This window comes from Chlorobium sp. N1 (genome assembly GCF_004332115.1).
Classification (GTDB): domain Bacteria; phylum Bacteroidota; class Chlorobiia; order Chlorobiales; family Chlorobiaceae; genus Chlorobium.
This window is the reverse complement of sequence record NZ_SJPA01000003.1, coordinates 224,009-265,932: the sequence shown is the minus strand read 5'-3', so window position 1 is coordinate 265,932 and position 41,924 is coordinate 224,009. Positions and strand designations below refer to the sequence as shown.

General features: G+C 64.4%; 39 protein-coding genes, 1 tRNA gene and 1 pseudogene. 20 read left to right on the top strand and 21 right to left on the bottom strand.

Translation table 11 applies throughout. The features are described from left to right. Positions 1–161: 161 nt before the first annotated feature. A complete protein-coding gene (locus E0L29_RS06630) occupies positions 162–377 on the top strand; it encodes a Nif11-like leader peptide family natural product precursor (protein WP_131356613.1) in 216 nt (71 codons plus the stop codon). Between the two features lie 895 nt (positions 378–1,272). Here the strand turns inward: E0L29_RS06630 and E0L29_RS06615 are convergent. Beyond that, positions 1,273–2,727 (bottom strand): radical SAM protein, encoded by a 1,455-nt coding sequence (locus E0L29_RS06615; protein ID WP_131356610.1) that lies wholly within the window; start codon positions 2,725–2,727, stop codon positions 1,273–1,275. Positions 2,728–2,821: 94 nt separating this feature from the next. On the opposite strand from E0L29_RS06615, the gene E0L29_RS06610 reads away from it, so the two are divergent. The 7 genes and pseudogenes from E0L29_RS06610 to E0L29_RS06580 all read left to right on the top strand — a co-directional run bounded on the left by E0L29_RS06610 (position 2,822) and on the right by E0L29_RS06580 (position 11,778). Beyond that, the gene (locus tag E0L29_RS06610) at positions 2,822–3,940 is read left to right on the top strand and encodes an NHLP bacteriocin system secretion protein (RefSeq protein WP_131356607.1); all 1,119 of its coding nucleotides are present in this window, start codon (positions 2,822–2,824) and stop codon (positions 3,938–3,940) included. After that, positions 3,927–5,498, top strand: a complete 1,572-nt coding sequence (locus E0L29_RS06605; protein WP_165498838.1) for a TolC family protein — start codon at positions 3,927–3,929, stop codon at positions 5,496–5,498. Before E0L29_RS06610 ends, E0L29_RS06605 begins: the two co-directional genes overlap by 14 nt. Beyond that, a complete protein-coding gene (locus tag E0L29_RS06600) occupies positions 5,495–7,669 on the top strand; it encodes an NHLP family bacteriocin export ABC transporter peptidase/permease/ATPase subunit (protein ID WP_131356601.1) in 2,175 nt (724 codons plus the stop codon). The genes E0L29_RS06605 and E0L29_RS06600 overlap by 4 nt, the downstream gene beginning before the upstream one ends. Positions 7,670–7,671: 2 nt before the next feature. Beyond that, positions 7,672–9,897: an NHLP bacteriocin export ABC transporter permease/ATPase subunit gene (locus E0L29_RS06595; RefSeq protein ID WP_131356597.1), complete on the top strand. Its 2,226-nt coding sequence runs from the start codon at positions 7,672–7,674 to the stop codon at positions 9,895–9,897. 18 nt (positions 9,898–9,915) lie between these two features. Next, the gene (locus E0L29_RS06590) at positions 9,916–10,896 is read left to right on the top strand and encodes a cache domain-containing protein (RefSeq protein WP_242664303.1); all 981 of its coding nucleotides are present in this window, start codon (positions 9,916–9,918) and stop codon (positions 10,894–10,896) included. Positions 10,897–10,929: 33 nt separating this feature from the next. Beyond that, positions 10,930–11,400 (top strand): annotated as a pseudogene (locus tag E0L29_RS06585) (Nif11-like leader peptide family RiPP precursor); the annotation flags it as partial. Positions 11,401–11,529: 129 nt separating this feature from the next. After that, positions 11,530–11,778 carry a Nif11-like leader peptide family RiPP precursor gene (locus E0L29_RS06580; RefSeq protein WP_131356591.1) on the top strand — a complete coding sequence of 83 codons (249 nt, stop codon included), beginning with the start codon at positions 11,530–11,532 and terminating at the stop codon, positions 11,776–11,778. A gap of 333 nt (positions 11,779–12,111) precedes the next feature. Here E0L29_RS06580 and E0L29_RS06575 read toward each other — a convergent pair whose 3' ends face one another. After that, positions 12,112–12,348, bottom strand: a complete 237-nt coding sequence (locus E0L29_RS06575; RefSeq protein ID WP_131356588.1) for a hypothetical protein — start codon at positions 12,346–12,348, stop codon at positions 12,112–12,114. 123 nt (positions 12,349–12,471) lie between these two features. Then, entirely contained in the window at positions 12,472–13,176 is a 705-nt protein-coding gene (locus E0L29_RS06570) for a response regulator transcription factor (RefSeq protein WP_131356585.1), read from the bottom strand. A 275-nt stretch (positions 13,177–13,451) separates the two neighbouring features. Between E0L29_RS06570 and E0L29_RS06565 the strand changes: the two genes are divergently transcribed. Further along, complete coding sequence (locus E0L29_RS06565) at positions 13,452–14,171, top strand: PEP-CTERM sorting domain-containing protein (RefSeq protein WP_131356582.1); 720 nt, start codon at positions 13,452–13,454, stop codon at positions 14,169–14,171. 409 nt (positions 14,172–14,580) lie between these two features. Here the strand turns inward: E0L29_RS06565 and E0L29_RS06560 are convergent, their stop codons facing one another. After that, on the bottom strand, positions 14,581–14,775 hold the full coding sequence (locus E0L29_RS06560; protein ID WP_207387758.1) for a hypothetical protein: 195 nt from the start codon (positions 14,773–14,775) through the stop codon (positions 14,581–14,583). Positions 14,776–15,007: 232 nt separating this feature from the next. On the opposite strand from E0L29_RS06560, the gene E0L29_RS06555 reads away from it, so the two are divergent. Then, entirely contained in the window at positions 15,008–15,268 is a 261-nt protein-coding gene (locus E0L29_RS06555) for a CopG family ribbon-helix-helix protein (RefSeq protein WP_131356579.1), read from the top strand. Positions 15,269–15,628: 360 nt separating this feature from the next. On the opposite strand, the gene accD is transcribed toward E0L29_RS06555, so the two are convergent. Continuing rightward, on the bottom strand, positions 15,629–16,474 hold the full coding sequence (gene accD / locus E0L29_RS06550; RefSeq protein WP_131356576.1) for an acetyl-CoA carboxylase, carboxyltransferase subunit beta: 846 nt from the start codon (positions 16,472–16,474) through the stop codon (positions 15,629–15,631). A gap of 121 nt (positions 16,475–16,595) precedes the next feature. Between accD and E0L29_RS06545 the strand changes: the two genes are divergently transcribed. Genes E0L29_RS06545 through bshC form a run of 3 tightly spaced genes read left to right on the top strand, consistent with a single transcriptional unit; the run spans position 16,596 to position 21,869 of the window. Continuing rightward, positions 16,596–19,379 carry a BamA/TamA family outer membrane protein gene (locus tag E0L29_RS06545; RefSeq protein WP_347564590.1) on the top strand — a complete coding sequence of 928 codons (2,784 nt, stop codon included), beginning with the start codon at positions 16,596–16,598 and terminating at the stop codon, positions 19,377–19,379. A gap of 14 nt (positions 19,380–19,393) precedes the next feature. Continuing rightward, positions 19,394–20,173: a 5'/3'-nucleotidase SurE gene (gene surE / locus E0L29_RS06540; RefSeq protein WP_131356573.1), complete on the top strand. Its 780-nt coding sequence runs from the start codon at positions 19,394–19,396 to the stop codon at positions 20,171–20,173. Between the two features lie 4 nt (positions 20,174–20,177). Next, positions 20,178–21,869, top strand: a complete 1,692-nt coding sequence (gene bshC, locus E0L29_RS06535) for a bacillithiol biosynthesis cysteine-adding enzyme BshC (RefSeq protein ID WP_131356570.1) — start codon at positions 20,178–20,180, stop codon at positions 21,867–21,869. Between the two features lie 36 nt (positions 21,870–21,905). On the opposite strand, the gene E0L29_RS06530 is transcribed toward bshC, so the two are convergent. Further along, the gene (locus E0L29_RS06530; RefSeq protein WP_131356567.1) at positions 21,906–22,232 is read right to left on the bottom strand and encodes a helix-turn-helix domain-containing protein; all 327 of its coding nucleotides are present in this window, start codon (positions 22,230–22,232) and stop codon (positions 21,906–21,908) included. 42 nt (positions 22,233–22,274) lie between these two features. Here E0L29_RS06530 and E0L29_RS06525 point away from each other — a divergent pair, with 42 nt between their 5' ends. After that, a complete protein-coding gene (locus E0L29_RS06525; RefSeq protein ID WP_131356564.1) occupies positions 22,275–22,712 on the top strand; it encodes a heme-binding domain-containing protein in 438 nt (145 codons plus the stop codon). Between the two features lie 18 nt (positions 22,713–22,730). On the opposite strand, the gene E0L29_RS06520 is transcribed toward E0L29_RS06525, so the two are convergent. The 4 genes from E0L29_RS06520 to E0L29_RS06505 are packed head-to-tail and all read right to left on the bottom strand — an operon-like array spanning position 22,731 to position 26,259. Further along, positions 22,731–23,453: a TIGR00730 family Rossman fold protein gene (locus E0L29_RS06520; RefSeq protein WP_242664306.1), complete on the bottom strand. Its 723-nt coding sequence runs from the start codon at positions 23,451–23,453 to the stop codon at positions 22,731–22,733. A gap of 20 nt (positions 23,454–23,473) precedes the next feature. Further along, positions 23,474–24,043: an aminodeoxychorismate/anthranilate synthase component II gene (locus E0L29_RS06515; protein WP_131356561.1), complete on the bottom strand. Its 570-nt coding sequence runs from the start codon at positions 24,041–24,043 to the stop codon at positions 23,474–23,476. A gap of 21 nt (positions 24,044–24,064) precedes the next feature. After that, positions 24,065–25,312 carry a GlmU family protein gene (locus E0L29_RS06510; protein ID WP_131356558.1) on the bottom strand — a complete coding sequence of 416 codons (1,248 nt, stop codon included), beginning with the start codon at positions 25,310–25,312 and terminating at the stop codon, positions 24,065–24,067. Positions 25,313–25,362: 50 nt separating this feature from the next. After that, positions 25,363–26,259, bottom strand: a complete 897-nt coding sequence (locus E0L29_RS06505) for a diacylglycerol kinase family protein (protein ID WP_131356555.1) — start codon at positions 26,257–26,259, stop codon at positions 25,363–25,365. Positions 26,260–26,469: 210 nt separating this feature from the next. Between E0L29_RS06505 and E0L29_RS06500 the strand changes: the two genes are divergently transcribed. Continuing rightward, complete coding sequence (locus tag E0L29_RS06500) at positions 26,470–27,687, top strand: transcriptional regulator (protein ID WP_131356553.1); 1,218 nt, start codon at positions 26,470–26,472, stop codon at positions 27,685–27,687. A gap of 126 nt (positions 27,688–27,813) precedes the next feature. Here the strand turns inward: E0L29_RS06500 and E0L29_RS06495 are convergent, their stop codons facing one another. From E0L29_RS06495 to recG, 3 genes are all read right to left on the bottom strand, one after another. Next, entirely contained in the window at positions 27,814–29,187 is a 1,374-nt protein-coding gene (locus E0L29_RS06495; RefSeq protein ID WP_131356551.1) for an NAD-dependent succinate-semialdehyde dehydrogenase, read from the bottom strand. A gap of 98 nt (positions 29,188–29,285) precedes the next feature. Beyond that, complete coding sequence (rsgA, locus tag E0L29_RS06490; RefSeq protein WP_131356548.1) at positions 29,286–30,257, bottom strand: ribosome small subunit-dependent GTPase A; 972 nt, start codon at positions 30,255–30,257, stop codon at positions 29,286–29,288. Positions 30,258–30,293: 36 nt separating this feature from the next. Beyond that, on the bottom strand, positions 30,294–32,402 hold the full coding sequence (gene recG, locus E0L29_RS06485) for an ATP-dependent DNA helicase RecG (RefSeq protein ID WP_131356544.1): 2,109 nt from the start codon (positions 32,400–32,402) through the stop codon (positions 30,294–30,296). Between the two features lie 80 nt (positions 32,403–32,482). Here recG and rpmE point away from each other — a divergent pair, with 80 nt between their 5' ends. Together rpmE and frr are read left to right on the top strand one after the other, a co-directional pair. Continuing rightward, on the top strand, positions 32,483–32,710 hold the full coding sequence (gene rpmE / locus E0L29_RS06480) for a 50S ribosomal protein L31 (protein WP_131356540.1): 228 nt from the start codon (positions 32,483–32,485) through the stop codon (positions 32,708–32,710). Positions 32,711–32,759: 49 nt separating this feature from the next. Next, positions 32,760–33,320, top strand: coding sequence for a ribosome recycling factor (frr, locus tag E0L29_RS06475; protein ID WP_131356537.1), 561 nt, complete (start codon positions 32,760–32,762; stop codon positions 33,318–33,320). A gap of 126 nt (positions 33,321–33,446) precedes the next feature. Here the strand turns inward: frr and bchY are convergent, their stop codons facing one another. Continuing rightward, positions 33,447–34,703, bottom strand: a complete 1,257-nt coding sequence (gene bchY / locus E0L29_RS06470) for a chlorophyllide a reductase subunit Y (protein WP_131356534.1) — start codon at positions 34,701–34,703, stop codon at positions 33,447–33,449. Then, positions 34,684–35,670, bottom strand: a complete 987-nt coding sequence (locus tag E0L29_RS06465) for an HU family DNA-binding protein (protein WP_131356531.1) — start codon at positions 35,668–35,670, stop codon at positions 34,684–34,686. The genes bchY and E0L29_RS06465 overlap by 20 nt, the downstream gene beginning before the upstream one ends. 167 nt (positions 35,671–35,837) lie before the next feature. Here E0L29_RS06465 and xseA point away from each other — a divergent pair, with 167 nt between their 5' ends. After that, on the top strand, positions 35,838–37,049 hold the full coding sequence (gene xseA, locus E0L29_RS06460; protein WP_131356528.1) for an exodeoxyribonuclease VII large subunit: 1,212 nt from the start codon (positions 35,838–35,840) through the stop codon (positions 37,047–37,049). Here the strand turns inward: xseA and kdsB are convergent. Genes kdsB through E0L29_RS06440 form a run of 4 tightly spaced genes read right to left on the bottom strand, consistent with a single transcriptional unit; the run spans position 37,038 to position 39,790 of the window. Beyond that, positions 37,038–37,793: a 3-deoxy-manno-octulosonate cytidylyltransferase gene (gene kdsB / locus E0L29_RS06455; protein ID WP_131356525.1), complete on the bottom strand. Its 756-nt coding sequence runs from the start codon at positions 37,791–37,793 to the stop codon at positions 37,038–37,040. The genes xseA and kdsB overlap by 12 nt on opposite strands. Next, positions 37,790–38,095 carry a DUF167 domain-containing protein gene (locus tag E0L29_RS06450; protein ID WP_131356522.1) on the bottom strand — a complete coding sequence of 102 codons (306 nt, stop codon included), beginning with the start codon at positions 38,093–38,095 and terminating at the stop codon, positions 37,790–37,792. Before E0L29_RS06450 ends, kdsB begins: the two co-directional genes overlap by 4 nt. Before the next feature lie 11 nt (positions 38,096–38,106). Then, positions 38,107–38,394, bottom strand: a complete 288-nt coding sequence (gatC, locus tag E0L29_RS06445; RefSeq protein ID WP_131356519.1) for an Asp-tRNA(Asn)/Glu-tRNA(Gln) amidotransferase subunit GatC — start codon at positions 38,392–38,394, stop codon at positions 38,107–38,109. Between the two features lie 52 nt (positions 38,395–38,446). Then, entirely contained in the window at positions 38,447–39,790 is a 1,344-nt protein-coding gene (locus E0L29_RS06440; RefSeq protein ID WP_131356516.1) for a citrate synthase, read from the bottom strand. Between the two features lie 150 nt (positions 39,791–39,940). Here E0L29_RS06440 and E0L29_RS06435 point away from each other — a divergent pair. Next, a tRNA-Asp gene (locus E0L29_RS06435) sits at positions 39,941–40,015 on the top strand. Between the two features lie 75 nt (positions 40,016–40,090). On the opposite strand, the gene E0L29_RS06430 is transcribed toward E0L29_RS06435, so the two are convergent. Then, positions 40,091–40,834, bottom strand: a complete 744-nt coding sequence (locus E0L29_RS06430; protein WP_131356513.1) for an NYN domain-containing protein — start codon at positions 40,832–40,834, stop codon at positions 40,091–40,093. Between the two features lie 59 nt (positions 40,835–40,893). Then, positions 40,894–41,100 (bottom strand): heavy-metal-associated domain-containing protein, encoded by a 207-nt coding sequence (locus E0L29_RS06425; RefSeq protein WP_131356510.1) that lies wholly within the window; start codon positions 41,098–41,100, stop codon positions 40,894–40,896. Between the two features lie 186 nt (positions 41,101–41,286). Here E0L29_RS06425 and E0L29_RS06420 point away from each other — a divergent pair, with 186 nt between their 5' ends. Further along, the gene (locus tag E0L29_RS06420) at positions 41,287–41,898 is read left to right on the top strand and encodes a tetratricopeptide repeat protein (protein WP_131356507.1); all 612 of its coding nucleotides are present in this window, start codon (positions 41,287–41,289) and stop codon (positions 41,896–41,898) included. The last annotated feature ends 26 nt before the right edge of the window (positions 41,899–41,924 follow it).

The following is a 41,924-nucleotide window of genomic DNA, read 5'->3' as shown; positions in this document are numbered from 1 at the left end:
CCTTTTTTGCGCCTGTTTGAATGGCTCCTTTTGGAGCTTGACGTAATCCAAAATTTGTTCAAGTGGTCATCTTCCCGTGCGGCGATGAAGTGCTGCTGGGCGATGGCTTGAATTCTTCAGCAAACCCTATTTACAAAACCATAGCCACCAGGGAGGCCCCCATGTCGAGAGAACAGGCCAAAGCATTCGTCGAGAAGATGAAGACGGACGAAGCGTTCCGTGAAAAAATCATGGCGATCGAAACGCCGGAGGAACGGCTGAAAGCCATCCGAGCGGCAGGATTCGAGTGCACCGGTGAGGAAATTAACGAGGTCCAAGGCGTGAGCTTACCCCCCGGCGCGGTAGTAGGCGGGGGTGGCGGGATTTGGAATTGGTAGTGTTGGCCGCCTGCCCACACGTCCAGCCCCCCATCCATGGGGTATCGTCTCCGCCCGTCGTACCCGTGTGATGCCGGAGCGATCATAAACCGCTCCGGCATCAGGTACGCAGGGTGGCCCCTGATATGTGGAGGTGTTTCAGGACATGGACCCAGTATCCGGCCACATCGCCTTTGGTGGTTACCCGTTCGCCCAAACCCCCAGGCAGCCAGCGGTGCCAACGGGTGACGTACTGCGGGGAGCCTCTCGATCGAGGCTCCTTGCTCGTAAAGCCGGCGGGCGCGTTCCGTGAAGCGGCGCAGGCTCGTTGCCGAGGGGCGGAGTTTCCGGTCGGGGTGAACCTGGCAGCCCCCGGAAAACAAGGAAACGATTCGGAAGAAGACAATTTCGCATCTGAGACATCTGCAGAAATCGCCTGGAAAAGGCGCAAAGCTATTCAGCCACCCCAAAGTTCGTTATGCGAAGGCTTCGTAGTTTTAATTGCTGGAGTAATAACGAAGTAGCGGACGGTGTCGAGCACGAGCTTCTCGTCTCGGCAGGATCGAGTATCGAGGGTGGTTTTTGCGTCTTATGCTCCACGTATGAGGGGGGTTATTCTAAAACCTACGTGCCCTGCTAGTGAACGGCGCCCTGCCGCCCCCCCACGCCACCCGGCACGGTATTGCTCGATCGGAAGAGTACCAGGCCGCCGGGATGAACCGCGCCACCACTTGATACAGCACTCACAGCACTCACAGCACTCACAGCACTCACAGCACTCACAGCACTCTCTATGCGGGCCGTTCCTGCGCACCGGGCGCTTGAGCCCCGCCCCTGCCCTAGAGACCGATAGAGCGCCGGTCGAGCACGGCGCCGCAGGTGCCGGCCCGCCCACGTCGCTTACCGGCAGCACCGCCTACTCCTGGGTTGCCAGGCGTTCAAGCGGGTTCTTCGTCTCCTCGTCCTCCTGCTTCCTCTCCGGCTGCACCATGCGGTACCCCTTCTCCATCGAGGGCGCCTCGCCCTTGCCGAGCACGGCGCTGCAGATCTGGTTGGTGTGCCAGACGTCCATGTAGGCGTCGAGGTAGGCTTCGAGCGACTCCTTGAGCGGTGAGCAGTAGGTGATGCCGCCTTCGCCGAACTGCTGCGCCCTCATCCGTTTGTTGACGCATCCGCCGCCGCAGACGGGGAAGACCTTGCATTCGAGGCAGTTCGGGTCGCTGTGGGGGTCGGTGCCGATGGTGTAGCGGGTAAGCAGCTCCGGGTTCGTGATGAACGGCTCCTCATGCACCGAACCGACGACCATCCGCTCTTTGCCGACGTCCTCCCAGCACTTGTAGAGCTCCCCTTTCGGCCCGACCACATAGCCCTGGTGGCTGGTGGCGATGCAGGTGTTGTGGGCGCCGCCTGTCGGATAGAACCCTCCGCGCGGGGTGATGCCGTCGCGACGGTAGCAGTCGAGCTGGAAGCCGCTCCATTCGGCGGTACGGAGCTCGGTGGTCTTTGTAAGGCCCTCTCCTTCGAAGCGGTTGACATGGCCGGGATAGACCAGAAGCTTCTTGCCCTTGTAGCGTTCGAGGAGCTCGTGGTGGAGGGCGGTGTATTCGTCTCTGTTGGTGTTGTCGACATTGACGCGGATGCTGCATTGGCCTTTCCAGTCGGAGGCCATGAGGCTATCGACGTTCTCCAGGATGCGCTCGTAGGTCGGGCCGCCGCCGCGGAGCGTTCGGCGCCGATCGTGGACGGCCCGGCTTCCGTCGAGCGTGATCTGGACGGTGGTGATCCTGAGATCGTTGAGGCGCTCGATCTTCGCCCGGTCGAGCAGGTAGCCGTTGGTGACCATGCCGGCGTCGGCATAGTCGGGAAAGAGCGCGATGAACGCTTCAGTCAACCGCTCGATGACGCCGAAGGCGAGGGTGGGTTCGCCGCCGTACCAGCTGACCGAGAGGTGCCGGGCCTCCTTGTGGCTGTTGATGAACTGCAGGAGCGCTTCGATGGTCTTTTGGTCCATCATGGCCATATCCGTCTGGCTGTGTTCGAAACAGTAGGGGCAGCTGAAGTTGCAGGCGAGCGTCGGGCAGATGGTCAGACCCACATAGCCGGTGCCGAAGCAGGCCGCGTTGCGCCGGTAGCGGAGCTCCATCAGCTTCAGCTTCTCCGTTTCGGGGTTTGCGAGGAACCCGTGCTCCTCGAGCAGGGCGGTGAAGCCCTCATCGGCGGCCCCGGCCCCGGCCGCGCCCTCCTCTAGGGCGACGGCCATGGCATGGTGCCGTTCGTCGAGCTCGAGCATGACGGCGGAGAGGGTGTTATGGAGGAACCAGCCGTAGCGTTCGCTCCGGAAAAGGGTGTTGTAGCGCGACCAGGGGTTCATATGGCTTCTCTGGATAAGGGATGAGGGTGTTGTAATCAAGAAAGTAATGAATTAGATTTATTTACTTGATTACCATCCCGCCACCACTCCCGAAATGGCCACAGAATTCCGCAAGGAAGCGCTCAAGAAGCTCAGCTCGCCCGACGAGCTCGACCGGCTGATGCCGGTGACGGACCGGAGAGGCTGGATCGGCCTGATTTCACTCGGCGTCTTCATCCTCTCCGCCATAGTCTGGGGCGTGCTCGGCCGTGTCGACACCTCCGTCGACGGCCGGGGCATCACCATGGCGACGGGGGCGATCAGAAGCATCACGGCCCGGACCGGCGGGGTCGTCTCCGGCCTTGCCCTGAAAGGCGGCGAGCCGGTGCAGAAGGGGCAGGTCCTGGCCATCGTCGAGCAGCCGGACCTCAGGCAGCTGTTCCTCGAAGCGTTCTCCAAACACGACTACCTGAACGCCCACCAGTCGGAACGCCGCAGGTTCCTGGAGCAGCAGATCCGGCTGCAGGAGGAGAAGGTCGCCAAGCTCCGTGCGCTCTACCGGCAGGGGCTTGTCGAGAAATCGCTGCTCAACGCGGCCGAGCCGGAAATCATGGAGCTCAAAAACCGCCTCTACACCCTCGACGAATCCCTCTCGGACGCCGAGAGGAAGCTCGAGAAGAGCCGGGAGGACTACCGGTGGCGTTCCGCACTCATCGCTCCCTTCGACGGCATCGTCACCGAAGTCCAGGCCGCCAACGGCGACCTGGTCTCGCAGGGCCAGCAGCTCCTCAAGCTGCAGCCTCTCGACGAGGAGGAAGCCGAGTCGCTCAGGATCGACCTCTACGTCGCCTCGGGCGATGCCAAGAAGATCCGCAGCGGCATGTTCGCCTACGTCTCGCCGGCGACGGTGAAGCCCGAGGAGAGCGGCTACATCGTCGGCCGCGTTCTTGAGATCAGCGAATACCCCGTCTCGGTCGAGTCGATCGCCATCGACATCCGCAACCAGCAGCTCGCCCAGTCGTTCGCCGCCGAAAGCCCTCCCTACAGGGTCAGCGTCAAGCTGCTCCGCGACCCCGGCTCCGCCAGCGGCTACCGCTGGACATCGGGCAAGGGTCCCGAGGTCCGGGTCACCTCCGGCATGCTCTGCCGGGGCAAGATCATCGTTGAACAGAAGCGCCCGATCGAGCTCGTCATCCCCATGCTGAAGAACTATGCCACGGGTGCAGCCGGGTAAGCATAGCGGGCGGTACGGGTCCGCCCGCAAGCACTCTCGGGCTCTTTGGCTCGCCGCTGCCCTCTTTCTGCCTGCAGTGCCGCTCCAGGCGCAGGATGCGGCCGAACAGGGGATCTCCCTCCTTGGGAGCGTCCGGACCGGCCTCACATACGCCCCCGCCGTCCAGAGCGAACGCCGGGAGGTCCTGAAGAGCGAGGCCTCGCTCACCGAGGCGCGTTCGACCTACGACCCTTCGCTCACACTCTCATCCGGCTACCGCAAGGACGCCGGTTTGGCGGAGAGCGGAAGCAACCGCCATACCCTCTCCTCCTCGCTCGCCCTCAGCCAGCGCCTCCCCTCCGGCATCACGCTGGCGCCGACCCTCTCTCTCGTGCGCCGCTCCACCAACCTCGAGGGGACGACGGCCGAGACGGAAGGATCGGCCGGCATGAGCATCGTCGTTCCGCTCTCCAGGGGGCTCGGCAGCCGGAACCTCTCCCGTGCGACGCGCAATGCAGCCCGGCAGTCGCTCGAGGCCGAACAGGAGCAGCTCGTCGCCACGCTCGCCACAAGCGCCTACCGGACGGCCTCGGCATACTGGGACTACGTCTACGCCTGCAGCCAGCTCGATTTGGCCCATCTCCTCACCCAAAGCGCCCGGCACCAGCTGAACGCGACGAGGGTGCTGGCGGAAGCCGACCAGATCGCCCGGCTCATGGTCGAGCAGGCCGACGCCTACCTGCAGCAGTCGCGTGCATCCGAACTCAGCGCCGCGCTCGCCCTCGAAGAGCGCTGGCACGCCCTCCTGCTCGCCATGGGGCAGGATCCTGCCGACTATCCCGTTCCCGCGAAACCCTCGGACGACTTTCCGGTGCCGGAAAACGATTTCCCGGCCGGCCTCCCCTCCCTCGAGACGCTTCGGCGGGCGGCGTTGCGGAACCGTTCCGACCTCCGCTCGGAAGCGCTCGCCACGGCGGCTGCCGCCACCACCCTCGAAGGCTACCGCAACGAACAGAAGCCCGACGTGTCGCTGACCCTCTGGGGCGGCTACGGCGGCACGAGCGCCGGCGACGAGGTCGGCGACTACTTCACGGCACTCAACCACAACATTCCCGGAACCAGCCTCTCGGCCAGCCTCAGCTGGGCGATCGAGGGCGGCAACCGTGCAAACCAGGCAGCGTTCCAGACGAGGCTCGCCATGCTCGAACAGCGCCGGATCGAGGAGGCCGCGCTGCAGCGCTCCGTCGGGAGCGGGGTGGCCACGGCGCTCTCTTCGGTGCGGAACGCCGCCGCCCTCTACCGGCTCAACCTCGTCAGCGCCGAGGCCTACGGCCGGCTGAAGGAGGGGGAGATGAAGAAGTTCAGGATGGGCCTTTCCGACATCTTCAACCTCCAGACGGCCAGCAACAACCTCGCTTCGGCCGACCTGCAGCTCCTGGCGGCAAAAAAAGCGTTCGCGCAGGCGATCCTCGACCTCAGGATGGCGACCGGCTCGCTGGTTGAGGTGACGGACGGCTCCGTGCGGCTCACCTCCGCCAACCTCGTCTCTCTGCCGACAGAGGAGGAGGGGCGGCCATGAGCTTCATGCTCTTTCCGACGAAGATCCTCTGGGAGGAGGAGCGGGTCCGGACCCCGACCATCCTGCAGATGGAGGCGGTGGAGTGCGGCGCCGCCTCGCTCGGCATGATCCTGGCCTATTACGGCAGGCATGTCCCCCTCGAGCGCCTCCGTGTCGAGTGCGGGGTCTCGCGCGACGGCAGCAAGGCCAGCAGCCTCGTCGAAGCCGCCGGGCGCTACGGGCTCGAGGGCAAGGCGCTCCGGCTCGACATCGACGACCTGCACCGCAAGAACCTCCCCTTGATCCTCTTCTGGAACATGTACCATTTCGTGGTGTTCGAGGGGTACCGGAAAGGCCTCTACTACATCAACGATCCGGCTTCGGGCCAGCGGAAGGTGAGCCCCCAGGAGTTCAGCGAGTCCTATTCGGGTGTGGCGCTCACCTTCGAGAAAACGGAGGCGTTCCGGCCGGGAGGGCGGCCCTTCAGCCTCGCCCGTGCGCTCAGGAAGCGGCTGCCGGGCCTCGAGCAGGCGCTCGCCTACATCGTGCTCGCGAGCCTCTTCCTCGTCATCCCCGGACTCGTCGTGCCCTCCTTCCTGCGCATCTTCATCGACCATATCCTCATCGGAGGCTCAGAGGAGTGGCTGCGGCCCCTCGTCATCGGCATGGTTCTTACGGCGATGCTGCAGGCGGGGCTGACCTGGCTGCAGCAGTACACCCTCCTGCGGGCGGAGACCAAGCTGGCGCTCTCCTCGTCGGCGAAGTTCTTCAACCATGTCTTCGCCATGCCGATGCGCTTCTTCACGATGCGCCAGGCCGGCGAAATCTCCAACCGCGTGCAGCTCAACGACCAGGTGGCAACGCTGGTGGCGGGGGATCTGAGCGCCAACGCCCTCAACTTCCTCCTCATCGCCTTCTATGCGCTCCTGATGCTGCGCTACGACGCCCTGCTCACCCTGGTGGCGATCCTCATCGCCGCGCTCAACGCCGCGGCGCTCTTCTACGTCTCCGGCAGGCGCGTGGTGCTGAACCAGAAGTTCCAGCAGGACACGGGCAAGCTGATGGGCACCACCTTCTACGGCATCAGGACGATCGAGAGCATCAAGGCCTCCGGTTCCGAGCCGGACTTCTTCTCCCGCTGGTCGGGGCTCTTCGCCAACATGGTCAACGGCCAGCAGCAGCTGCAGCTCGCCACGCTCTTCCTGCTCGCCCTGCCGCCGTTCCTGCAGTCGGCGGGCAACATCGCCATCCTCTCGGCCGGCAGCCTCCGGGTGATGGAGGGGCAGCTCACGATGGGCATGCTCATCGCCTTCCAGAGTCTCGTGATGTCGTTCCTCGCCCCGGTCAACGACATGGTCACCCTCGGCCAGAAGCTGCAGGAGGCCGAGGGTGACCTGCAGCGGCTCGACGACGTGATGGACAACGACGTCGAGCTTGCCGGCGAAGAGGACGACGGGGTCCTGCATGAACGGCTCGAGGGGTATATCGAACTTCGCGACGTCACCTTCGGCTACAACCTGCTCGAGCCGCCGCTCATCGAGAACTTCTCGCTGAAGCTGGCACCGGGCCAGCGGGTCGCGCTGGTCGGCGGATCGGGGTCCGGGAAGTCGACGGTATCGAAGCTGCTGGCCGGCCTCTACGAGCCGTGGTCCGGCGAACTCCTCTTCGACGGCGTTCCCCGAAGGGAGCTGGCCCAAAAGCGCCTCTCCGCCTCGGTCGGCATGGTCGACCAGGAGATCAGCCTGTTCGAGGGCACCGTCGCCGAGAACATCGCCATGTGGGACGGCACCATGCCGCAGGAGCAGATCGAGCGGGCGGCGGCGGACGCCGCCATCGATGAGGTGATCGCCAGGCGCACCGGCGCCTACCAGGCGACGATTTCGGAGGGGGGCATGAACTTCAGCGGCGGGCAGCGCCAGCGCATCGAAATCGCCCGCGCCCTTGCCGGCGAGCCCTCCATCCTGATCCTCGACGAGGCCACCAGCGCGCTCGACCCCGGCACCGAAAAGATCATCGACATGAACATCCGCCGGCGGGGGTGCACCTGCCTCATCGTGGCGCACCGGCTGAGCACGATCCGCGACTGCGACGAGATCATCGTGCTCGAGCGGGGAACGGTGAAGGAGCGGGGCACGCACGCCTCGCTCTTGGCCCTCGACGGCCGCTATGCGGAACTGGCAAGAACGCAATGAGCATGGAAGGAACCGACCGACAGCGACCGGAAGGCGGCGACGCATTCGGCAAAAGGGTGCAGGAGAAGACCCGCTTCCAGCAGGAGCGGTACCGCGGCTCGCTCGAAGAGCTCGCCGGCGTCATGCTGGATGAGGGTGCAGTCGCCGGTGCCGAGACCTCCGATCCCCTGCTTGCGGCCTGCATGATGGTCGGCCGGGCGGCCGGGATCGCCATCACCGCACCGCCGCCCGAAGCGGAGGGTTCGCATGAGGACCCCCTGCAGGCCATCTGCCGCTACTCCGGGGTTCGGGTACGCAGGGTCACGCTCCACGGCGACAGAGGCTGGTGGGAGCATGAGAACGGACCGATCCTCGCCTTCCTGAAGGAGGAGGGCCGACCGGTCGCCCTCTTGCCGGAGGCTTCAGGAGGGTACCGTCTGGCCGACCCGGCCGGCGGCGGAGAGGGAAGAATCGACGCTGCCGTGGCCGCCGGAATCGACGGCGAGCGGGCGTGGGTCTTCTACCGCCCGCTGCCGCAGAAGGCGCTCCTCGGCCGGGAGATCATCGGGTTCGGCCTGCGGGGAAGCGGCAAAGACCTCACGCTGACCCTCTTCTACGGCATCGCCGGCGCCCTGCTCGGCCTCCTGACCCCGATCCTTACCGGCATCCTCTTCGGAACGGTCATCCCGCACTCTTCACGCAGCCAGCTGCTCCAGCTCTCGCTGATCCTCGCGGCGAGCGTGGTGGCCACCTCGGGGTTCGGCCTTGCGCGCCAGCTCGCCCTCATGCGCCTCCAGACGCGCATGGACATGCACGTCCAGCCTGCGCTGATCGACCGCCTGCTCAACCTCCCGAGCACCTTCTTCAGGAAGTTCTCTTCGGGCGACCTCACCATGCGGGTGCTCGGCGTCTCGCAGATCAAGGAGATCCTCAGCAGCGCGGTGATGACGACCATCCTCGGGCTGCTCTTCGGGCTCTCGAACCTGCTCCTGCTCTTCTACTACAGCTGGCAGCTCGCCCTCCTGGCGCTCCTTTTGACGCTCCTGCTCGTCGGGCTCACGGCCGGGGTCAGCTACCGGCAGCTGGTGCTGAACACGCAGATGCTCGAGGTTCGTGGCCGGATCTCCGGCCTGCTCGGCAACCTCCTGACGGGGATCGCGAAGATCCGCGTCACCGGTACCGAAAAATCCGCTTTTTCCCAGTGGGCAGGGCTGTTCGCCCGCGAACGGACTCTGGCGTTCGAGGCCGGCGGGCTCCAGAACGTCCTGGCAACGACGACGGCATCCTTCCCGGTGGTCGCCATGGCCGTCATCGTGGTCTCGGCGGGAAGCATGCTCTTCGGCACACACCTCGACAGCGGCTCCTTCATCGCCTTCACCACCGCCTACACCTCCTTCCAGACGAGCCTCATCCAGTCGGCCATGACCATCATCGCGAGCCTCAACGTCGTGCCGCTGTATGAACGCATCAGGCCGGTTTTCGAGTCCGTTCCCGAGGCGACGGAGCACCAGGCGCAGCCGGGAAGGCTGCAGGGGCGGATCGAGGTGCAGAACGTCGATTTCAGGTACGCCGAAGACTCGCCGCAGATCCTCCACGACGTCTCGCTCAGGGTCGAGCCGGGCGAGTTCGTCGCCATCGTCGGCGGCTCCGGCTCCGGGAAGTCCACCCTCCTGCGCCTCCTGCTCGGATTCGAGAAGCCCGATCTCGGCACCGTCTCCTACGACGGCGTCGACCTTTCCACGCTGAACGTGCAGGCCGTCCGCCGCCAGATCGGGGTGGTCATGCAGAACGGCCAGCTGCAGCCGGGCTTCGTGCTCCACTCCATCATCGGTTCGTCGACCCTGACGGTCGACGAGGCCTGGGAGGCGGCCAAAATGGCCGGCATCGACGAGGATATCCGCGCCATGCCGATGGGGATGTACACGGTGCTCAGCGAGGGGAGCGGAACCATTTCCGGAGGGCAGAAGCAGCGGCTGCTCATCGCCGGGGCGCTGGTACGCAAGCCCTCCGTCATCTTCTTCGACGAGGCCACCAGCGCCCTCGACAACCGGACGCAGGAGGTGGTCAGCGAAAGCCTCGACGGCCTCCGTTCCACGAGGATCGTCATCGCCCACCGCCTCAGCACCATCCGCAACGCCGACAGGATCTACTGCCTCGAGGGCGGCAGGATCGTCCAGCAGGGCACCTACGAGGAGCTCATGGCCGTGGAAGGCTTCTTCAGGGAACTGGCGATACGCCAGATTGCATAATCAACAACCCGTAACGACATGGATATCAGGAAGGTACGCCACACCCTATCGCTCAAGCTCAAAAGCATCCCGGCGCCGGTCTGGTTCCTCGCCGTCGTCCTTGCGGTGATGACCGGAACAGGGTTCGTGCTCCAGTCGGGCCAGGCAGAGGACGCGGTCCGGCGCGTCATCCGGCTGAACATGGACGACGTCGAGTCGATGATCGACGACTACGGCCGGGCGACCATGACGATCCGGCTCGAGTCCGACGCCCAGGCCATCGCCAAGGCGCATGCGCTCTCCTACATGATCGAACTCAAGCCCTCGATCGTCGGCGACTCGAAGGAACTCGAACGGATCAGCAGGGTGCTCGACGTCGACGAGGCGCACATCTCCGACAAGAACGGTCTGCTCGTCGGCAGCTCGCTTCCGGACTACGTCGGCTACGACATGGCCTCGAAGCCGCAGTCGAAGGCGTTCATGCTGGCGATCTACTACCGGGACTTCGAGCTTGCCCAGAAACCCCAGCCGAAGGGGATCGACGGAACCCTCTTCCAGTACGCCGGCGTGGCGCGCATCGACCGGCCGGGCATCGTGCAGGTCGGTTTCAAGCCGGAACGGCTCGAGAAGGTGATGGAGACGGCCGACATCAGCAAGGTCGCCAAGGATTGGCGGATCGGGGCGAACGGGCAGGTGATGATCGCCGATTTCGACGGGAAGATCCTCAGCACGATCGACGGCCGGCACCTCGGAGAGAGCCTTGCAGAGTACGGGTTCCCGGAAAAAGTGTTCAACGGCGCCGCGGGGGAGTTCAGGGCGAGCGTCCAGGGAGAGGCGAGCCTGTTCGTCTACCGCTTTGCCGGCAAGAACCTGATCATCGCCTCGGTGCCGGACCATGAGATCTATGGCGACAGGAACGGCAACCTGCTCGCGATGCTGCTCATCAGCATCCTCTCGCTCGGCGGTGGCTCAGTCGCGACCTCCAGAAGTCATGCGGCGCAAAAACAGGAAACGGAATGAGGAGGCCCCCCTGTCGAGAGAGAACGGGCGAAAGCGTTCATCGAGATGATGCAGACAGACGAAGCGTTCAAAAAAAAGGTCATGGCCATCGAGGATGCAGAAGGGAGGATGGCTTGCATCAATAGCGAAGGCTATGACTGCACGGAGGATGAGATCCATGATGCGGGCCTCGGGGGCCGGGGCGGGCGGATGCGGTTGGGGGCCACCGGGGGCCACCTCCCGATATTCCTTGCCGATTTCTGCGGAGGTGTACCCACAAGCAACCCCCAGCTAACCCATGGTTGTCATCGACACTGCCTGCATGCCCGAAATCAGGCTTCAGATTCCTCAGCTCGACCATCGGATCCCGGAGCAGCCGTACACCGTTCCGGCACCAGGCGCATACCCTGGCCCCGGGGAGGCCGAAGAGCGCTTCTGGACTTACGGCCCACGATGCGCTTGATCGGCCGTTCTTCGAGACCAGATCGCCCAGAGCGCCCTGCAGCCGGCGGGCACCCTCCCTGAAGCGGTCCAGGCCGCTGGAAGAAGGCGTGATTATGATGGTGGTTGTGTCTATGTTTTTTTACATCTTTTTGGCCTGGTGTCGCACGCAAAGCCGAGTAGTTTCAGTCAAAAAAAACCAAGGAGGCCCCCATGTCAGCAGAACAAGCACAAGCGTGCATCGAACGAATGAAACAGGACCCGGCGTTCCGCCAGAAGGTCATGGAGCATGAGGACGAGGCGGAGCGGATCGCATGCATCCGCAGCGAAGGATTCGACTGCACGGCCGAGGAGCTCAACCTGCTTGCCATGAGCTCCGACGCCGCATGCTGCCAGGGGGGAGTCATCGGCGCCAATTATTGCGTCCTCATGGAGAATTACCGCCGCCATTTAATCTGCTGATGGGCTCCGCGGCCCGTATCGCCTCTCACCCTGGAAACGCTCACCCTACGCCGTTACCGCCCATGAACGACCGAACCCTTTTTCAGCCGGCACCCGCGCTTGAAGACCCATGGTTCGTATCGTCCTCAACATTCGACGTCGAGGCGAAACGTCCGGATCCGAATCGACGTCAAGCCCGCCAGCGTACTTCTACTGGCCGCATTGCGGACGTGAAGGCCTCATAGGCGATCAGCTCTGGCTGTATGGAGTGGTTGAACTGACGGGTGGGGAGAAAGGCGAAACGCCCGGGAAGAGATCTCCCGGGCGCCGCTTGTGATGATGACAATCTCGCCTTTAGGCGGCCGCCTGCATCAGCTGCCGCCTCCTGACGAGAATCAGTCCCAGAGCGCCTACCCCCACAGCAGAGCCGGGGGCTCCGGCACGGGCGACGGCTCGCCCTCGATAGCCACGGCGAAGAGGACGCCGGGGCCGGAAGCCGAGGTTGATGTCGGCGATTTCCGCCGAAAGGTCCGCCACGGAACTTATGAGCAGCAGGGCGGCAAGAACGAAGCGCTTGAATGGGTTCGGCATGGTCGTACTCCCGGGTTTCGGCATGAACGAAGCGGGCCGACCCCTCCCGGAGGGGAGGAGCGAAACGAAAGAAACACGCACGGAACGCGAGAACGACAGAAAAGAAAGGGAGGGCGGTGCTGCCTAGAGGATTCTCATCGGCGAGGAGAGCGACCAGCCGACCCCGTACTCCGAGGAGAGCAGGCGCCTCGAACCGAGTTTCTCGGTTTTCGCCCTGATGCTGCCGACGACGGCCTCCAGGGCCTTATGGCCGCCGAGATCGTTCGCGCAGCCCAGCCGGACGAGCAGCACCTCTTTCGGCGCAACGTTCGGCCTTGCCGACGCGAGCTCCTCGAGCACCGTGAACTCCCTGAAGGTCAGCTTCGCCTCCGCTCCGCCGGGCGCCCTCAGCCGCCAGCCGTCCCGCCTCAACTGCCACTCCTCCTCGTACACCGCCGGCTGGCGCCTGCCGCTATGCTCCAGCGCAACCAGGTTGACGGCAAGCATGGCCAGCTCCCTGGGGTCGCAGGGCTTCGTCAAACAGAGGGTGGCCCCCGACCGGTAGGCCGCATAGCGCTCTTCGGGACTGCGGCTTTGGTCCATGAGCACCGCGCTCAGCATGGAGGGATTGCCGAGCTCCCTTTTGAGCGACACGAACCCGCAGGGGTCCAGGACGGTGTCGTCGACGAGCATCAGCGGATACTTCCCGAGCGGGGCCAGCCCCGCCAGCTCCGTTGCGGTGCCGACGACGGAGGCGATGATATCCGCCCTGCGCAGGTGGAGGCAGAGCGGATCGACAAGCGAGTTGTCGCAGGATGCGAGGAGAACGGGACGGGCGGAGGCGTTCATCGGAATCGGATGGGTTTCGGGCGGCCGGGAGCGCCGCAGGCAATGCAAGTATACTAAAAACCGCCGACACTCCGCAACGGCAGAGACCGCCCGAAGCCAAACAGCGCCCGAAAATCCCGGCGTATCGGCGCCGGCTGCTTGACAATGTCCCCGAATTACGCTAAATTACGCTCAACGCGTACATACCGTACGAAGAGCCTCTCCCATTCGACGCGGAGGACGATAGAGGAACGAACGTTCCGCCCACACCTGCAAACCATGTAAAAGGAAGAGACATGGACTCACGTTTCATAAGAAGGGTACCACGGCTGGCTCGAGCATTCGCCTGCTTCATCGCCCTCACCGGCCTGCTCCACCTCGCCCCGGCGAAGGCGGAGGCCGACACGCTCTATCTCAATTTCAACGGCGCGGCGGGCAGTTATTTAGACCCGTACAGCCCCACGGGCATCTTCACGGAAGACGGCGTCACATGGCTCAACCCGACGACCATCGGTACAACTGAAGGTACACCTGTCGCCCTATGGGACTTCTCCTCGAATCCGGCCTACCAGACGACGTACGGAATCCCGGCCTCCACCATCGCCGTAACGTATGGCACCGCCCTCGGCGGCACTGATAACGGGCTCGACAACCTCACCGAGGGTAGCTTGACATCCCTCTCGACCATGACCCTCTCCGCACCAGGATTCGAGCTGGCCTCTATCACGATGTACTACAGCACCACCTCTGGCACAGCCCCAACCCTCACGTACGGCGGCATAGACTATACGGGTATGGGAACCGGCACTTATTCGTCGCCCGGCGTCTCATACACGACCTATCAAATACCCGACTACGCAGGCGACACGATAACGCTCAGCGGAGATAGCGGAATATACGGCATGTCGATTGAGGCAAGCCCCGTCCCCGAACCCGCGACCTACCTCCTGCTCGGCATCGGCGGCCTCGCCGTCGCCTTCATCAGGAAACGCCAGCTGATGCCGCAGGCGGCCTGAAGCTCCCGACCCGCACCACCGCAGCGCCCGGAACCCCGCTTTCCGGGCGTTCTCTTTTCCCCCCTCCCCGCCCTCGGGCGCCAGGGGAGCCCCTCCCGCCTGACTGTCCTCCGGGTTCTGCATCAGCGTTGCATGGTTGGCGTTGCCGATGGCTTGGGCGAGCACCGAGTGAAGATCATCGCGCTCCCTGCCGGGGGTGAAGGACGGGTGGATGCAGAGGCGACCCTTGCCCCCTAGCGGCATCGTCGACACTGCAGCCATACCCTCAAACACGGAGAACCTCTGGCGAGTATGCATCGAACAGCTATGCCGATGGCTCAATGAGATCGACTGAGCAGGCAAGAGTGCGGCAAACCATCGCGACGTCGATCGGTCAGGAGTACACGTTCACCTCGAACGCGCCATCGCATCAAGACCGTTCTTGAAAGACCCGGCCGGCAAGACTTTCGGCAGTCGCCCTCTTGAGTTCGGGCGCAGCGCTGCCGGGAACCAGGACCCGGGCCGCCGACCCCTCGCAGACGGAGAGCACCCTCAAGAGAGGAAAAAGATCCAAACGAAGCGGGATCTCATCCAGCACCACCAGGCCGGTCAACGGATGACGCATGAACGAGCGAGCTGCCGTAAGCGCGTGGTTTTTGCCGGCCTACCGGGGACCGAAGACACAACGGGTCCAGCCTGAAGAAATCCTCATACCAGGAGACACCTAATCGCAAAAAAACGAAACGCCCCACTCGCCCCTTTTGATTCTAAGCAGAAGTCGTGGCTGGAGAACTTCGAACCACGGCGTATCTTTTCGAAGTACGGCGAAACACGAGCAACAATTTCAAGGGAAAACGATGTCAACGACGGCGAAAAGGGAGCAGGTCAGTTTCAAGCTGGAATCAGATACCAAGCGACGCCTTGAAGCGCTTGCCTCGGCAACGCGCAGAACACGGACGTTCGTCATGGAAGAGGCCGTAACTCAGTACCTGGACATGAATGAATGGCAGCTCAAATGCATCGAAGAGGGACTTGAGGACGCCAGAGCCGGCAGGTACATCGACAGCGACACTCTTATCAAGAAACTGGAGCGGCGCATTGCAGATAGCTTGGACTGAAAGGGCGCTACTGCGCCTTGCTGAAATAGAGCCCTGCATCAAACAGGACAGCGAACGCGCCGCGCTACGAACAGTACTCAAGCTGGTAACGAAGGCCAAGGAGCAGTTGGCACACCACCCCGGCAGCGGAAAACCCGGTCGCCTTTACGGAACACGAGAGCTCTATTTTTCAGGCCTGCCCTACCCTTGTAGTCTACAGGGCAGTTGCTGACACGGTACTGGTTCTTGCGGTGTTCCATACCGCCCGGCACGCCCCCAGTCCATAAGAGCAGCCATCCGCTCCAAAACGGAAAAGCCCCGTTCGGCACGCATGCTCCGAACGAGGCTATCTGGTTTATGGCCGTTCCCGGGAACTCCTGTTCAGCCCTCCACCCGCATCATCGACAGCGTCTTTGCGAGGCGCTGCTTGAGCTCCTTGCGGTGGACGATCATGTCGACGAAGCCGTGCTCGAGGAGGAACTCGGCGCGCTGGAACCCTTCGGGCAGGTCGCGCTTGATGGTGTCGCGGATGACGCGCGGTCCGGCAAAGCCGATGAGCGCCTTCGGCTCGCTGATGTTCAAATCTCCCAGCATGGCGAAGGAGGCGCTGATGCCGCCCATCGTCGGATCGGTCATGAGCGAGATGAAGGGAAGCTTCCGCTCGCCGAGGCGGGTGAGCCGCGCAGCCGTCTTGGCCATCTGCATGAGGCTGAACGCCCCTTCCATCATGCGGGCCCCTCCCGACTGCGAGATCACGATGAGCGGAGCGTTGAGTTCGATCGCCTTGTCGGCGGCGCGCGAGATCTTCTCGCCGACGACCGAACCCATCGAGCCGCCGATGAAGCCGAAGTCCATGGCCGAGATCACCAGGTCCGCTCCGGCGCTCTTGCCGTAGGCGTTGCGGCAGGCTTCCGTCTTGCCGCTCTTCTCTATGGTATCGTGCACCCGGTCCGGGTACTTCTTGGTGTCGGTGAAGCCGAGGGGATCGGCGGTGCGGAGGCAGTCGTCGAACTCCGTGAACTCCTCGTTGTCGAAGAGGATGGAAAAGTAGCGGTAGGGGGAGATGCGGAAATGGTGACCGCACTCGTTGCAGGTGTTGAGGTTCTCCTCAAGCTGGCGGCGGTGGAGCATGGCTCCGCATTCGTCGCACTTGGACCAGAGCCCTTCCGGCACGTCGCGGCGATCGGTGGTGCGTATCGAGGGTTTTATCCGTTTGAACCAGGCCATCTTTACAATTAGGGCTAAAGGTTATACATTAGGGTACAAGATATGCTGTCGGCACCAGAAACTCAAACGAAGCCTTCACGATCCCCCTGGTCTGAAGCCGATCAAACCCGGAGCGCACTCCTTGCTGAACCCGAAATCCCTCCTTCTCTCGCTTGCGGCCGCGGCCGCCCTCTGGGTTTCCGGCCCACCGGCCGAGGCGCCTGCCGCCCCGCGCACCCTCACCGTCTGGCCCGACACGCTCAGCACCCCCTCCCGCCGCTACCGGGTGGCGCCCGCCATGCGCCCGGCCCGAAAGACGGTCGGCCTCGCCCTCTCCGGCGGAGGGGCCAACGGGCTCTCGCAGATCGGCGTGCTCAAGGCGCTCGAAGAGGAAAACGTACCGGTGGACTTCATCGCCGGCACGAGCATGGGCGCCGTCATCGGCGGACTCTACAGCTGCGGCTACACCCCCCTGGAGCTCGAAAAGATCGCCCACACCCTGCCGTGGTCCTCGATCGTCACGATCGGCCGGGACGACTACTCCCGCTCGAACGTCTTCCTCGAGCAGCAGCGGGTGCGCGACCGCGCCACCGTCGCCATCCGCTTCGAGAAGTTCAAGCTCGTCATCCCCCGCTCGCTCAACTCCGCCCAGGCCCTCACCGAAACGCTCGATCTCCTGGCCCTTGGCGCCCTCTACCCCGCCGGCGGCGACTTCGGCAACCTCCCGGTGCAGTTCAGGGCGGTGACGACCGACCTCGTCACCGGGAAGCGGGTGACCATCTCCTCCGGCTCGCTCTCCGAAGCCATGCGGGCGAGCAGCACCATACCGGTCCTCTTCTCCCCCATCCGGCGCGGCTCCGAGGAGCTCGTCGACGGCGGGCTCGTCGCCAACCTTCCGGTCGACGAGCTCGACGCCTTCCGGGCCGGCTACCGCATCGCCGTCGACACCCACGGCAGCATGTACGCCAGCGGCCGCGAGCTCGACCTGCCGTGGAAGGCCGCCGACCAGGCCATGACCATCCTCACCAAGCTGCAGTACCCGGCGCAGCTCGAGCGCGCCGACATCGTCATCTCGCCGGACCTCCAGGGCCACATGGCCACCGACTTCTCCGACATCGACGAGCTCGTCAACGTCGGCTACCTGAAGGGAAAGGCGCTCGCCGGCACCATCAAGCGGAGCATCTCGGACGGCGGGCCCGAAGGCCCCCCCGTCAACATCCGCGGATGGCGGCGCGAGGTGCGCTTCCCCAGCGACAGCCCCGAATACATCGAACACTACCGGATCGTCTCGGGCATCGTGCGCAACGCCACCGACGCGAAGCGCGCGCTCGCGGAGCTGCTGGGTACCGACCTCTTCACCCGGGTACGGGCGGAGCTCGATACGAGGAGGAAGCGGGTGCTCTTCCATCTCGAGCCGCTGCCGCGGATAGAGCGGGTGCGCATCAGCGGCGGACCGGCCGGAGTGCTCTCGCCCGACCTGCAGGCGGCCCCGTTCCAACCGCTGATGGGACGCGCCTACACCAACCGGGAAGGCACCCGGGCGCTCGAGTCGCTCGTGCGCGCCTATCGCGACAAAGGCTACGTCCTCGTCAACCTCAGGACCCCTTCGCTCACAAAAGGAACGCTCTCGGTGGCGCTCACCTCCGGCAAGACCGGCGCCATCGCCGTTTCGCAGGACCGCAACATCACCGGTCCCACGCCGGTGGAACGCGAAATCAGGATCGACACCTCTCGGGCCGTCGTCTTCAGCGATGCCAAGGAGTCGATCGACAACCTCTACGAGACAGGCGTGTTCAACCGCGTCTCGGTAACGGCCGAAGAGCCCCGTCCCGACGACGAGCACCTGAATAGCGCGCTGCTCAAGTTCAAGCTCGACGAGAAGCCGGCGACCGTGGTGCGCATAGGACTGCGCTACGACGAGACAAACAACGCCCAGGCGCTCGTCGACTACCGCAACGAAAACCTCTGGGGATCGACCAGCTCGCTCGGGGGATGGCTGAAGGCCGGCCAGAAGAACAACATCGTGAACCTCGAGTTCAACATGCCGCGCATCGGCTCCACCCAGCTGACCATGTCCTCGCGCGCGTTCTACGACCAGCATCTCTTCGACCACTCGAACATCGTCTTCGACCCGCAGTTCCTCTCCCAGTCGTCCGTCGAGACCGGCAGCTACGACATCACCCGCTACGGCTTCTCCACGGCCTTCGGCAGCCGGCTCGGAAAGAACGGCAGGATCATCGCCGACGCGACCCTGCAGCATGCCGAGTCGAAACAGGACAGCGAAACCGGCGTGGCGCTTGGAACCGGGGAGGCGGATCTCCTGAGTCTCGGCTCCCAGCTGACCCTGGACTCGCGCGACAGCCAGCTCCTGCCGACGAAGGGAAACCTCACCAATATCCGCTACTCGGTGACCCCGGTCACGCTCGACAACAGCGAGCTGTTCTGGCAGTTCTCCGGAAGCCATGAGGAGAACATCCCCCTCTCCGGCCGCACCACCCTGCAGCTCTCGGGACTCTTCGGCGTGAGCAGCTCCGGCGTGCCACTCTCGGAACAGTTTTTCCTCGGAGGACCCGGAACAGCCTACAGCCGCCGCTTCGTCGGCCTTCCCGAAAACGCCCTGCCCGGCAACAACATCGCCGCCGCCGGCCTGCAGCTGCAGTACAGCCCGCCCGGCGAGATCATCTTCCCCGCCTCGCTCCGCCTCATCTACAACACGGGCAACGCATGGGACCGCCGAGGGGAGATCGCCCTGGCGCGCCTCATCCACGGCGTCGGCACCGCCGTCGTCTGGCGGACGCCCATCGGCCCGGCGCGCTTCACGGTATCGAAAGCGTTCTCGTTCCTGAGGAATGCCGACGACCAGGAGACCTCGACGCTCAGGTTCTCCGACACCGTGCTCTACTTCAGCCTCGGCCACGACTTCTGAACCGACACAAACCCATGACGAACGCGGAAAGGAAACCCGAAATACTGGTCTGCAACGACGACGGCATCGAGGCCGAGGGCATCCACGTGCTGGCCGCCTCGATGAAAAAGCTCGGCAACGTCACCGTGGTGGCCCCGGCCGATCCGCACAGCGGGATGAGCCACGCCATGACGCTCGGCGTGCCGCTGCGCATCCGCGAGTTCCGCCGCAACAACCGATTCTTCGGCCATACCGTCTCGGGCACCCCGGTCGACTGCATCAAAGTGGCCCTCAGCCACATCATGAAGCGGAAGCCCGACCTCATCGTCTCCGGCATCAACTACGGGAGCAACACCGCCATGAGCACCCTCTACTCCGGCACCGTCGCAGCGGCGCTCGAAGGGGCCATCCAGGGGGTCACCTCGCTGGCGTTCTCGCTCTCGACCTATGAGAACGCCGACTTCACCTACGCGGGCAAGTTCGCACGCAAACTCGCCCGCAGGGTGCTCGGTGAAAAACTGCCGGAAGACACCATCCTCTCGGTCAACATCCCCAACGTGGCGGAGGGTGAGATCGCCGGAGTGCAGGTCACCGGCCAGGGCCGCTCGCGCTGGTCGGAGGACGCGATCGAGCGCAACGACATGTACGGCAACCCCTACTACTGGCTGAACGGCACCCTCATGCTGCTCGACCGGGAAATGGATGAGGACGAGTTCGCCGTCCGGCGGAACTTCGTCACTATCACCCCCCTCTCGTGCGACCTGACCCGCCACAGCTTCAAAAGCACCCTCGAACAATGGAAACTGCAAAAATAGACCGGTGAACACCTTTCTTCTCGACTACGACCAGATACTGACCCCGAAAAAGGGATTCTCCCGGCTCTTCCGCGACTTCGTCTCCGAAGGCGGAAAGCGGGAGCAGCTGACGCGGGACTGCTTCCACCTCGACGAGCGCAAGGAGCCGGACTACTACCGCCAGCTCGGCATTCTCGGCTCGCGCCGTTTCGATCGCGAGAGCCTCGTGGAGATGCTGCTGCGCCAGAACCAGCGGTTCGGCGGCGGCGAAGTGCGGCAACGCGCCATCGAAAAACTCCGCTCGCCGCGCACGATGGCGGTCGTGACCGGCCAGCAGCTCGGACTCTTCACCGGGCCGCTCTACACCATCTACAAGGCGCTCTCGGCCGTCGTGCTGGCCGAACGACAGAAGGCGCTCTTCGCGGAGTACGACTTCGTCCCCGTCTTCTGGCTCGAGGGCGAGGACCACGACTACGACGAACCCAGTGAAACGTCCCTCTTCACGCCGCAGGGACTCACCCGGTTCCGGGCGGAGACCTCGCGGCGCATCCCGGACCAGACAGTCGGCAGCACCTGTTTCGACCAGTCGATCACCCGGACCGTCGAAGCGTTCCTCGAAGCGCTGCCGGAGAGCGAACACCGCGAGCATGTGGCCTCCATCGTCCGGGAGTGCTACACCCCCGGCAGCACCTTCGAAGACGCCTTCGCCTCGATGCTCGTGAAACTGATGCCCGACGAGCCGCTCGTCCTGCTCTCGCCCGCGGACCCCGCCTTCAAGCGCCTCGCCGCCGGCGTCTTCCTCCGCGAACTCGAGACCGCTCCCCAAAGCTCCTACAACGTCGTCGCCCAGAGCTCGAAACTGGAGGAACTCGGCTACGGGGCGCAGACCAAGCCCCGATCCGTCAACCTCTTCCACCTCAACCAGCACGGCCAGCGCCGGAGGATCGAACGATCCGCCGATGACCTCTTCACCTTCTCGACAGAGCGGGCCGGGTACTCCAGGCACCAGATGCTCGAGATGGTCCAGGACCATCCCGAACACTTCAGCCCGAACGTCGTGCTCCGCCCCATCGTGCAGGACACGGTGCTGCCGACCTTCGCCTACGTGGCGGGACCGGGCGAGATCAGCTACCTTGCGCAGTACCGGAAGAACTACGAACACTTCGGCATTTCGATGCCCTTCATCGTCCCGAGGGGAAGCTTCACCTTGGTGGAACCGAAAATCAGCCGCACGATGGATCGCATGCTGCAGGTGACGGGCCGGCCGGGCCAGTCGCGCCGACAGATCTACCAGGCGGTCTTCAGCGGACTCGAGGAGATAAAAAGAAAAGCGGTCGAACGGGCGGAGAACCGCTCGCTCGAGCCGCTCTTCCGGGAAACGAGGGAGGAAATAGAGCGGGCGCTCGAGCGGCTCCTGCCGACACTCTCGAAAATCGATCAGACGCTCGAGCCGATGCTGGGTGCCTCGAAGGCGCAGGCCGCCAAAATCATGGAGAACATCGAGCAGAAGACCTGGAAGGCGGGAAGGAGGAAGCATGAGGAGCTGCTCCGGCAGATCGAGAGGGCGGAGAACGCGCTCTTCCCGGAAGGGGGGCCGCAGGAGCGGCTGGTGAACGCCTGTTACTTCCTCTCCAGGCAGGGCACCGGCCTCATGGGAACGCTCAAGGAGCAGCTCCGGGCCCACTCGAGCGAGTCGCACATCGTCCTCGAGCTGTAAGGGGGAAGGGGAGCCGGAAGGCGCCGGAGGTGAGGGCTACTCGGGACCGCAGACCACCTCGCCGTCGCCGGTCTCGCGCGTCAGGATCTGGCAGCACTTGCAGACCATGAAGCGCAGCTCGGAGGGCGAGGCCCCCTCGAGGAGCTTTTTGGCTGCGACCTTGATCTCCTGGCGGTAGACCTTGGTCTTCGGCAGCTGCAGGCCGCGTTTCTTGTGGATGTACTGCGACACTGCCGCAGGGGTCACGCCGAGCAGCTTGGCGGCCTGCGACTGGGTCATGCCGGTCTTGACCAGCTCTATGGCAAGATCCGCGCGGATCTGGGGAAGGTTGTACCAGACCGCTTTTTCACAGGGAAATATCACGATGACGTCGTCTAAAAGTTGAACTCGAATCCGTACACACACATGCCGAAAGCGAAGCGCGCCGCCGCAGGCTGGGCCATCCTGCTCCTCATCCTCATGCAGTTCGCCCCTCTCGGGCGGCTGAACCCGCCCGCCCCAGCTCCGCTGAAGGCGCCGGAGCCGGTCCAAAAGGCACTGCAGAACGCCTGCTACGACTGCCACTCCTTCGAGACCCGCTGGCCGAGGGCGGCCTACGTCGCACCTGCATCCTGGCTCATCGCCGGTACGATCGAACGGGGCCGCCGGGCGCTGAACTTCTCCGTGTGGCCTGCGGCAGGCTCCGCCGAAGAGAAGGTGGGTGCGGCCGCCGTCCTGGCCGTGATCCCCGACGCCGTAGGCCATCAGCCGCTGTACTACGCGGCGAACCCGAACAGAAGACCCGCAATCATCGAGAAAGAGGAGCTCACCGCCTGGTTCGGCTCGCTCCGGAACAGGCAGTGAAGGAACGCCCGCCCGGCCCTAAAAATTCAGCGAGTACCCCTCCGGATAGAACGCCCGGATGACGGGCAGCACCTCTTCGGGAGCGTCGACGAGGTAGATGAACCCGAGATCCTCCGGCGAGATGAACCCGTGCTCTGCGAGCATCGAATCCCTGATCCACCCGTAGAGTCCCTCCCAATAGGATTTCCCGACCAATATAACAGGAAAGCGCGCACTTTTGCCCGTCTGGATGAGCGTAATCGCCTCGGAGACCTCGTCGAGCGTCCCGAACCCGCCCGGCAGGGCGATGAAGGCCTGGGAGTACTTGAGGAACATCACCTTCCGCACGAAGAAATACTGGAACCCGACGAGACGGCCGGGATCGATGTAGCGGTTGGGAAGCTGCTGGTTGGGAAGCTTGATGTTGAAGCCGATCGAGCTGCCGCCCGCCTCCTGCGCCCCGCGGTTGGCCGCCTCCATGACGCCCGGCCCTCCGCCGGTCAGGACCGCCAGGCCCTCCTGCGCGAGCAGGCCGCCGATCGAATGCGCGAGCCGGTACTCTTCGCTCTCCTCCCCGACACGGGTCGAGCCGAAAACGCTGACGGCGGGGCCGGCGTCCGCCATCACCTCGAAGCCGCTGACGAACTCCGCCATGATCTTGAAGACACGCCAGCCGTCGACCATGAAGTCGCCCTGGTGACCGTTCGAGGGCAGCGGCGGCGGAAGAGGGGGCCCGGTGCTCCCGCCGGAGTGCGGCGGCATCGTCTTCGTGTCCATGATTTTCAGCGGCAGAGTTCGAGGAAGTTCCCGATAATCTTCATCCCTTCGTCCGTCATGATCGATTCGGGATGGAACTGTACGCCGTACAGGCCGAGCTCCTCGCTGTCCATCCCCATGATGACGCCGTCCTCGGTCCATGCCCGGACGGTGAGGCTTCCGGGCAGGCTCTCGCGTTCGACGACGAGCGAGTGGTAGCGGGTGGCGGTGAAGGGGTTCTCCAGTCCGCGGAACACGCCCCGTCCGTCATGGAACACCCGGGAGGTCTTGCCGTGCATGATCTGGCGGGCCCGCACCACCCTGCCGCCGAGGGCGGCGCCGATGGACTGGTGGCCGAGGCAGACACCGAAGAGCGGGATGCGCCCCTTTGCGGCATGGATCAGGGGAATCGATATGCCGGCGTCGTCCGGGGTGCCGGGGCCCGGGGAGATGACGATCCCGCGGGGAGCCATCCCGACCGCATCCTCCACCGAGATCTCGTCGTTGCGGAAGACCGAGACCTCGGCGCCGGACAGGCCGATGTACTGCACCAGGTTGTAGGTGAACGAATCGTAGTTGTCGACGACGAGAATCATCAGGGAGGGTTGCTTATGGTGTTAGACTGATACTGCGTGAAGAGCAAAGGCCGCGGCGGCCGAGCGGAACATGGCCTCGTACTCGGTACTCATGTCGACCTGGCGTCGCGCCATCGCCGTCCGTGCGGTTTGGAGCGCGCGCTCCGCCTCGTGGGCTGCGAAGCCGCCGCTGCCGCCCCAGGCGAACGAAGGGATCTCCTTCGGCTGCAGGCCGGCGCCGAAGATGTTGCAGCCGAAACCGGCGACGGTGCCGGTGTTGAAGAGGGTGCCGATGGCCGAGCGGGTGTGCTCGCCCATCATGAGCCCGAGGAAGCGCTGCCCCGTCTCCTCCTCGCGGCCGCCCCGCACGATGCGGACGGGGCCGTAGGTATTCTTGAGGTCCGAGGTGGTCGTTCCCGCGCCGAGGTTGCACCAGCTGGAGAGGTAGCTGTGCCCGAGGAAGCCGTCGTGCTGTTTGTTGGCGTACCCCTCGACGATGGAATCCTCGACCTCTCCGCCGACTTTCGAGCGGCGGCCGATGGAGACGTTGCTGTAGACGCGCGCCATGGCCTTCACCCGGGCTCCCTCGCCGAGGTGGACGTTCTGCATGAGGAGCGCCAGCGGCTCGACGACGGCGCCCGGCCCCACGGAGACGAACCCGCCGTCGGCGTCGAGCACGGCGCCCGCCCGGACGACGGCGCCGGGGGCGACCCAGGTCGCCGACGGATCGGTCACGACGGCCGAAGGGTGCAGCTCTCCCTCGATCCGGCCGAGCGGCAGCATCTCCGCGTCGCGCCGGAGCTCCTCCTCGTGGAAGGCGATCGGGTCCCAGAGGTTTGAGAGGAGCCTGAAGCCTTCGACGGCTTCAAGCCGCAGCTCCCGCTGCAGCCGGAGGGTGTCGAAAAGGTCGGGGAAGAGGCCGTCGTCCCCCGCGACCATGGAGGCGGGAACGCGGGCCAGGAGCAGCTGCCCCTGCTGCACCCAGGCGGTGCCGGGCCGGAAATCACCGGCAGAGAGGAACGAGGCGAGCCGCTCGTCCGAAACCAGCCTGCCGTTGAGCAGGAGGATGTCCTCTTCGTGAAGGCGGTTCACCGGAGCGGAAGGGGCCTGGAGGGCATACCAGGGAGCGAGGCTCCGGCGGAGGTGGTAGGTGAAGGAGAGGGAGGGCGCGCGGCGCTCGAACTTTTCGCGCAGCGTCAAAAGGCCGCTTGTCAGGGCATAGACCGGCTTGAGCCCCACGAGAGGCATCAGCCGTTCGACCAGCGCATCTTCAAAGACAAGGACCTGCATGACAAGTTCGCTCCATTGTAGAATATCGTGTTCCGGGGGCGCTCCACCCCTCAGGCTTCCGGCAAGAGCATCTCGAGCCCGCCCGGCACCGCCTCGATGGAGAGCTCTCCGCCGACCCCCCGGTAGACCTCCCCGTCCATATGCAGCACCTCGGGACCGGTGAGCCGCAGCTCGATACGCCGCGCCCTGCAGACGAGGACCCGCGGGTGCCGCGCCTGGGTTCCGCGGAGGTAGCGCAGGATGAGTCCGGGAAGCGCAATCGGGTGGATCGCCCTCAGGATGCAGACGTCCAGGAGTCCGTCCCGGAGATCGGCCCCGGGTGCGATCCGGAACTTCCCGCCCTCGACACTTCCGTTGCCGACAGAGAAGGCGAAGACCGGCTCGTCAAGCACCACCCGGCGGTCGGGAAGCGTGATTTCAATATGCATTTTTACCGGCGCATAACCTATAAGGACGCGCAGAAGGGCAGAGACGTAGCGCAGCTCCCCACTCAGGAGCCGCGAGCGCCCGACGGCGCCGGCGATGCGGCCGGTGAAGCCGAGGCCGAGGGAGTTGATGAAGTGCCGCTCTTTTCCCCCGCCGAACGCCACCCGGCCGATATCGACCCGGGTACGGCGGCTGCCGGGAAGGGCGCCCGATTCGGGGCTGAAGCTTTTCAGGAAGTCGTTTGCCGAACCGAGCGGCAGCACCCCAAGGGCGGTGCCGGTACCGGCGACGGCGTTGAGGATCTCGTGCAGCGTGCCGTCGCCGCCGCAGGCGACAAGGGAACGGCCGCGGGATGCCGCCTCGACGGCAAGTTCGACGGCATGGCCCGCATGGCGGCTTACGGCGACCTCCGCCTGCGGCGGCAGGGAGGACGTGCGCAGGAGGTCGTCGAGGCGGCGCCGGGCTCGGCCTCCCCCGGCACAGGGATTGACGATGAAGGTCAAAAAGGGCTCAGTTGCCATAGAAGAAAGGATTCAAGTAAAAAATGCGCCGTATTCCCGAGCACATAACGAACGGTCGAAAACACTTACTCCATCGCAGTATTCGAGACCAAATAGAAGTATTTTTATCAGAAAACGTCAAAAAAAGTTGGATATCTGCGGGGAAAAGACCAATATTACATCAAGCAACATACAGTAAAGCGGGAAGTAGTTCACCCGACACGAAACAGGATGCGTGGTAACGGCGGAAAAATAGCAAAAAAAATCCATTGGGAGAGCCTCCACGACGATGAGGGCTACGTCAAGAAGATCCGCCATGTAACAGGAAGCATCCTGCATATCTGGGTCGAGGCGGACCGGGACATCGCTCTCAGCAGGATGGACACGGCGATGCTCGACCGTGCCGTCAGGGAGTGCGGACTCGGCAAAGAGGCGGTCACGCTGCTCTGGGACCTCAGCCATGTCGGCGAGGTGAACCTCAGCTACAAGCAGTCGATCGCCGATATCATCTTCAACTGGTCGCCGGGGTTGCGGTGCGTCGTTTTTTTCAACGTAAAGGAACCCGTCCGCGTCGTCGTCGAATCATTCATCGCCATCGTGCCCGAAGGGATCGACGCCATCATGGCGACCACGTACGAAGATGCCGAAGCGAAGGCGGAGGCCGTTCTCGGAGGAACCCAGGAAGAGAAAAACGGCCGGACGGCGGCGGAGTGCAGCCAGATCCGGGCCAAAAACGAATTTCTTGCGGCAGTTGCAAGAATATCATGGATGAATATGCTCGACCAGCATATCGCCATCCCTTCACCCGACAACCGGTTCCACTTGTTTTTCAAGGCCGTCGAGGCGATGCAGTCGGACCTCAGGGCCAAGGAGAGCGAGAAGGAGATGGAACTGGATAAACTCAAACAAGAGCTCGAACAACGACTCACACACATGGTAATCAAAATGAATGCACAGACGGAGCTGAACAAGAAGTCCGGCAGGGACTTCGAGAAGGAGATCGCCGAGCTGAAGGCGAGGATCGCCACGCAGGACATGGAACTGACGAGGGTGTCGACGGCAATCGCGGAAAAAACCACCGCGCTGCGCAACCTGCTCGACCAGATCTACGCCCTCGACATCGACCCGACCCAGAAGCGGCAGATGACCGACTCGTGCCTGAGCCTGATCGAAACGGAAACCATCGAGAAGCGCCTGAACATAGAGCTCACCGAAGCCGACAGCGTCTTCCTCTCGAAGCTGCAGAAGAAGCACCCGAACCTCAACCAGCGGGAACTGCGCATCAGCCTGCTCGTGAAGCTGAACTACGACACGCGGGAAATCGCCCGTTCGGTCGGCATCTCGACGAGGGGCATGGAGAGCATCCGCTACCGGATGCACAAGAAGCTCGGCCTCGGCAAGCACCAGTCGATCAAGACCTACCTCTCCGACCTGGCCGTCACCATGTAAGCACTCCCCTCTCGGGGAAGGCGCAGGGAGATACCGAAGTACGCCCTCAGGGAGCGGGACAGAAGCCGTTGCAGGCATGTCCAGCCCCCTGAGGGCGCTTTTTTTCCGGCCGAACCGGGGCCCGACTCAGGCGATGCAGAGGCTCTTGACGTTGACGAACTCGCGGATGCCGTAACGGGCGAGCTCACGGCCGTATCCCGACTGCTTGACGCCGCCGAAGGGAAGGCGCGGATCGGACTTCACCATGCCGTTGATGAAGCAGTTTCCGGTATCGAGCCTGGCCGCGATGGCCATAGCCCGGTCCAGGTCCGCCGAGAACACCGCCGAGCCGAGGCCGAAGGGGGTATCGTTCGCGATCATCACCGCCTCCTGGTCGTCCCGGGCTTCGATCAGTGTCGCCACCGGCCCGAACAGCTCCTCGCTGTAACAGGCCATTCCGGCCTTCACCCCCGAAAGCACCGTCGGCGGATAGAAGTAGCCCTTCCGTTCGGGTACGGCGCCGCCGCAGAGCAGCCGCGCCCCGCCGGCGATGCTGCGCGCCACCTGGCTGTGGAGCTCATCGCGCAGATCCCGCCGGGCGATCGGGCCGACCTCGACCGAAGAATCGAAGGGGTCGCCCATCACCGCGCCCCGCATCCGCTCGAGCAGGAGGCTTTCGAACTCCTCCATGAGGGACGAGTGCACGATGAAGCGCTTGGCGGCGATGCAGCTCTGGCCGCTGTTGAGCAGGCGGGCCGCTGCGCAGTGCTGGACCGCCTGGCGCACGTCGGCATCGTCGAGCACGATGTAGGGATCGCTGCCTCCGAGCTCGAGCACGCTGCGCTTGAGCGCATGGCCCGCCTTCGTTGCGACGGCGCGTCCCGCGCCGGTGCTGCCGGTCACCGAGACGGCCGCCACGGCCGGATGGTCGATGAGGAACCCGCTCAGGCGGTCGACCTCCTCGAGGTCGATGTGCACGGCGCGGTAGAGGTGCTCGGGAAAACCCGCCCGGAGGAAAAGCGACTCCATCGCGACCGACGAGCCGGTGACGTTGGGGGCGTGCTTGACGAGAATGCCGTTGCCGGCCATCAGGGCCGGGACGGCGAAACGGAATACCTGCCAGAAGGGGAAGTTCCAGGGCATGACGCCGAGCACCAGGCCGATGGGGTCGAAACGCACGACACTCCGCATGCCGTCGAGCTCGCTCTCCTCCGGCCGGAGGAACTGCTCGGCATGATCGGCGTAGTAGCTGCAGACCCAGGCCGACTTTTTGACCTCCGCCACCGCCTGCGAGAGGGGCTTGCCCATCTCGCGGCTGATCAGCTCGGCATGCTGCCCGGCCTCCTCTTCGAGAAGGGCGGCAAGGCGGTGCATGGCCTTACGGCGCTCTTCGGGCGCGCTGTTCCTCCAGGAGCGGTAGGCGGCGTCGGCTTGAGCGACGAGTTCGCCGAGCTCCCGCTCGTCCATTGCCGGATAGGTGGCGAGCACCTCCTCCGTTGCAGGATTGACGGTCGTGATCATGATCTCTATGGTTTCAGGGTCTCGGAAATACACTTACAACGGATGAACTGTAAAGGTACGGATTTCGGCGCTACCGGAAAACCCCCGCAGCGCAGCGTTCAGTCTCCGTCCTCAAGGCCCTCGTAGAGGGCCAGGTAGCTCTCGTAGCGGGAGGGGTGCACGAGGCCCTCTTCGGCGGCACGCCGCACCGCGCAGCCGGGCTCCACCGTGTGCGAACATGAGGAGAAGGAGCAGGAGGGCATGAGCGGGAGGAACTCACGGAAGAAGAACCGGAGGTTTTCGCGGCTGATGCCGGAAAGACTGAACTCGCGGATGCCGGGAGTGTCGATCGCATGCCCCCCGCCCGGGAGGCGGAGCATGACGGCGCGGCTCGTGGTATGCACCCCCTTGCCGCTCTTCGAGCTCGTGCGGGAGGTCTGGAGGCGCTTCTCGACCTGGATGCGGTTGATGAGGCTCGACTTGCCCACCCCGGAGTGGCCGCTGAAGGCCGAAACCCGGCCCTCGAGCGCCTGGAGGAGCGGCTCGATTCCGATCCCCTTCTTCGCACTCAGGTGCAGCACCCGGTAGCCGAGCTCCCCGTAGAGCTCCATTGCCGCCACGGCCTCGCCCTTCGGGTCGAGATCCGACTTGTTGACGATGAGGAGCGGCTCGAGCTGCTCCGACTCGGCGAAGGCCAGATAGCGGTCGATGAGGCGGAGACTCGGCGGAGGGTCGAAGGCGGAGGAGACCACCACCAGCTGGTCGATGTTGGCCGCAATGACCTGCACCTTCTCCCGGCTTCGGTTCCGCCTCGGGTCGCGCCGCCTGGAAAGGACGCTCTGGCGCCGCAGCACTTCGGTGATGACGGCCTCCGCCACCCCGCCCTCTCCCGGAGAGGGCCTGAGCAGCACCATATCGCCGACGGCGACGAGCGAGCTGCCCTCGTTATGGCTTTTCGTCAGGGGGACGGTCCGGGAGCGGTAGAGGGTCCCGTCGGGAGCCTCGGCCATGTAGAAGGCACCGGCCGCCTCGACGACCATGCATGGCGAGAGTACGGCCGCCCCGCTGCCCTGTATTTTCGGATGACCCATATGCTGCTCGTTTGCGTATTGCGTGGTATGACCGGCTCATCCGATGTCGGCAAGGGTGCGCCGTCCCAGGCACCGCTCCCGGTACCACCGGCGCACCGGCTCGTTTTCCGGCCGCTGCAGCCCCGGATCCGCCTCGACGAGGGCGAAGGCGGCGCTGCGGGCAGACTGCATGATATCAAAATCGAGCGAGAGATCCGCGATCTTTAACCCGCTGACCGTGCCCGACTGCTCTTTGCCGAGCAGGTTGCCCGCACCGCGGATGCGTGCGTCGGTCTCGGAAATCACGAACCCGTCGGTGGTGCCCTCCATCGCCCGGAGCCGCTCGCGGGCCTCCTCGGTAAGCTTCCGGTAGAGCAGGAAGCAGTTCGAGGGGTGCGCTCCGCGCCCCACCCGCCCCCTGAGCTGGTGGAGCTGGGCGAGCCCGAAGCGCTCGGCGTGCTCGATGAGGATCACGGTGGCGTTCGGGACGTCGACGCCGACCTCGATGACGGTCGTGCCGACGAGCAGCTGGAGCTCGCCGGAACGGAAACGCCGCATGACCGAGTCTTTCTCCTCGGGGTTCATCTGGCCATGGATGAGCCCGAGCTTGAGATCGGGAAACACCGACCCGGACAGCTCTTCGAACCCTTCCACCGCCGCCTTGAGGTCGCTCTTCTCCGACTCCTCGACGAGCGGATAGACGACGTAGGCCTGCCGTCCGGCGGCGATCTCACTGCGGATGAAGTCGTGGACCTTCCCGACGGCGGACTCCGGCCTGACGATGGTGCGCACCGGGCTGCGGCCGGAAGGCATCTGGCGGATCACCGACACGTCGAGATCGCCGAACGCCCCCATCGTGAGCGTCCTCGGGATCGGGGTCGCGGTCATGAGCAGCACGTGCGGGTTTTCGGCCTTCTCCTGCAGGGCCTTGCGCTGCAGCACCCCGAAGCGGTGCTGCTCGTCGATGACGACGAGCCCGAGCCGGCGGTAGCGCACCGCATCCTCGATGAGGGCGTGGGTCCCGACGGCAAGGTGCACCTCGCCCTCGCGCAGGCGCATCTGCAGCTCCTCGCGCAGCCGCTTCGGCTGCTTGCCGCTGAACAGCGCGACCTCGAGGCCGAGCGGCTCGAAGAAGCGCCGCAGAGAAAGCCAGTGCTGCACCGCCAGGATCTCGGTCGGCGCCATGAAGGCCGACTGCAGGCCGTTGTCGGCGGCAAGCGCCATCGAGAGCATGGCCACGGCGGTTTTGCCGGATCCCACGTCGCCCTGCACGAGGCGCTGCATGGGGCTGCCGCTTCTGAGGTCGCGGTAGATCTCCCGGACGACCCTTTTCTGGTCGTCGGTCAGCTCGTACGGCAGGGCCCGGTAGAGGCCCGCCGTATGCTCGCCCGAATGGGTGAAGAGAGGTGCGCTGCGCTGGTGGCGCGCCGTGTGGCGGCGGAGCGCGAAGAGCAGCTGCGCATAGAAGAGCTCCGTCCACTTCATGCGCCGGACCGCCCGATCGAGCCGCTCCGGAGAGGAGGGAAAGTGGATTTCGCGGTAGGCTTCGCCGAGCGCCATGAGGTCGTTCGAAGCGATGACTTCATGGCTCAGGTTCTCGGCACCCCCGGGCGGCTGCACGTCGAAAGCCTGTGTCATGAGCGCACGCAGCTGGCGGGAACCGAGCCCCGACTGCTTCATGGCTTCGCTCGTCGCATAGAGCGGGATGATGCGGCCGGTGTTGTAGAGCGAGAAGTCGCTCCCCTCCTCCCGGCGCTCGCTGCCGAGCCGGTCGAAGTCGGGATGCTGCATCTGGGGACGGCTGCCGAAATACCCCACCTTTCCGAAGACGGCGAGCGCGTCGCCCACCGCTATGGCGCGCGAGAAGTAGCGCACGCCGCGGAACCAGGTCAGCTCCAGCTGCCCGGATCCGTCGGAGAGCGTCGCACGGAACCGGGAGCGCCCGCGCTGGCCGCTCTCCACGGAGGCGGCCGTCACGGTGCCGACGACGGTCGCGCTCTGGCCCGCACGAAGCTGGCGGACGGGCGTCATCCAGCGCCGGTCGAGGTAGCGGCGCGGGAAGAGCTCGAAAAGGTCCTCGAACGTGCCGAGGCCCGCCTCACGGAGGATCGCGACCTTTTTCGGGCCCATCCCTTTCAGGGAAGCGAGGGAAGAACGTTCCGGCATGGCAATTTGGTTGGAACTGGAATGGAAATCTTGTATATTAGCGTCCTTATTGTTCAGAGCCAACAAAGTCAACGATCGACATGAAATCAGATATTCACCCGAAGTACACCGAGGTCACCGTCCAGTGCGCCAACTGCGGCAACACGTTCGTGACCCGTTCGACCCGCCCCTCGATCAAGGTCGACATCTGCAGCAACTGCCATCCGTTCTACACCGGCAAGCAGACCCTCGTCGACACCGCAGGACGCGTGGACCGCTTCAACAAGCGCTTCGCCAAATCCGCAGCAGCCCAGGCACAGGCAAAATAATCGGGCGCCCGCTATTGAGCAAACAGCCTAACACCCAACCAGAGGAGCCATGAGCGTCAGAGAGGCCAGCAAGAAGAGCGAGCAGAAAATGAAGAAGACCATCGAGGCCTTCCAGCATGAAATCGCTTCGATCAGGACCGGAAAGGCCACGACGGCCCTGCTCGACCGCGTGAAGGTCGAGGCCTACGGCCAGTCGATGCCGCTCAGGCAGGTCGGCAACATCGGCGTCTCCGACGTCCACACCCTCATGGTGCAGGTCTGGGACAAGTCGATGGTCGCCGCCGCCGAGAAAGCCATCCGCGACGCCAACCTCGGGCTCAACCCGGCCGCCGAAGGCCAGAGCATCAGGGTATCCATCCCCCCGCTCACCGAAGAGCGCCGCAAGGAGTTCGTCAAGCTCACCAGGAAGTTCGGGGAGGACTCCAAGGTCTCCCTGCGCAACCACCGCCGCGACATGATCCAGGAGATCGAAAAGCTCGAAAAGGAGAAGGAGATCGGAGAAGACGAGCGCAACCGCGGCAAGAAAGATGCCGACGACCTCCTGCACCGCTACGAGAAGCAGATCAACGAGCTGATCGCGCAGAAGGAAAAAGAGATCATGGAGGTCTAGCAGCCTCCCCCGCTTATTCCGCCCCACCCTTTTCAGTACAGCACCCCGACCGGCCGACAGCCGCCGCAGCATTCCCACGCCCTGCCATACCCCCGGGAAGGCCCCTTTCGCCGGAGAGCAGCCGCCTCAGGAAAGTCCCTGGCGCGTCCCCTCGAAATACTCCTTCATGGTCTTCCAGGCCTCTTTCCGGCGGAGCAGCCCGCCGAGCATGCCGAGCACCGTCGCGGCACCTGCCGCAAAGAAGAGCGGACGGGCGGAGATGTTGTTGGTATAGTAGATGGCCGGGATCCCCCGTTCCTTGGCGTAGCTGTCGAGCGATGTGGTGCCGATGACGAGGTCGAAAGCGTACTCCTCGATAGCCGCCATGTCGTCCTCGAGGAACTTCCGGTAGCGGACCTCGGTGCCGAGCATCGAGAGTACCCGGTCGTCCTCCAGGCAGAGCGGGGTGCGGGCGATGGAGGTCGAAGCGTAGGGCACGTCCAGGCCCGCCTCGAGCAGGAGGCGCACGACCGGGAGTTCGTTGCCCTCGTAGCCGGCGACCATCACCCTGCCCTCGAGCCCGGAGAACGGCGCCATCGCCTCGCGCACCTTCGAAGCCTCCTCCTGGGCGACGGCACGGACGGCCTCCGCATCGAGCCCGAGGGCCTCCCCGATGCGACTGATCCATCCGGCCGTGGCGTTCGCTCCGATCGGGTTGCCCTCGACAACGGAAGCGCCATGCTCCCGGAACAGGGCGGCAGTCTTTTCATAGAAGGGGTGGAGCACCGCCACCGCTTCGGCCCTCCCCGCTTCGCGGTAATCCTCGAGCGCCGTGCCCGGCAGGGCCACGACGGAGCTGACGCCGATCTTCTGCAGGACGGCGCCGACCGCCATGGCGTCGACCGGGAAGATCTCGCCGACGAGGGCCACCGATTTGGGTTTCCTGGAGGCCGCGAAGTCGCCGAAACGCTCGAGCAGGGTCGACACGGCCACGTCCTTGGCCTCCGGATGCGTACGGATCTGGAAAGCCGGAAGACGCACAAGCACCACCTCGGCGTTGCCTGCCTGCCGCGGCAGCAGCTCCTCGGCGATGCCGGCGGTCTCGGCAACGCAGGTGCTGACAACGGGAATGAGCCGGACCGAAGGATCGAGGGCGATCTCCTCGATCGTGCGCCGCAGATCGTCGGTCATCGTGCCGCCGGAGATCTGTGCGTTCATCAGCCCGGAAGAGATGATGGACTTGCGCGCCGCGTAGAACTGCGACACGAAGGTGAGCCCGTACAGGCACCCCTGGTCGGCAGCCATGCAGACCTGGGCGCCGTCTATTCTGGTAAGGACCCTCAACCCGCCGAACGCGGGACACATCGACTGCGGATGCAGTCCGCTACAGCTCTTTTTCCCCATGGGAGACAACCCGTTTAATGACCTTCTGGATATATGCGCCGCCGGCGACGGCGTGCGGCATGGCATGCATGGCTTCGACCGCCTCGCTGCGGTCCCGGTACCGGCCGGTCCTCAGCCGCCAGTACTTCCTGCCGGCCTGCCATGCCGGCCAGACGGCCGAAACGACGCCCGAGGAGTCGAGGCGGGAGAGCTCGCGCAGGGCGGTCGAGCGGAGCGAGAAGGTGGCGAGCACGATGGTGAACTCCCCCTCGTCGAGCAGCACCCCTTCCGCCGGAGCCGGAGGCGCGACGACAGGGGGCGGCGGAGGAAGGGAGGGGGCGGCAACCCGGGCCGGCTCCGGACGGAACCACCCGAGTGGGGCCTGCGGCAGTCCGGCGATCGTGCCGGAACGGAAGGCGAGAAAACCCCCGACAAAGGCGGCAAGAACCGCGAAGAGCGCCACGAGGGCCGGCACGGCCATGCGCCGCCGGACGGGCGAAGCCATCGGTATGGAGGCAAGCCCCTCGTAGGATCCGTTGGCAAGCTCGAGAAGTCCCGACTCGGGGCGGAAGCGGACGCGATTTTTCTCCGAAAGCTCGAAGCGGCCGAATCCGGAAAGCAAGAGGGGCTCCCTCCGGCGAAGGGTGGCGGTAAACGCCTTCTTGAGTGCGCGCGCAATCTTTCGCGCCTCGTCCTCCTCGAGTGCGAGCCCCGTGCGGAGCAGCTGCAGGGTGTCGTCGCCCCTCGTCTGGCGCTGCCAGGCAAGCGTGTTCGACGGCGGGGTGTAGACCCTCTCGCCGTCGCGCTCCATGCGCGAAGGGGCACTGTAGCTGACACTGAAGGAGCCGAGCCCCCGGACCGAAACCGCACCGCCGTCGAGAAGCGCGGAAGCCATCGCCGCTGAAAAGCGGGAAAGGAGGGAGCGGGCCCGGTCACGCTCGAGCCCAAGCAGGCCGGAGAGGCGCTCTATGCAGTCGGATGCAGCCATGCGCGGATAAGGGGGAGATTGCCGTAAAAGAAACCAATATAACACATACCCGCATAAAAATCCCCCGGGGGAGGAGGAGCGGGGAAAAGAGGCCGGCCATGCCGTTTTTTTTTCTTACTTAAAGAAATTGCGACCTTCCGCCAACCCGATCCACCAGAAAAAAACCGATGACCCAGACGGCACTTTCGGTCAGCGAACTGACGAGACTGATCAAGGGCGAACTCGAGTCCACCTTTCCCGCCGTGCGGGTGAGGGGCGAGATATCCAACTGCAAGAAACCCAGCTCGGGCCATCTCTACCTCACACTGAAGGATGAGGGGGCCCAGGTCCCGGCCGTTGTCTGGAAACACACTGCGGCCCGCCTCCAGACCGATCTCAGGGACGGCATGAGCGTCGTTGCCGAAGGCCGGCTCGAGGTCTACATGCCGGCGGGACGCTACCAGCTGATCTGCTCAAGCATCACCGAGGAAGGCCAGGGAGCCCTGCAGCTGGCCTTCGCCGAACTCCTCCGGAAACTCTCCGGACTCGGATGGTTCCGTGAGGAAATCAAGAAACGCCCGCCCCGTTTCCCCCGCTCGATCGGCCTCATCACCTCGCCGACCGGAGCGGTCATCGAAGACATGCAGAACGTGCTCTCCCGGCGCTACCCCGCCGCCGCGCTCCGGCTCTACCCGGTCAAGGTGCAGGGGCGCGACGCCGCCCCCTCCGTGGTGAAGGCCCTCAGGTGGTTCAACGCCCAGGAGGGGGAAGCCCGCCCCGACGTGCTCATCGTTGCGCGCGGAGGAGGCTCGATGGAGGATCTGCAGGCCTTCAACGAGGAATCGGTCGCCCTGGCGATCTACCGCTCCGGGATCCCCGTCATCAGCGCTGTCGGCCACGAGACCGACATCACCATCGCCGATATGGTGGCCGACCTGCGTGCCGGCACCCCGTCGATCGCGGCCGAGCTGGCCGTCCCCGACAGCCTCGAACTGCTGCGCTCCCTGAGGGAGCATACCTCCCGGCAGTCGGCGCTGGCAATGTCGAAGGTCCAGGGAGCCGAACGGGAGATAGAGTCCATCCGCGGCAGCTACGCCTTCAACAGGCCGCTCAACCTCATCGAGCAGTTTTCAAGGGAGGCGGACTCCTTCCCGGAGAGAATGCGGCTCACGCTCAACGCCACCCTTCGCGACACCCTCCATCATCACGAAGCGGCCCTGCGCCACCTCAGCCTGCTCGACTACCGCAAGACGCTCGAAAGGGGGTACGTGCTCGTAAAGAAAGAAGGGAAGGTGGTGACGGGGGGTGCCGCGCTCGGCGAAGGCGACAGGGTGGAACTCTCGTTCCGGGACGGCACCCTCGAAGCGGAGATCAGGGGCGATCTTTGCTCACCCGGCTGAGCCGCCGCGAAGGATCCTGCGAACCAGCTCGAGGTCCTCGGCGGTATTCACCCCGGGGCTGTCGGTCGAGGTCTCCATGCAGCGGATGCTGAAGCCGTTCTCAAGCAGGCGGAGCTGCTCGAGCGACTCGGCAGCCTCGAGCATCGAGACCGGCATCGAAGCGAAGCGCTGCAGGACATCGGCCCGGAACGCGTAGAGCCCGACGTGACGGTAGAGCCTGAGCGAAGATGAAGCGTTGCGCACGTAGGGCACGGGGCTGCGCGAGAAGTAGAGCGCCCTGCCGTTGCAGTCCATCACCACCTTCACCACGTGCGGGTCCTCAAGCTCGCTCCGGTTTCCGGCCCCGATCGGGAAAACGAGGGTGGTGCAGTCCGGCAGCGTTGAACCCTCGGGGGCGTCGAAGTAGGGACGGAGGACGAGATCGATGTTCTCCGGACTGATCAGCGGCTCGTCCCCCTGCAGGTTCACCAGGACGTCGGCATCGAGGCCGCGGGCCGCCATGGCGATGCGCTCCGAGCCGCAGGAGAGCTCGGGAGGGGTGAGCACCACCCGGGCCCCGAGCGGCTCGAGCACCCGCACGATCTCCGGGCTGTCGGCCGCAACGACGACCTCCGTGGCCAGGCGCGACTTCATGGCCTGGCGCCAGGTGCGGACGATGAGCGGCTCGCCTTCGAGGTCGGCGAGCATCTTTCGGGGAAGTCGGCTGGAATCGAGGCGGGCCGGAATGAGGATGGCGGCGTTCATAGCACGGGAATGGAGGAGTTCCGGAGGATGTGGCGGGCCTCGTCCACGGAGAGCCCTTCAAGCATGACGCTTTTCGAACGGGAGGTAGCACCGGAGACGATGGATACCCGCTCGCGGGATATGGAGAACAGCTTCGAAAGGAGCCGGCAGCACTCCCGGTTGGCCGCGTCGTCGACCGGCGCCGATTTCAGGGAGACTTTCAGCATGCCGCCATAGGGGCCGGAAACCGCGCTCTTCGAGGAACGCGGCTGTACCCTGACGCCCAGGAGGGCGCTGCCCTTCTTTTCGCGGAGTTCGACCAATGGAAAAAATCCTAGCCGAGCACCTTCGGGACCCGGAAGAAGCGGTCCTGGCGGTCGGGTGCGTTCTTGAGCGCCTGGGCGTTCTCGATGGAGGGGCTCTCAACGTCGTCGCGCAGCACGTTCTTCTGGTCGTGGATGTTGCTCAGGGGCTCGACGCCTTCGGTGTCGATCTCGTTGAGCTTCTCGACGTAGTGGAGGATGCTGTTGAGCTCCTGGGTCATCCGCTCAGCCTCATCGGAGGTGAAGCTGAGCCGGGCGAGCTGGGCGATGTACTCGACGTTTTCTCTGGTGACGGACATGGTATGCTTGGTCGTGGTGATTGAATGATGAAACGGATGCGGCCGCCGGCATCTAAAGCCTGCAGCTGGTCATGACGCACTCCTCCGTCCGGCACTTCAGCCGCCCTTCGATCGGCGCCCAGTCGCGCTGTTCCTCGCCGAGGTAGATCTGGCGGGGACGGGCGATCTTCTGCTCCGGGTCCTGGACATGCTCGGTCCACTGCGAGAGCCAGCCGGGAATGCGGCCGATGGCGAAAAGAACCGGGAACATGTCGAGCGGGAAGCCCATCGCCTGGTAGATCAATCCGGAGTAGAAGTCCACGTTCGGATAGAGCTTGCGCGAAATGAAGTAGTCGTCCTCGAGGGCGATGCGCTCGAGCTCGAGCGCGATGTCGAGCAGCGGGCTGCGGCCGGTCTCCTCGAACACCTCGAAGGCGATCTTCTTGATGATCTTGGCCCTGGGGTCGTAGTTCTTGTAGACCCGGTGCCCGAAACCCATAAGACGGCCGCTTCCGGCCTTGACCGCCCTGATGAACTCCGGCACCCTCTCGACGGAGCCGATCTCGAGCAGCATGCGGATGACCGCCTCGTTGGCCCCTCCGTGCTTGGGCCCGTAGAGCGCGGCGCAACCGGCCGCGACGGCCGTATAGGGATCGACGCCCGAGCTGCCGACGGCACGCACGGCGCTCGTCGAGCAGTTCTGCTCATGGTCGGCGTGCAGGATGAAGAGCACGTCGAGCGCATGCTCGAGCACCGGGTTCGGACGGTAGTCGTGCTCGGTCATCTTGAACATCATGGAGAGGAAGTTGCCGGCGTAGCTCAGATCGTTGTCCGGCAGGACGTAGGGGAAGCCCATGCTGTGGCGGTAGCTCATGGCGGCCAGCGTCGGGATCTTGCCGATGAGGCGGCGCACCTGGAGCTTGCGCGAAGCCTCGCTGGTGATCTCCTTGGCGTCGGGATAGAAGGTCGAAAGCGCCCCCACCATGCCGACCATGATGCCCATCGGATGGGCGTCGTAGCGGAACCCGTCCATGAACTTCACGATGTTGGAGTGGGTCATGGTGTGGTGGCGGATGTTGTAGGTCCAGGCGTCGAGGCGCTCCCGGTCCGGCAGTTCGCCCTTGATGAGCAGGTAGGCCGTCTCGAGGAACGTGCTGTGCTCGGCGAGCTGCTCGATGGGGTAGCCGCGGTAGCGGAGAATACCCCGGTCGCCGTCGATGTAGGTGATGGCGCTCTTGCAGGATGCGGTGTTGAGGAAGCCGGGGTCGTAGCCGAGAAGGCCGAAATCGTCGTCCGACACCTTGATCTGGCGGAAGTCCATGGTCCTGAACGTACCGTTCTCCACCGGGATCTCATAGGTTTTTCCCGTGCGGCTGTCGGTGAGGGTAAGCATGCCTGAAGGTGTTGCAGCTGTCATGGCTTGGGTGGTTTCATCCTTGAACTGAAGAGCTGAAGAGCCGGAGGCGGCACGAGAAGGCCCTCCTCGGGCGGATAATATACTCAGAAAAAAAAGGAAAATACTTTTTGGATTTCAGGGGGGCGCTACCTACATTTACAACTCTTCAACGGAGCTGTAGCTCAGTCTGGTTAGAGCGCCTGCCTGTCACGCAGGAGGTCGCGGGTTCGAGCCCCGTCAGCTCCGCAGAACAATCAAGGTCCCCTTCCACGGGGGCCTTTTCTGTTTCCCCCCTCCCGCATCAGCTCCCCCGAAGCCCGCTCAGCCGCTCCTGCGCCTGTCGCGCAGCCAGATCGACTTCGACTGGCCGTCGGCTCCGAGCCGCTCGTCAATCTCGAACAGTTTCGTCGCTGCAATAAGTTCACCGAGCTTGCCGTAGCCGTAGTTGCGCGGATCGAACTCCGGCGACTGCTTGGCGATGTTGCTGCCGGTGGCTGCCAGGTGTGCCCACCCCGCCTCGTCGGAGGAAGCTTCGACCGCGTTGCGAAGCAGGCGCACGAGCCGGGTGTCCTGCTTCAGGTCGGAAGCGGACTTCCGCCTGATCGGCTCGTTCTCGTTGATCTTGGCCCGCAGCACCTCGGTGTAGATGAACTTGTCGCAGGCGGACACGAACGGACCCGGGGTCTTCTTCTCGCCGAAGCCGTAGACGGTAAGCCCCGCCTCGCGGATGCGCACGGCAAGCTTCGTGAAGTCGCTGTCGCTCGAGACGATGCAGAAGCCGTTGAAGCGCCCTGTATAGAGCAGGTCCATGGCGTCGATGATCATGGCGCTGTCGGTCGAGTTCTTGCCCTTCGTGTAGCCGAACTGCTGGATGGGCTGGATCGAGTATTCGAGCAGCACCTCCTTCCAGCCCTTCAGGGCCGTCGAGGTCCAGTCACCGTAGATGCGCTTGACGTTCGAGGTACCGTACTTGGCAATTTCCGAGAGCAGCCCCTCGATAATGGCGGGCTGGGTGTTGTCGGCGTCGATGAGTACGGCGAGCCGGTCCGATCGTTCCTCTGCCATGCTGGCTGTTCCTCCCCTGTTTATGTTGGATGCGCCTGCCGTCCGTTGCCGTTGCAGGCTCAGCCCGCAACCCTGAACCCCAGCTCCCGGATGACTGCTTTGAGGGCCTCCGGACTGACCAGGCCGGGGTCGTAGTCCACCCGGACCGTCCCCGCGTCGTGCGAGGCCTCGGTCCCGGATACGCCTTCAAGCTCCATGAGCAAGTCCCTCACCGAGCGCTCGCAGCCACCGCACCTCATCCCCTCGACCTTCAGTTCGATACGCATCGTTCCTCCCGTTTTCGATGTCCACCGCTTCCACAGGTAAGGTACGCAGCCGGCGATCCATCAAAAAATCTTTCCTTGGCAGATGCCCGGGGGAGTGCGTATATTTTACCTTCTGCCGCGCGCCGCCCGCATTACTCGAGGATGGGGAAGCCCGGTGTATCCCGAACCCGCCTACGGACTCCGACCATGAACCTTCCACACCGGCCCCGCACCATGCTCCTCAGGGCGCTCCTCGCGCTCTCTCTCGGAGCGCTCCCCCTGCTCTCGGGCTGCTCGAAACCCCAGAACGAGATCAGGAGGCTGCAGCAGGAGGTGTGGCAGCGCCCCGGCGACACCGCAACCCTGCTGAGTCTGGCCAACGCCTATGCACGCTCGAAACAATACGACCTTGCGGCCGAGACCTACCTGGAAGCGCTGAAGCTCGATCCGGAGCTCGACGCCGCCTACCACTCGCTCGGTGCGGTGCGCTTCAACCAGGAGCGCTACCCCGAAGCCCGCGACTGGTTCCAAAAACACCTCGAACGCGCCCCGTCGGACTCGCTGCGCCACTACGACCTCGGCAACGCGCTCATGCAGCTGAAGGACTACCGCGGAGCCGCGGCGGCCTATGAAGGGGCCATAGAACACAGCCACGCCTTCACCGAAGCCCACTACAACCTCGCCGTCTGCTTCACGCACCTCGGAAGGATGACCGAGGCGCGTCAGATTTATGACTGGCTTCTTGATAAAAACAATTATCTTGCCGTTTCCCTGCAAAGCCACTTGAAAGGGGAAAAGCCGGACGTACGCAAGCCGTGATCCGGCGCTACCATGCCGACCGATAC

Excerpts from the sequence above, each read along its gene's own strand:
- E0L29_RS06630 (WP_131356613.1), top strand. The coding sequence starts at position 162 with ATGTCGAGAGAACAGGCCAAAGCATTCGTCGAGAAGATGAAGACGGAC.
- E0L29_RS06615 (WP_131356610.1), bottom strand. The coding sequence starts at position 2,727 with ATGAACCCCTGGTCGCGCTACAACACCCTTTTCCGGAGCGAACGCTAC.
- E0L29_RS06610 (WP_131356607.1), top strand. The coding sequence starts at position 2,822 with ATGGCCACAGAATTCCGCAAGGAAGCGCTCAAGAAGCTCAGCTCGCCC.
- E0L29_RS06600 (WP_131356601.1), top strand. The coding sequence starts at position 5,495 with ATGAGCTTCATGCTCTTTCCGACGAAGATCCTCTGGGAGGAGGAGCGG.
- E0L29_RS06595 (WP_131356597.1), top strand. The coding sequence starts at position 7,672 with ATGGAAGGAACCGACCGACAGCGACCGGAAGGCGGCGACGCATTCGGC.
- E0L29_RS06590 (WP_242664303.1), top strand. The coding sequence starts at position 9,916 with ATGGATATCAGGAAGGTACGCCACACCCTATCGCTCAAGCTCAAAAGC.
- E0L29_RS06580 (WP_131356591.1), top strand. The coding sequence starts at position 11,530 with ATGTCAGCAGAACAAGCACAAGCGTGCATCGAACGAATGAAACAGGAC.
- E0L29_RS06575 (WP_131356588.1), bottom strand. The coding sequence starts at position 12,348 with ATGCCGAACCCATTCAAGCGCTTCGTTCTTGCCGCCCTGCTGCTCATA.
- E0L29_RS06570 (WP_131356585.1), bottom strand. The coding sequence starts at position 13,176 with ATGAACGCCTCCGCCCGTCCCGTTCTCCTCGCATCCTGCGACAACTCG.
- E0L29_RS06565 (WP_131356582.1), top strand. The coding sequence starts at position 13,452 with ATGGACTCACGTTTCATAAGAAGGGTACCACGGCTGGCTCGAGCATTC.
- E0L29_RS06560 (WP_207387758.1), bottom strand. The coding sequence starts at position 14,775 with ATGCGTCATCCGTTGACCGGCCTGGTGGTGCTGGATGAGATCCCGCTT.
- E0L29_RS06555 (WP_131356579.1), top strand. The coding sequence starts at position 15,008 with ATGTCAACGACGGCGAAAAGGGAGCAGGTCAGTTTCAAGCTGGAATCA.
- accD (WP_131356576.1), bottom strand. The coding sequence starts at position 16,474 with ATGGCCTGGTTCAAACGGATAAAACCCTCGATACGCACCACCGATCGC.
- surE (WP_131356573.1), top strand. The coding sequence starts at position 19,394 with ATGACGAACGCGGAAAGGAAACCCGAAATACTGGTCTGCAACGACGAC.
- E0L29_RS06525 (WP_131356564.1), top strand. The coding sequence starts at position 22,275 with ATGCCGAAAGCGAAGCGCGCCGCCGCAGGCTGGGCCATCCTGCTCCTC.
- E0L29_RS06520 (WP_242664306.1), bottom strand. The coding sequence starts at position 23,453 with ATGCCGCCGCACTCCGGCGGGAGCACCGGGCCCCCTCTTCCGCCGCCG.
- E0L29_RS06515 (WP_131356561.1), bottom strand. The coding sequence starts at position 24,043 with ATGATTCTCGTCGTCGACAACTACGATTCGTTCACCTACAACCTGGTG.
- E0L29_RS06510 (WP_131356558.1), bottom strand. The coding sequence starts at position 25,312 with ATGCAGGTCCTTGTCTTTGAAGATGCGCTGGTCGAACGGCTGATGCCT.
- E0L29_RS06505 (WP_131356555.1), bottom strand. The coding sequence starts at position 26,259 with ATGGCAACTGAGCCCTTTTTGACCTTCATCGTCAATCCCTGTGCCGGG.
- E0L29_RS06500 (WP_131356553.1), top strand. The coding sequence starts at position 26,470 with ATGCGTGGTAACGGCGGAAAAATAGCAAAAAAAATCCATTGGGAGAGC.
- E0L29_RS06495 (WP_131356551.1), bottom strand. The coding sequence starts at position 29,187 with ATGATCACGACCGTCAATCCTGCAACGGAGGAGGTGCTCGCCACCTAT.
- rsgA (WP_131356548.1), bottom strand. The coding sequence starts at position 30,257 with ATGGGTCATCCGAAAATACAGGGCAGCGGGGCGGCCGTACTCTCGCCA.
- recG (WP_131356544.1), bottom strand. The coding sequence starts at position 32,402 with ATGCCGGAACGTTCTTCCCTCGCTTCCCTGAAAGGGATGGGCCCGAAA.
- rpmE (WP_131356540.1), top strand. The coding sequence starts at position 32,483 with ATGAAATCAGATATTCACCCGAAGTACACCGAGGTCACCGTCCAGTGC.
- frr (WP_131356537.1), top strand. The coding sequence starts at position 32,760 with ATGAGCGTCAGAGAGGCCAGCAAGAAGAGCGAGCAGAAAATGAAGAAG.
- bchY (WP_131356534.1), bottom strand. The coding sequence starts at position 34,703 with ATGGGGAAAAAGAGCTGTAGCGGACTGCATCCGCAGTCGATGTGTCCC.
- E0L29_RS06465 (WP_131356531.1), bottom strand. The coding sequence starts at position 35,670 with ATGGCTGCATCCGACTGCATAGAGCGCCTCTCCGGCCTGCTTGGGCTC.
- xseA (WP_131356528.1), top strand. The coding sequence starts at position 35,838 with ATGACCCAGACGGCACTTTCGGTCAGCGAACTGACGAGACTGATCAAG.
- kdsB (WP_131356525.1), bottom strand. The coding sequence starts at position 37,793 with ATGAACGCCGCCATCCTCATTCCGGCCCGCCTCGATTCCAGCCGACTT.
- gatC (WP_131356519.1), bottom strand. The coding sequence starts at position 38,394 with ATGTCCGTCACCAGAGAAAACGTCGAGTACATCGCCCAGCTCGCCCGG.
- E0L29_RS06440 (WP_131356516.1), bottom strand. The coding sequence starts at position 39,790 with ATGACAGCTGCAACACCTTCAGGCATGCTTACCCTCACCGACAGCCGC.
- E0L29_RS06430 (WP_131356513.1), bottom strand. The coding sequence starts at position 40,834 with ATGGCAGAGGAACGATCGGACCGGCTCGCCGTACTCATCGACGCCGAC.
- E0L29_RS06425 (WP_131356510.1), bottom strand. The coding sequence starts at position 41,100 with ATGCGTATCGAACTGAAGGTCGAGGGGATGAGGTGCGGTGGCTGCGAG.
- E0L29_RS06420 (WP_131356507.1), top strand. The coding sequence starts at position 41,287 with ATGAACCTTCCACACCGGCCCCGCACCATGCTCCTCAGGGCGCTCCTC.